A 44,028-nucleotide genomic window follows, 5' to 3' on the forward strand; every position below is an offset into this window, starting at 1 on the left:
GTGGTCAGTCCTCCGAGGGGGTGAGGCGCTGGAGCTCTGCCTGGGTCGACTTGAGCAGGTCGTTCCAGGCCGCTTCGAACTTGTCGACGCCTTCGTCTTCCAGTAGCTGGACGACTTCGTCGTAGGAGACGCCGAGGTTCTTGAGGGTGTCGAGGTCGGTGCGGGCCTGGTCGTAGCCGCCGGCGACGGTGTCGCCGGTGATCTCGCCGTGGTCGGCGACCGCTTCCAGGGTCGCTTCCGGCATGGTGTTGACCGTGTTGGGGGCGACCAGGTCCTCGACGTACAGGGTGTCCTTGAGGGAGGGGTCCTTGACGCCGGTGGAGGCCCACAGCGGGCGCTGCTTGTTGGCCTGTGCCTTGTCCAGGGCGGCCCAGCGGTCGCCCGCGAAGACCTCTTCGTAGGCCTCGTAGGCCAGGCGGGCGTTGGCCAGGGCGGCCTTGCCCTTGGCGGCCTTGGCCTCCTGGGAGCCGATGGCGTCCAGGCGCTTGTCGATCTCGGTGTCCACGCGGGACACGAAGAAGGAGGCCACCGAGTGGATGGCGGAGAGGTCCAGGCCCGCGGCCTTCGCCTTCTCCAGGCCCGCGAGGTAGGCGTCCATGACCGCGCGGTAGCGCTCGAGGGAGAAGATCAGCGTCACGTTGACGCTGATGCCCCGGCCGATCGTCTCGGTGATCGCGGGGAGACCCGCCTCGGTGGCCGGGATCTTGATGAGGGTGTTGGGCCGGTCGACCAGCCAGGCCAGCTGCCTGGCCTCGGCGACGGTGGAGCGGGTGTTGTGGGCCAGGCGCGGGTCCACCTCGATGGAGACCCGGCCGTCCTGGCCGCCGGTCGCCTCGAAGACCGGGCGCAGGATGTCGGCGGCGTCACGGACGTCCGCCGTCGTGATCATCCGCAGGGCTTCCTCGACGGTGACCCCGCGGGCGGCGAGGTCGGTGAGCTGCTGCTCGTACCCGTCGCCCGAGGAGATCGCCTTCTGGAAGATCGACGGGTTGGTGGTGACACCGACGACATGACTCTGATCGATCAGCTCGGCCAGGTTGCCCGAGGTGATCCGCTTGCGCGACAGGTCGTCGAGCCAGATCGCCACGCCCTCGTCGGAGAGGCGCTTGAGTGCGTCTGTCATGAGTTGCATCTCCTCCTAGTGGTATCTACCGGCGTCAGCGCGCACGAGCTCTCCGGGCCGGCTGGTCGGGCCCGCAGTCGGTAGCGGCGCGTGCCGCAGGAACAGCTCGGCATCGGTCGCGCCCATGATGCCATGATTGTTAGCGCTCACAACCTAGTTGGGCAAAAGTCTCCCGCACTTTTGCCGGTGCGGTCAGCGGGGCGGGTCGACGGTCGCGGCGCCCGCCCGTCGGCCCGGGCGCTTCGCGCCGACGCGTCGAATGGCGCGAACGGCGCGGGTCGTCAGACGGGCGGCGGACGGGGCGGGCGGGGGCGCGTGTGGGGTGAGAGTGGCGGCGTACGGACCTGCGGGCCGCCCCGATCCGCGCGCGAGGTGACACCCGCACGCGGGCGGGGTCGCGCGGGCCGGCCTCGCCCCCCGGGCCGCGCGTCCGTGGGGAGAGGGGCCCGCCTTCGGTATCGGCGCCAGGGGGTGCTGGACGGTGTGCGTGCCCCGTGTCTCGGTGTCGCCCTCGTACTGGGCGACGGAGGCGGAGGCGGATGCGGATGCGGATGCGGTGGGGCGGGGGAGGGTCCCTGGCTTTCGGGGGCGGCTGGACGTGTTCCGTGTCGGTCTCGGCGGAGCTGCTCGACGGCGACCCGCCGTGCCGACCGCGGGGGAGCGCGCCGCGGGAGCGTCGAGCGCCTGTACGTCCGGGGGCGGGCGTGCGCCCCCGACGTGGTTCACCGGCGTGGCCCCTGACGCGCGGCTCGACGCCGAAAGCGGCGTCCCCCTTCCGGCCGGAGGCGCGTGCGTCCGGGCGGCCCGCACGCCGACGCCTGGCCGCGGTGGGCCGGTGGTGCGACCTCGCCGCCCGCCGTCCTCTCGCAGTGCGTCACCGGCACGCGTGCGGCCGGCGGCGCATCGGGTGACGGTCCGATGCGTCAGGGGCGGACTGTCGGTGGGTCGGCCGTGGACCCGGCAGGCGGGCTCTGCGGGATACCCCACTTTCGCCCCCTTCTTCGCGCCCACGGCCGAGCGTCACCGTGAGAAAAAGCCCGGTTCCTCTTGTACTGCGGTGATGCGAGCGCTAACAATCAAGCTCGGCCGAGGCTGTCGGACCCCGACCGCCTCCGGGACGACGCCCCGGTGTGGCGAGGAAACCGGCTGCCGCCGAACCACTCCGGGACAGAAGCACCCTCAACGACGAGATTGCCAGGTAACGCCCATGACGCACTTTCGAGCCGCATCCATCCTCCTCGCCGCGACCACCAGCTGCGCCCTGCTCCTCACAGCCTGCGGACAGAACAGCGAGGGAGGAAGTCAGGAGTCAAAGGACAAGAAGGACCTCACCATCGGGATCTCCATGCCCACCAAGTCCTCCGAAAGGTGGATCGCGGACGGCGGCAACATGACCGCGAGCCTGAAGAAGAGCGGCTTCCTCACCAACCTGCAGTACGGGGAGGACGACCCCGACCAGCAGGTGGCCCAGATCGAGAACATGATCACCCAGGGCGTGGACGCCCTGGTCGTGGCGGCCATCAACGGGGAGGCCCTGTCCAATGTGTTGCAGCAGGCGGCCGACGCCGACATCCCGGTGATCTCCTACGACCGACTCATCCTGGGGTCCCCCCACGTCGCCTACTACGCCTCCTTCGACAACAAGGAGGTCGGCAAGCTCCAAGCCACCTACATCGTCGAGAAGCTGGGGTTGAAGGACGGGGCGAAGAAGGGCCCCTTCAACATCGAGCTGTTCGCCGGCTCCAACGACGACAACAACACCAAGTACTTCTTCAACGGGGCCATGGAGGTGCTGAAGCCCTATCTCGACAAGAAGCAGCTGGTCGTACGCTCGCAGCAGACCGAGCTCGCCCAGGTCACCACGCTGCGCTGGGACGGGGGCACGGCGCAGAAGCGCATGGACGACCTGCTGACCTCCTCCTACTCCACGGCCCGGATCGACGCTGTGCTCTCCCCCTACGACGGCATCTCGATCGGCATCCTGTCCGCCCTCAAGTCCGACGACTACGGAAGTCCGGCCAAGCCGTTGCCGATCGTCACCGGCCAGGACGCCGAGCTCGCCTCCGTCAAGTCGATCATCGCGAATCAGCAGACCCAGACCGTCTACAAGGACACGCGCGCACTGGCGCAGGTCGCCGCGAACATGGTGACCGCCGTCCTCGACGGCAAGAAGCCCGAGACCAACGACGAGACGACCTACGACAATGGCAAGAAGGTCATTCCTGCCTACCTGCTCGACCCGATCAGCGTCGACAAGTCGAACTACCGCAAAGTCCTGGTCGACTCCGGCTACATCAAGGCCGAGGAGCTCCGTTGAGCTCCGCCGCGCCCGCCTCGCCCTCCTCTTCGCCCAGGGATCGGACCGGCCCGGTGCTGGAGATGCGGGCCATCGTCAAGACCTTCTCCGGGGTCAGGGCTCTGTCGGACGTGACCCTGTCCGTGAAGCGCGGTGAGGTCCACGCCCTGTGCGGAGAGAACGGCGCCGGCAAGTCGACGCTGATGAAGGTCCTGTCCGGCGTGCATCCGCACGGCACCTACGAGGGCGAGATCCTCTTCGACGGTGAACCGTGCCGTTTCAAGGACATCAGGGCCAGTGAGCGGCGCGGGATCGTCATCATCCACCAGGAGCTCGCGCTCGTTCCCCATCTGTCCATCGCCGAGAACATCTTCCTGGGGAACGAACCGTCGCGACGCGGAGTCATCGACTGGCACGAAGCGCTGAGGCGCGCCAAGGAACTGCTGCGGCGGGTCGGTCTCGATGAGCGCCCCGAGACCCGGGTGGCCGACATCGGCGTCGGCAAACAGCAGCTTGTGGAGATCGCGAAGGCGCTGGCGAAGGACGTCCGCTTGCTGATCCTCGATGAACCCACCGCCGCCCTGAACGACGAAGACAGCGCGAAACTGTTGCGGCTGATGCGGGAGCTGAAGGACCAGGGCATCACTGCCATCCTCATCTCGCACAAGCTCAACGAGATCGCGCAGATCGCCGACTCCGTCACCATCCTCCGCGACGGGCGTTCCGTCGAGACGTTGGACGTCGGGGACTCCGCCACCACCGAGGACCGCATCATCCGAGGCATGGTGGGGCGGAACCTGGACAGCCGGTTTCCCGACCGCACACCGTACGAGGGGCCGGCCGACGGCGACCCGGTCCTGGAGATCCGGGACTGGACCGTACGCCACCCCCTGGACCAGAGCCGCAAGGTCGTCGACCGGGTCTCGCTCCAGGTCCGCCGCGGGGAGATCGTCGGCGTGGCCGGACTCATGGGCGCCGGTCGGACGGAGCTCGCGATGAGCGTCTTCGGCCGCTCCTACGGCCGCTACGAGCAGGGCTCCGTTCTCAAGGACGGCCGAGCAGTGCGCACCCGCACGGTCCCAGAGGCGGTTGCCAACGGCATCGCGTACGTCACGGAGGACCGCAAGCACTACGGCCTCAACCTGGAGGACTCCGTGAGCCGGAACATCTCGCTCGCGTCCCTCGGCTCCCTCTCCCGGCGCGGCATCGTCGACGCCCACGAGGAGCGCAGAGTCGCCGAACGGTACCGGCGGACCATGGGCATCAAGACTCCGAACGTCCTGGAACCGGTCGGCCGTCTTTCCGGCGGCAACCAGCAGAAGGTCGTTCTGAGCAAGTGGATTCTCGCCGGACCGGACGTGCTCATCCTCGACGAGCCCACGCGTGGCGTCGACGTGGGGGCCAAGTTCGAGATCTACACCGTGATCGACCGTCTCGCCGCAGAGGGCAAGGCGATCCTCCTCATCTCCTCCGAGCTGCCCGAACTGCTCGGCATGTGCGACCGGGTCTACACCATGGCCGCCGGCCGGCTGACCGGTGAGGTCGCCCGCGAGAACGCCACCCAGGAAGTGCTGATGCGGCACATGACGCAGGAACTCCCCGCACCGTCGGCAGCCGGCGCAGGCACCGCAATCCCCAGCGAAGGACACCAGGAATGAGCACCCCCGCCCCTGCGAACACGACCACTCCGGCGCCCCCGGGGGGCGGCTCCGCCCCGCCCCCCGGGGCGCACGTGGCTCGTGCGCTTCTGGCCGGCGTCCGACGGAACATGCGCCAGTACGGGATGCTTCTCGCGCTCGGCCTGATCGTCCTCCTGTTCCAGGTCTGGACGGGAGGCGACCTCCTGCTTCCGCGCAACGTGTCCAACCTGGTGCTGCAGAACAGCTACATCCTCATCCTCGCCATCGGCATGATGATGGTCATCATCTCCGGGCACATCGACCTGTCAGTAGGCTCGCTGATGGCCTTGGTCGGCGGCGTGGGGGCGGTGCTCATGGTCGAGCACCGGGTCTCCTGGCCCGTCGCGGTGATCCTCGCCCTCCTGCTGGGAGCCGTCGCCGGAGCGCTCCAGGGGTTCTTCATCGCGTATGTGGGCATACCGTCGTTCATCGTGACCCTCGCCGGCATGCTCCTCTTCCGGGGGCTCACGGAGATCTTCCTCCAGGGCCAGACACTCGGCCCGTTCCCGGAGGGGCTGCAGAAGATCGCCAACGGCTTCCTCCCGGAAGCGGGGCCGCAGACGAACTACCACAACCCGACCCTCCTCCTCGGTCTGGGGCTGATCGCCTTCGTCGTGTTCCAGGAGGTGCGAGACCGTCGACGTCAGCGCGAGTTCGCGCTGGAATCGCTCCCCACAGGTCTCTTCGCGCTGAAGGTGACGGCCCTGGCCGCCGCCGTCCTGGTCACGACCCTGCTGCTCGCCAGCTACAAGGGCGCTCCCGTCGTCCTTCTGATACTGGCGGTGCTCCTGGTCGGCTTCGGATACGTGATGCGCAACGCGGTGATCGGCCGCCACGTGTACGCGGTGGGAGGGAACCTGCCCGCCGCGAAACTGTCCGGGGTCAAGGACAAGAAGGTGACCTTCGCGGTCTTCCTCAACATGGGCATGCTCGCGGCGCTCGCCGGACTCGTCTTCGCGGCGCGCTTCAACGCGGCCTCGCCCAAGGCGGGAGTGAACTTCGAGCTGGAGGCCATTGCCGCGGCGTTCATCGGAGGGGCGTCGATGAGCGGTGGTGTGGGAACCGTGGCGGGCGCCATCATCGGCGGCCTGGTCCTCGGCGTGCTCAACAACGGCATGAACCTGGTCGGGGTGGGCACCGACTGGCAGCAGGTCATCAAGGGCCTCGTCCTGCTCGCGGCGGTCGGCTTCGACGTGTGGAACAGGCGCAGAGCGGGCGTCTGACCGCCCCAGAGGCGGCTGTGCCCGCCGGTGATCCGACCGGCGGGCACAGCCACCTCGCATACCCTGTCCGGTCAGTCGCGGATACCGAAACGCAGGACGGTCCTCGACCGGTACTCGTCGCCGGGCCGCAGCACCGTGGACGGGTCGCCGGGGCGGTTCGGAGAGTCGGGGAAGTGCTGGGTCTCCAACGCGATGCCCGCGCCGGCCCGGTAGGGCGCTCCGCTCTTGCCGACGACGGTTCCGTCGAACTGCCCGCCGGTGTAGACCTGAAGGCCGGGCTCGGTGGTGAGTACCTCCATCCACCGGCCCGTGGTCGGCGCGTGGAGGGCGGCCGCCCGGCGCAGTGTGCCGTCGCTGTCCGGGGCCAGGACGAAATTGTGGTCGTACCCCGCGTCGCCTGCCCCGGGCCGACGGTCGGTGCGGGCCGGCGCCTCTGCGAGCTTGAGCGGCCGGCGGAGGTCGAACGCCGTGCCGGAGACGGGGCGATGCTCCCCCTGGGGGATGAGGTCGTGGCCGACCGGTGTGTAGTGGGACGCGTCGACGGTCAGCTCGTGACCGAGAACGTCGCCGGCGCCCTCGCCCTCAAGGTTGAAGTAGGCGTGGTTGGTGAGGTTGACGACGGTGGCCGCATCGGTGACCGCCGCGTAGGAGAGCGTGAGTTCGCCGTTCCGTCCTATGAGGCAGCTGACGGTGACGTCGAGGTTCCCCGGGAATCCCTGATCGCCGTCGGGGCTGTGGAGGTGCAGGAGCACGCCGGTCCGCTCCGGAGTGTGCACGCTCTCCGCTTCCCAGATCCGGGTGTCGAACCCGTCCCTCCCGCCGTGCAGGCAGTGGCCGTTCTCCTGGGTGGTCAGCTGGTACGGCTTGCCGTCCAGGGTGAACCGGCCGTGGGCGATGCGATTGGCGTACCGTCCCACCGTGGCGCCGAAGTACCGCGCGGCGGCGGTCGACTCGGCCGGGTCGCGGGGGGCGAGGACGACATCGGCCGCGTCACCGTGCCGGTCCGGAACCCACAGGCCGTGGATGCGGGCGCCGTGCGTGTGTACCTCAGCCGTGAGCCCGTCGGGAAAGCCGAAGGTCCAGCGTTCCCCGACCGCCGGGTCGGGGCGACAGACCGGAGGGCCGCCGGCGAAAGGGGGCGGGGAGGGGTTCATGGGGCTCCTTAGCCACAGCGGGACGTAGCCGGAGGGGGCGAGGACTGACCTGCGCCGCCATCTCCGTCGGTAGTAGGGGTTGAGAGGTCTGTCGACAGCCGCGGCGCCGTGGTCGGCGAGACGGCCCTGCTCGGTCGAGCGCAACGGGCCGGGCAAGGGCAGCCCACGTGTGTTAACGATAACAACGCTCCTGAGGCCTGGCCAGTGCCCTGAGGGGGTGTGAAGCGGGGCGTGCGTACGCCCCCAGATCCGCCCCGTCGGCGGTCGAACGGCACCCGTGTCGAGGGCTTGACCGCCTCTCGTCGCCCTTCTTGGGTCGGCCCCTGGTCGGCGGCCCCGGTGTGAGGGCGCGGCCATCCGGCCCGTGCCGTCGTCGGCCTGCTCCCGGCGAGCGCTTCAACCGCTCGGCGGGAGCAGGTGGGTGCTCACGCCGAGCGGTGCCCGGGGCGCGCGGAAGGGATTTGGGGAAGGGTAGGACTGTTTGCGCTCACATGTTCTCTCTCGAAAATCGTGTCGCTACGCCAAACCTGTTGCGCAGGACTTGAGTTGGGATTGGGTTAGCGCTCACAATTCGATGGCGAACATCGGGTCGTGCGACGCCTCTGTCGGCAGCGTGCGAGCCGGCAGCCCGACTTTCTCTGCCGGGGGCGCCTCATTCTGGAAGTGGTGGGAGCCGAGTGAGTGACAAGAGCCGCGAAAGGCCACCGGGGCGCGCTGCTCGGGTGCCGTTCGGCTGTCCGCTCCGCCAGTGGGAAGACTCCCCCCGGCCGAAAATGACGCCACGAGTGTGGCAGGCCGGAAGTGCGGGGCGACTGCCCGTGACTTTCGGTGCACGCATCGCGTCATGGGCCTCGTTCGTCTCTCCGTCGGGGCGGACCGCCGGTCAGGTGCAGCTCTCACCTCCCCGCGGCGGTGGACACCGAGCACCGCTCACCGCGGCACGTCCCGGCGTAGCCGGCCGCGGTACCCGGAGCCGGCCCGGTGAGCGTCGCACCCGGGCCCCGCAGCCCCCGTGAACCATCAGCCCGGTGGCGCGTGTCCGCCCCACCGGCACCTCGTACGCCCACTCCAACCGGCGCACCTCGGCGCCACGACACGGAGGACCCATGCCCCGCAGATTCACCCGCCCACGCCTCAGGCTGGGCGTGACGGCCGCCGCAGTGCTGGTCGCCGCGGCCGTCGTGCCGGCCCCCGCACACGGCGAGGCATCCGCCGCCGACTACGCCATCACCGTGGACCCGCAGGCGCAGGGCGCCGCGATCGACGACACGATGTACGGCCTCTTCCTGGAGGACATCAACCGGGCCGCCGACGGAGGCCTGTACGCCGAACTCGTACAGAACAGATCCTTCGAGTACTCCACCGCCGACAACCGCGCCTACACGCCGTTGACGTCCTGGGACGTCGACGGCTCCGCCACGGTCGTGAACGACGACGGGCGGCTCCACGAGAACAACCGCAACTACGCCCGGGTGGCGGCGGGGACGACGCTGACCAACTCCAGCTACAACAGCGGCCTGTCGCTGAGGAGCGGAGCGAAGTACGACTTCTCGGTGTGGGCCCGCGCCGAAGCCGGAACCACCCTCACGCTCACTCTCAAGGACGCGGGTGGCGCACTGGCCACCACCAGGCAGAAGGCAGTGAGGGGCGGCTGGAAGAAGTACCGCGCCACGTTCACCGCGACGCGCGACACCACGACCGGCCGACTCGCCGTCGCCTCGTCCGGCGCCGCAGCTCTGGACGAGGTGTCGCTCTTCCCTCGTGACACCTACAAGAGGCAGCCGGGCGGCCTGCGCAAGGACCTCGCGCAGAAGCTCGCCGCGCTCAAGCCCGGCTTCCTCCGCTTCCCCGGCGGCTGCCTGGTCAACACCGGCTCCATGGAAGGCTACAACGAGGAATCGGGCTGGCAACGGGCGCGCTCCTACCAGTGGAAGGACACCATCGGGCCGGTGGAGCAGCGTGCCACCAACGCGAACTTCTGGGGTTACAACCAGAGTTACGGCCTCGGTTACTACGAGTACTTCCGCTTCGCCGAGGACGTCGGAGCCATGCCCGTTCCGGTCGTTCCCGCTCTGGTCACGGGCTGCGGCCAGAATCGGGCCGTCGTCGACGACGTGCTGCTCAAGCGTCATGTCCAGGACGCCCTGGACCTCATCGAGTTCGCCAACGGACCGGTGACCTCCACCTGGGGCCGTAAGCGCGCCGACATGGGCCACCCGAGTCCGTTCGGACTCACGCACATCCAGGTCGGCAACGAGGAGAACCTGCCGCGGGAGTTCTTCGAGCGCTTCACGCAGTTCCGGGCGGCCATCGAGGCCAAGCACCCCGGGATCACGGTGATCTCCAACTCCGGCCCGGCTTCCTCCGGAGCCACCTTCGACACCCTCTGGCAGCTCAACCGGGACGCCGGCGTGGCCATGGTCGACGAGCACTACTACAACAGCCCCCAGTGGTTCCTGGAGAACAACAAGCGCTACGACGCCTACGACCGCTCCGGCCCCCAGGTGTTCCTCGGGGAGTACGCCTCCCGGGGCAACACCTTCGGAAACGGCCTTGCCGAGGCCGCGTTCATGACCGGGCTGGAGCGCAACGCGGACCTCGTCAAGCTCGCCTCCTACGCGCCCGTCCTCGCCAACGAGGACTACGTGCAGTGGCGGCCCAACCTGATCTGGTTCAACAACCGATCGAGCTGGGGCTCGGCCAACTACGAGGTCCAGAAGCTGTTCATGAACAACAGGGGAGACCGGGTCGTCCCCTCCGAGGCCACCTCCACACCCACCGTCAGCGGCCCGATCGCCGGGGCCGTCGGGCTCTCCACCTGGGCGACGGCCGCCTCGTACGACGACGTCCAGGTGACCGCCGCGGACGGCAGGAGCCTGCTGACCGACGACTTCTCCGCCGCTCCCTCGGCGTGGACCCACACCGGCGGCGGCAGCTGGACCGTCCGGGACGGGCAGTACGCCCAGACCGACGTCGCCGCCGAGAACACCACGGTCACCGCCGGCGACCGTGCCTGGCACGATTACGACCTGCACGTGAGGGCCACCAAGCAGGCGGGCAGTGAAGGGTTCCTGATCGCCTTCGGCGTCAAGGACACCGGCAACTACTACTGGTGGAACCTCGGCGGCTGGGGCAACACCGCGCACGGGGTGGAGCGCGCGGACAACGGCGTCAAGTCGACGCTGGTCACCAAGCCCGGGACCATCGAGTCCGGACGGGCCTACGACATCAACGTCAAGGTCCGCGGACGACAGGTGACCCTCTACCTGGACGGCCAGGAGTGGGGCTCCTTCACCGACGACCAGGTGGCCGAACCGTTCCGCCAGGTCGTCACACGGGACCAGGCGACCGGTGACCTGATCGTCAAGGTCGTGAACGCCCAGGCGGCCGACGCGCCCACCAGGATCGACCTCGGCGGGCTCCGGGTGGCGCCCCGGGCACGAGTGACCACCCTGGCGGCCGAACCGACCGCCGTGAACAGCGAGACCGCCACCCCAGTCGCCCCGGTGAAGTCGACCCTGGCCGAGGTGTCGAACACCTTCACCTACACGTTTCCCGCCAACTCGATCACGTTTCTGAGGGTCAAGGAAAGGCAGGAGCCGTCGCCCGGCGCTCACGGGCAGTCCCTGAGGTGTGCGGCGTCCGCAGGCCTCAGGGACACGCCGGGCACCACCCGACAGCATGGGGGCGAGGGGTCGTGAGCAGCGCGTGAGGTCGCGCGGGTCTCCCGAGGACGCGCAGGCGGCGTACACATCGCAAAGGCTCCCGGGCCGCCGCGTGTCCCCCACCCCCGGAGTCTGCCGTGGGCGTCGCAGAGGGTCGGCGGTTGTGAACTCCGGCGGAAGGGACGGGCCCAGCGACCAGCCCCGCCCCCGGCACGGCCGGGGTCAACGCGGAGCGGCGGTCGCCCTCGCGTCATTCCCGCTCGGGCGAGATGCGCGTGCGCCCGGTACTGGCATCGGCACCCGCACGTGGCTGCACGACGAGGCCGAGGTCGTCGACACCACGCACCTCACACCCGGCCAAGCCGCCCGCGGGTCGCCGAGACGTCAAGAGGTGAGCTCCGTCCATGCCGTACGGCACCGGGGCCGCGTCATGCCGGCGGACCTCGGCCGGGCCCTGTGCTCCGCCCCGTCGGGCGCCGCCCGGCCGGAAGTGCTCCGCCCGGCCGGGCCCTCCGGGTGGGGAACCCAACCACCCTCCCCTTCGCACGCACGGCGCGGGCATGTGGACACGGCTGCCGCCCCTCCCTTCTTTGCGACCGCGGGTCAGTGGAGGGTGGGCCGGTAGACGAGCTCCTGCATGTGGCCGTCCAGCGTCCGGCTCTCGACCAGTTCCAGGTCGAAGTCGGCCGCGCCTCGGAAGACCGGGTCCAGACCGGTCCGCCCGGTGATGACCGGGAACAGCGTGACCTGCACGCGGTCGACCAGGCCGGCGGCCATCAGCGCCCGGTTCAACGACAGGCTGCCGTGCGAGCGCAACGGCACCTCGGACTCCTCTGTGCTTTCGGCCGGCATCCGCGCGAAGGCCCGGTAGGTGTTGGCCCCGAAGACCATCCGCTGCTCCGCCCCGTGAAGGGCGAGGCGGTGGTCGAACAACTCCGGGCCCTGTCTGCCCCAGTAGCCGGACCAGTCGGCTCCGGCGGCACCGTAGCCGTCGAGGCTGGAAAAGACGTCGAAGGTGTACGTCGCGGTCACGTCGTCTCCCCGCTACGGGTTGGTCTGTGTGCGTACAGACGGGCGATCCCTCCGCTTGCGCTTCGGTGGCCGTCACTCTTATGGGACCCGGCACGCCGCCGAAACTCATCGCCGCGCCCCCTCCCGCGGCCGTGACCACGCGAAAGGCAGGTACCGAGGGCTGTCGGGGCCGGGACCGCCAGGTGCCGGAAGGGGTCGGCCGGCTGCCGCGGGGCCCGGGGCCGGTGCATCGTCCGCCGCCTTGTTCCGCCTCCGGCCGAGTACGCGCACGCCCCGGTCGTCCTGCGCTCTTCGTCGGCTGTCCCGGCGCTTGGGCCCGAACACCGCCTGGCAGCGACGCGACACACAATCTGACCGGACGGGGCGGGGCAAGGGCGGTATCCCGCCTTCCTCGGGGGCGGGCGAGCCCGGAAGTTTCCGCAGGCTGAGCAGCGGGGCCCGGAGCCTGCCCGTCGGCAGCGCCGCACACGCCGCCCGAGGCTGGGACAAGAGGCACAAACGGAGGACTGCGCACCGGTTGCACCGGTGATCTTCGGCTGCGTAGGGTCCATAGATCCATCGGGCAGATGTTCGCCGCCCCGGCCGAAGAGAAGGCAGATCTGTGCAGCCGACGTTCGTCCTCGTACACGGGGCCTTCGCCAACTCCTTCTCCTACTCGCCCCTTCACGCCGAGCTGGGTCTGCTCGGGCACCGCTCCGTGGCCGTCGACCTGCCCGGACACGGCTTCGCGGCGACCTACCTGCACGCTTATCAGGCTCCTCAGGATGCCGAGGGCCTCGCCACCGCGCCGGGCTCCATCAGGGGAGTCACACTCGCCGACAACGTCGCGCACCTGGTCGGCGTCCTGGAGCGGGCCAAGGAGAACGGGCCGGTCATCCTGGTCTCGCACAGCCGTGGCGGCATCACGGCCACCGCCGCGGCCAACGCACGTCCGGACCTCATCGACCGCATCGTCTACGTCGCCGCCTGGTGCCCGGTCCGCCTGGACGTGGGCGACTACTACGCCGAACCGGAGATGGCCTCGGTCGACGCCGCTTCGGTCGGGCTGGCGATGGCCGGGGACCCGGCGGAACTGGGCCTGCTGCGCGTCAACTTCCGCACCTCGGACCGTGCCGCCCTCGCGGCGCTCAAGGCCGCCTTCCTGGCCGACGGCACCGAGGCGGAGTTCCTGACCTTCCTGAACACCTTCCAGCCCGACGAGAACCTCGACGTCGGCAGCTCCGCCGACCGGGCACAGGCGGCGACCTGGGGCCGTGTCCCGAAGACCTACGTCCGTCTGGCGGACGACGCGAGTATGCCGACCGCCTTGCAGGACCGGTTGATCCGCGAGGGCGACGAGCTGACGCCGGACAATCCGTACGATGTCCGAACCCTCGAAGGCAGCCACCTGAAGTGGCTGGTCGACCCGGCCCCGGCGGCCCGGCTCCTCGGGGCACTCGCCGAGCTCACGGCCCGGCCCGCCTGAGCACCTTCCGCGCCGGTCCGCGCGACCCGCGCAGCACCCCGATCACGGCTCGGTGGCATCCCACCGCATGGTCGTGAGACGTGAGAACGTCGGCATCACCGTTCGTGACCTCGAAGCAACGATCTCCTTCTTCACCGACCTCGGTCTCCCGGTCCCCGGCCGTGACACGGTCAGTGGTGAGCGGACCGACACCGCCGGCGCTCACGCGGGCGGGGAGCCGAAACGGTAAGAGGCCTCCGTATCCGTTGCGGCAAGGGCGGCCGCACGAGGTAGCAAGGCGCCTCCTGCCAGCCGAAACGCTGAGCCCGCGCCCTCCGGGAGAGTGGCTGCCCGGGGGCGCCCCCGCACCGGGCCGTGGAAATCACCGCTTCAATCTGCACACCGGGGGTAATCGCGACGCAGTGGAATCGAGTCGGGATGGGGACCGCAGTGGATGATTCGTCGCTACGAGCAGTGGGGTGGGCGCGGTCGTTGCCGATGCAGACCCCTCCCAAGACAGCACGCGACTGGGCGCGGAGGCACCTTGAGAGCCTCGACTGGACGGCCGGCTCTCCCGAGACGGTGGACGCCGTGCTGCTCACCGTGTCCGAGCTGGTCACGAACGCGCACGTGCACGCGGAGTCCGGCGCTCAGCTGGTGATGACCTGGGACGGCCGCTGCCTGCACGTCGCCGTTCACGACGCCTCCAGTGCCCTGCCGAGGGCGCGGCCCCCGAGTGACGAACGCCTCGGCGGGCGGGGCATGTTCCTCGTCGACGCGCTGGCCGACAGCTGGGAGGCCCACCCTTGCCCTGACGGCAAGACGGTCATCGCCTGCTTCCGCCCGCCGCCCGTATCCAGCGACGCCCGCTGATCCCGCGGACGGCCGCGTCCTGCGTTCCGCCTTCCGGCGACCGGGCGACTCCCCGGAGACGACGGCGCTGCTCCGGCCCGTGGTCCACCGGTGCCACGGCGCAGCGGACCTGGGGCGGGCCAGCTGGTCGCCGCGCCGACCGCGGACCAGAACAGACCCGGTGCCTCAAAGGTGGAACCGAGGGCCAGGCGGGCCGCCGTGCTCTGCCGGGCCGGCTCCGCCGGAAGGTCACTGAGGTGCAGAAACCCGACACACCAGCTCGCGACCAGGGAGGCAGCGCCGGCCTTCAGTGGGGTGGCTCCGGGAGCGGCCAGGACGACAGGGGCGAACACCGGCAGGGCGTGACCGGGTCGAGCCCGGACCCGGCCTGATCACGTCCTGGGCGACAAGGGCTACAGCTCGAAGGCGATCCGCACCTGGCTCCGCCGACGGGGCATCGCCCGCACGATCCCCGAGTGGGCCGACCAGGTCCGCGATCGGGCCCGGAAGGGCAGCCTCGGCGGCCGCCCTCCGGTTTTCGACAAGGAGGACTACCAGCACCGCAACGTCGTGGAGCGGTGTTGCAACCGCCTCAAGCAGTGACGAGGCGCGCAACAAGGAGCGCCTTGGGCTGTTGCGGGTGGGGGAGGGGGTGATCCTGCTGCACCCGATGCGCTGGCCGGACGAGTTCCGCAGCCCTCAGGCCTGGGCCCCCGCCAGGTGGAGCTGGGTGAGGACGAGTTCGAGCGGGCGGTGCAGCTGACCGACACCCTGGTCCTGGACAGCATCGCCGGGTTTCGCGACACCTACCGGGATGCCGTGGAGGGCTGCTCACGGCGAAGCCGGAGGGCAAGGAGCCCCCGGAGCCGTCCGAGGGCGGGGAGTGGGGGGCAGGGTCAGGCCCTGGACCTGATGGCCGCGTTGCACGCGTGGGTCGCGGTGGCCAAAGAGGGCCGAGGCGAAGGCGGGGGAGGGGAGGGAAGGCCACCGTCCGCGAGTCACGGCCCCGGAAAAAGGCCGGCCCGAAAAAGACGGCCTCTCCCGAGAAGGCCACCGCCCAGAAGAGCGGCGCGAAGAAGGCAGCCGCGGCGAAGAAGGCGTCGGCCGGGAGCAAGCGCACGGCGAGGAAGCGGAGCGCCTCCTGGCCGGGGGCTCCTCTCGTGGCCCCGCTGCCCCCCATCGCCCCGATGCTCGCGACGCCTGGCGAGCTGCTCCGGCGCCGGTGGACGACGCGTACGCGTACGAGGTGAAACAGGACGGACAGCGATGCGTCGTCCGTCTCCCCGGCGACGGGACGGTCCAACTGTGCTCCCGCACGGACGCCGACATCACCCCTTCTTGCCCCGGACTTCAAAGCCTGGGGACAGTGCTGGGCTCCCGGCCCGCGGTGCTGGACGGGGAGATCGTCGCCCTGGACGGCGAGGGGCGCGGCGCTTCGAGCGGCTGCAGTCCCGGACGGGTGGGGCCGGCTCCCAGGGCCAGGGCGGCCCGCATGGCTCCGAAGATCCCCGCGCACCTGTTGCTGTTCGGCATCGTCGCCCTCGACGCCCACGGCCTGGTCCGCGCCCCGTCCTCCGGGCGCCGCGCCGTCCTGGAACCTCTGGGCCTGGCCGGGGCCGCCTGGTCGACCCCGGTCGCGGTCGTCGGCCAGACAGCAGGCACTGGAGACGAGCAGTACGGCCGGCCTCGAAGGTCACGTCGCCGAACGCCTCATCTCCCTCTGCGGGCCGACGCGTGTGGGGCGCCCGGTCGCGCACCGAAGGGGCACCGCCATGGCACAGGGCACGTTCGGCAAGCAGGTGGAAGAGGCCGCCGACTCGGTGCCGCTCGGCATCGTCCGGTTCTTGGCCGACCGCCCCAGCGGCGGGGAGCGGAAGACGGATGCGACGTTGCGGCGCATGGGCGCCCGCGTCCTGCTTACGGTCGAAGCGAAGGTGTCCCTCAAGCGGGTCTCCAACCTGTGGGCCGAGGCCCTGCCGACGGCGGCCCACCGCAGGGACGTCGCCGGCATCCACGATGCCCTCCTCGGCCTCGCCGACGAGCTCAAGCGCCGCAACCAGCTCGCCGACCACGACCTCGCCGACGTCCCGCGGCAGCAATCTGCAGGCCGTGAAGGTCTCCCTACTTTGTTATACGAGAGAAGGAAAGTTACTCTATATAACGTAAGTGTGTGGCCGTAACGGCGATCGCTTCTCCTCAACCCGTCTCGGAAGGGCTATGTCATGGCTGCGGTACAGAGTTCTCTGCACACTGTTCTGGGGGCCGGCCCCGCTGGTACCTCCGTCGCGCTGGAGCTGGCGCGGCGCGGTCACGCGGCTCGCCTCGTGGACCGGTCCGGCTCCGGGGAGCCGCTGGAGGGCGTCGAGCGGGTCGCGGGTGACGTCGGGACGGTGACCGGGGCGCTGGCGGCGATCGAGGGTGCTGAAGTCGTCTATCACTGCGTCAACGTCGCTTACCACCTGCAGGTCGACGTGATGCCGGGCATCCAGAGGGCCGTCCTGGGGGCGGTGGAGCGCGCTGGTGCCCGTCTGGTCGTGCTGGACACGCTCTACCCGTACGGCGAGACCCATGGCGAGGTCATGACGGAGGGCACTCCGTGGCGGGCGGCCAGTGCCAAGGGCAGGATGCGCGCCGCGCTGGACGAGAACTACCTCACCGCGCACAAAGAAGGCCGCGCGAAGGTGGCCCTTGGCCGTTCGGCGGACTTTGTCGGGCCTCGCGTGCTGAACTCCACTCTGGGTGGGGCCGTCTTCCCCGCCGCCCTCACGGATGGCGAGGTGCTGGCGCTGGGCGACACCGACCTCGAGCACAGCTACACCAGCATCCTTGATGTGGCCCGGGGCCTGGCGACGCTCGGCGAGAGTCCTGAGGGCGACGGCCGGGTCTGGCACCTTCCCACCGCTCCGGCCCGCACGACGCGGGAGATCTTCGGCATGCTGGGGGACCTCGTGGGGCATCCGCTGAAGACGGTCGCCATGGACGAGCCGCGGCCCTTCGGACCGTTCGATGAGACGTTCATGAACGCCTACGCCGAGCTGTTCTACCAGCACACGGAGCCTCAGGTCGTGGACTCCACCGCTTTCGAGCATAAGTTCGGTGTCCGGCCCACGCCGATCGAGGCGACCTTGTCGGAGACCCTGGAGTGGTACCGGGGCTTCCTCGCGGCCCAGCCGCAGGCCTGAACGGCATTCTGCACAGATCGCGCACGTGTCCCCGGCCCCCTCCCGGCAAGAGCAGGGAGGAGGCCGGTTGTGTAGCAGAAGCGATAAGGTGAAGTGTTCGTGAGACTGTGACTGATCGGATGGGGCCGGGGAACCGTTGAAGGTGACCCGCAGGAGTCGGCAGGAGGCGGGGATGGCAGCCCGCGTGAGCAGCCCGCGTGAGCGGTACCGGGAGCAGACCCGCTCGGAGATCAAGGAGGCGGCAGTCCGGCAGCTCGCTGTCGGTGGTGTCGAGAGCGTGGCGCTTCTGCGGATCGCCAAGGAGATCGGGATGACCGGTCCGGCGCTCTACCGGTACTTCGCCAGCCGGGACGATCTGCTGGCGGAGATGGTGCTCGATGCCTACCGGGGGGCGGCTGAAGCCGTTCAGGCGGTGGAGACCGCAGGGTCGGGGCGTGCGGCTCTCCATGCTCTGACCAGGGCCTACCGTGGGTGGGCGGTGGCGCATCCGCACCTGTACCTGCTCATTCAGGGCACCCCCGTGGCGGGGTTCACGGCACCGTCCGAAACCCTGCTGCAGGCGCGGTCCGTCCTGGGGCCCTTCCTGTCCGCTTTCGCCCAGGGGCGCCCGCTGGCCGCGGTGGACCCCTTGCTGGGTCAGATGCGGACGTGGCTGGCCGAGGCGCCGGATGTGGCGGCGTGGGTCGGCGGGTGGGCGGACGTGTCGGCCGGTGACCCTGTGGCGGTCGTCGCGCTGACTGGAGCGGTGATGGTCTGGCCGCAGATGCACGGCACCGTGGGCCTGGAGGTCGCGGGCCAGTTCGCGGGCATGGGCCATGACCCCGCCCGTCTCCTCGAAGTGCAGACAACGTTGCTGGCCGACGTCTTCCAGCTGCCCTGATCCTGGCTGGCCGGGCTCACCATGTGAGCCGCCCGGCAGGTTCAAGTCGCCCGACCAGCTCCGCCGGCATCTCTCGGCGGGGCTGGTCGTGCTGCTCAGGTCGGCGTCTGCCTCCAGGTCGCTATCGATCGTCTCGTTCGTCACGCTCTATAACGTAAGTGTTGATATGGCGCGCTCAGTTTGTGCGCCTCGCAACCCGAAGGAGTTCTCGTGATGGAAACAACCGGCCACCAGGCGCTACGGCGACAGGACCGCTGTCGATGATCTGACGTTCACGGTACGGACGGGCCAGTTCACGGGCTTCCTGGGTCCCACGGTGCGCGCGAATCGACCGCTCTGCGCATGTTGCTGGGCCGCTTCCAGGACGGTGACCAGTTCGCGGAACGGTTCCCGGTCGCCGACGTGGGCGGGGAGTGCTCCGCAGCCGATCAGGGAGGCGCGTCCGGCCAGGCGCCCCCGCACACCCCGGTGAACACGGTGCCGGCGGTGACGCCGATGCCGGCGTGGGCGAACGTCGCGGGCACGCGTTCGGCGCCCCCGCATCCGCCGGGAACGCCGAGCCGACATCCACGAAGCCTTCCTCGGACCCGTCTGCTGCTTCATCACCCACCGACAGATCGACTCATGGTGTCAGGCGCCGGCTGGCTCCCGTCTCACACATCGTGCGGTCGCCGTCCTGGCCGGGGCCGCCCGATGCCCTTCCTGCTTCCCTGCGCTGGGCGGGCGGGGCGCCGGCGGTCATCGGAACCGGCGAACCGGCACGGGGCTGTGCTGGCCTGGGGGGACCGCGTCATCGAGGAAGGGGACCCGGGCCGCCGCCGTAGTGGCACAGCCCAAGGGCACGAGAACCCAGAGGCGGCCCCAGCGCCCCTCTGGGCACCGATCTCCCGCCCCAAGGCCTTCCCTCCGGTCGACCCGGGACGGGGACCAGCGCTCAGCGGTCCACGTGGAAGATCAGAGGGAGCGCCCCGGAAGTCGCCCCGCGGCCCGGCAGTCACTGGCGTTCCCGTGCCGGGACAGGCTGAACCCGCCGAGGGCCCCGCCCGGAGCCGGCGGCGGCGCTGTCAGTCGGTCGGCCCCGTGCGGAGCCGCCGCATGTCTCGCACGAGTGCGTACGACGCGCTGAGGAAGACCATGGCCCCGAACACGAGCCAGAAAACCGAGGCTCCGGAGCGGTACTCACGAACGGCAAGAACGAGCAGCATCACGCCGACAAGAACACCGAAGGTCGAGATCAGAGCACTGATGCGGTCAGTCACATGGACATCATCAACGACAGCCTCGGCCAGCGGAAGTGATGCGAACGCACCTGCCTGGGAGTTGTCGCCCTCGCCTCGCTCATGATGGGGGCGTGACATGTGACGACAACTCCCAGCCGTCGGCCGAGCGGAACGCGTCGTGGGCGCGTCGCGGCGTCCCGCTCCGTTCACCGGCGTCGGCGGTCACGGGCTGAGCCGCCCCCGGGGACTGGTCACGCGGACCTGCCCTCCCGGGAACGGGAACATCGCCGCCCCCCGCCGCCCCCGCGTCCGGCCTCTGCGATGTCCTGTGTGCGGGGCCCTCGACCCGTGGCGGGGCAGTCGGCTCATACCAGGTTGACGAGCCGGATGTAGCGGTCCCAGTCCCAGTGCACGCCCGGGTCGGTGTGGTCGCTGCCCGGGACCTCGTGGTGGCCGACCACGTGCTCCCGGTCCTTGGGGATGCCGTGCCGCTCACAGACGTCCGCGGTGAGCAGAGCCGACCGCAGATACATGACGTCCGTGAAGAACTCCGGCCGATCCACCCAGCCCTCGTGCTCGATACCGATGCTCCGGGTGTTCCAGTCCCAGTTGCCCGCGTGCCAGGCGATGTCACGCTCGCGCACGCACTGGGCGACGTACCCGTCGCCGGAGCGCACCACGTAGTGGGCCGACACCTGCTTGGCCGGATTCTGGAAGATGCCCGCGGTCGGCGTGAACAACTGCTGCGCGACATGGATGACCACCCGGTCGATCCCGCGCTCGGAAGGACGGGACGGGACGGTGTAGTTGGCGGAATGGGCCGGAGCCCAGAGAGCCGGGGCGTAGTCGGTCACCGCCTTCGGCGCCGCCACGGCCCGGACGGACGCGGGCAGCACGGCGGCCGTCGCCGTCACGGCGGCACACTGAAAAATCCTTCTGCGGTGCAACGACACTCCTGGAGGCGGTTCCGGGTGGGCGGGGCGAAGCGGGCTTTTCGTGGGACGAAGCCGAAGTCCACCGGAGACGGGACTGGAGCGGTGAACACCCCGCCCCCGCTGAGGACGAGCCCTGCCAGAGGTTCGGTTCCCCGCGCCGAACGCCGCGGCGCGGCGGGGGGCGGCGAGGCCGCGGACCGCCCGAGGCCCGCCGTCCCGGCCCGGCCCAGGCGGCGGGCCGACACCGCCCACTGCCCGCGTCCCCCAGCCCACCCGCTTCCGCGGCCGGCCCCCTTCCGCCGCCCGTGGCCCCAGCCGCTCGCCCCCCGTCGCCCCGCGCGATGGCTCGGGCCCCGACCCGCCCCGCTCCTTGGGGCCGTCAGGTCGCCTCGTCCGGTTCTGCGCCTTCGGCGCCCGCGAGCGCTCCCGCAGGGTCGTCGTCCGCGGGTCCGGCGGGCAGCCAGCGGCCCCGTTCCCTGCGGTACGGCCACCACCGCCCGTTCCGGTCGAGCCTGAGCTGGAGGTCGACGCCCGTCACCGTCCAGCGGGCACGTCCGCCGGCGCGCAGCGAAGGCCGCTCACCCGTCTCCCACGCCGTGTCGAGCTGGGCGCGGGCCCGCGCCAGCGAGCCCGGGTCCGGCTCCCACTCCTCCTCCAGCACCCTGAGCGCGGCGACCCCGCCGTACCGCCAGGCGCGGACCGCCGCATCCAGCTCGGCGCGCCGCCGACCGGACCCGGCGGCCAGCCGCGCGGTGACATCGGGCCCCGGCCGTGCGTCCGCGGCCAGCCGCACCGCGTCCTGCCGCGGCGACAGTCGCTCGGGCGCCGGCTGCTCCGCGTGACCCGGCGCCAGCGCGTCCAGCAACATGCGGTGGGCCCGCACCGCGCTGTCCGCGGCCAGGACCGCCAGCGCCACCGGATCGACCCCGGGCGCCGGAGCCGTCTCTGTGTCCAGCGACCGACCGAGCCCGGGTTCGGCGGGCGCCGACGGGGGAGCGGGGAGCGGGGGCAGGAACTCCCGGGCGGCGAACGCCTCCGAGGCCGGGACGCCGCGCCGGTCGCCGTCGGCTGCCTCGGGCGCCCCGCCGCCTCTCCGCACCGCACGGGCGGTACTGCGCACCTGGAGTTCGTTCAGCAGTCTCCGCTCGTCGCGCCCCCGGAGCAGCAGCAGCACGAACGGATCTTCGTCCAGCAGCCGTGCCACCTGGTAGCACAGCGCGCCCGAATGCGGGCAGTGGTCCCACGTCCCGCAGGTGCACTCCGGCTCCAGATCGCCGATGCCGGGCAGCAGGTCGACGCCGGCCCCCGCCGCGTCCTCCACCAGGTGCGGAGGCATCTCCCGGTCCAACAGCGCCGCGATGTGACCGGCCCGGTCCACCGCCATGTCCAGAAACCGGTCCCAGGCGCCCGCGCCGAGCTGCTGGAGCAGCACGTCGCTGCGGTGGGCCGTGCCGTCCCGGTCCCGCACCACGGCCGTGACGCGCCCCGGACGCACGGAGACCGCCCCGACACCGCCCGCCCTGGCCAGCTGCCGTCCCTTCTTCAGCTGCTGACCGTCCAGAGCGGTGTCCTCCAGGGCCTTCAACCACGCCCGGCCCCACCAGGTCGCCGCGAAGCCCCTGCCCCCCGCGGGAGGCAGCGCCGCGAACGTACGCTCCGGTCCGCCACGTTCCCGCCGCGGCGCCCCTCCCTCGTCCTGTTCGCCCGGGCCCGAGCCGCCCGTGTCCTGGCCGGCCTCGTCGTCGTAGTCGTCGTAGCGGTCGTTCACCGTGTGCCCCCTCGCAGCTCGACCAGTTCGGCCAGTTCCGCATCGGTCAGTTCGGTCAGCGCCGCCTCCCCGGAGCCGAGCACGGCGTCCGCCAGCTGCTGCTTACGGGCCAGCATCTCCGCGATCCGGTCCTCGACCGTCCCCTCGGCGATCAGCCGGTGCACCTGCACCGGCTGGGTCTGCCCGATCCGGTAGGCCCGGTCCGTGGCCTGCGCCTCGACCGCCGGATTCCACCAGCGGTCGAAGTGCACGACATGGCCGGCCCGGGTCAGGTTGAGCCCGGTCCCCGCGGCCTTGAGCGACAGCAGGAACACGGGGACGTGCCCCGCCTGGAAGCGGTTCACCATCTCCTCGCGCCGGGCGACGGGCGTACCCCCGTGCAGGAACTGCGTAGGCACTCCGCGCGCCGCCAGATGCTCCTCCAGGAGCCGGGCCATCCGCACGTACTGGGTGAACACCAGGACCGAGCCCTGCTCGGCCAGGATCGTCTCCAGGAGCTCGTCCAGCAGTTCGACCTTTCCGGACCGGTCCGCGATCCGCGGCCGCTCCTCCTTGAGGTACTGCGCCGGATGGTTGCAGATCTGCTTCAGCGCCGTCAGCAGCTTCATCACCAGGCCGCGCCGCTCGAAGCCGTCCGCCGCGGAGATCTCCGCCAGGGTCTCGCGGACCACCGCCTCGTACAGGCCTACCTGTTCCGCCGTCAGCGACACCGCACGGTCGGTCTCCGTCTTCGGCGGCAGCTCGGGTGCGATCCCGGGATCGGACTTGCGGCGGCGCAGCAGGAACGGCCCTACCAGCGCGGCCAGGCGCTCGGCGGCGGCCGGGTCGTCGCCGCCCTCCACCGCGGCTGCGTAGCGGGTACGGAAGGCCCCGAGCCGCCCCAGCAGCCCGGGGGTCGTCCAGTCCAGGATCGCCCACAGCTCGGAGAGGTTGTTCTCGACCGGGGTGCCGGTGAGGGCGACGCGCGCCCGCGCGCCGATGGTCCGCAGCTGCCTGGCCGTCGCCGAGCGCGGGTTCTTGACGTGCTGGGCCTCGTCGGTGACGGCCAGGCCCCAGGCCACCGTGGCCAGCCGGGGCGCGTCGAGCCGCATGGTGCCGTACGTCGTCAGGACGAACTCTCCGTCCGCCACGTCGTCCAGGGACCGTGACGCGCCGTGGAAACGGCGGACGGGGGTGCCGGGGGCGAACTTCTCGATCTCCCGTTGCCAGTTGCCCATCAACGACGTCGGGCACACCACCAGCGTCGGCCCGGCCGCCCCCTGTTCGCTCTGGCGGCGCAGATGCAGAGCGATGAGCGTGATCGTCTTGCCCAGCCCCATGTCGTCGGCGAGGCAGGCCCCGAGGCCGAGCGAGGTCATGGTGTGCAGCCAGTTGAGACCGCGCAACTGATAGTCGCGCAACGTCGCGGTGAGCGCCTCTGGCTGCCCGGTCTCCTGCTGCTCGGCGGCCTCCGGGTCGGCCAGCCGGTCCCGCAGCCGTCGCAGCCAGCCGGCCGGCTCCACCTCCACGCGACGGCCGCCCACTTCCGTGGAGCCTGTCAGCGCGGCGCTCAACGCGTCGATCGGAGCGACCTTGTGGTCCTGGGCCTCCCGGGCCCGGCGTGCTTCTTCGGGATCGACGAGCACCCAGCGGTCGCGCAGCCGGACGACGGGCCTGCTGGACTCGGCGAGCCGGTCCAGCTCCTGGCGCGTCAGCTTCTCGTTGCCCAGCGTGAACCGCCAGTCGAAGGCGACAAGCGCATCAGCCGACAGGAAGGACGGGGCGCCCGCCTCTGTACGGCCCCGTCGTCCGGCCTGCCGGTCGTCGTCCTCGCCGTCCGGGGAGGCCGGGCCGATCACCGCGCGGGCGGTGAGCTTCCTGGCCAGCTCCTTGGGCCAGTGCACCTGCACTCCGACGGCGGCCAGGGAACGCGAGGCGGACCCCAGCAGTTCGGCGATCTCCTCGTCGGCCGGCTCCACCGAGTCGGGTACCGCCGCGGAGAGCAGAGGCGCCAGCGGGGGCCAGGCACGCGCGGCACGCCGCAGAGCGAGGAGGGCGTCCAGCCGGACCCGCGGACCGAACGCGGCCGCGGCTCGCGAGCCGCCCGCCCACACATCGGCGGCGTCGGCGACCAGAGAGGGGTCGTTGACGCTGTGGATCTGGAGCACGGCACGGAACGACGGCTCGGCACCGCCGCCCCCCGTGCCCCTGCTGTCAACGCCGTCGCCGTCCGGGTCCCTGCCGTCTTCGCTGCCATCGAACGGCATGGCGCCCGGGAGGCTCGCGCTCGGGGTCACGCCCCCGACCTCGATGCGCAGCGAGAGCCGTACGCCCGCGTCGTGACCGGCCGCCACGTCGGCGGCCCAGGCGCGCGCCTCGGGCAGACGCCGGGGCTCCTCGGCCGCGAACGCGGGGCCGGAGGCGGCGAGAGCGGCTGCGGGTGTGCGGGGCAGAGTGTCGGCCACGGCGTCGAGGAAGGCCCGCAGCAACCGTTCCGGTTCGGGCAGGAGCAGAGGTTCGACCGCCTGGCTGCTCTCGGTGGCGCTGTACGGACGGCCGTCCTTCGCCGACTGTCCGGCGCGGCTGGGAAGGGGAGTCGCGTGCGCCTCGGGCGGCATCGACGCCGCCAGCTCCCGCACCCGTTCGAGGTCCTCGGCGCTCAGGGGGCCGACCCGCCAGGCATCGTGGTCGGTGGGGCTGAGACCCGGCAGTATCAACCCGCGCGCGATGAACTGGAGGGCCAGCAGAGCGGCCGCGCCCCAGAAGGCAGTGGAGGGAGAGGCCTGCACATCGGCGCGTGCCCGGGTCAGCACCGGCAGTGCGTCCCGGACGGGGAGGCGCAGGGCCGCGACGGCACGGGGGCGCAGATCGGCTCCGGCGACGGTCAGCTCCGACGTGGTCCCTCGGCCGTCGGGAAGGACGCCGCCGTCCGGGTTCCAGAACGCGATCAGGCCCGCGCGGGCCGGATCTGCAGGCAGGAAGACCGCGGAGCGACGAGAGAGCTCAGCGGTCTGCGGGGGTGGTGACGCGGGGTGGGTGCGCACAACGATGCCAGGGTCCTCAAATTTGACTAGTGGATCGCGGTCGCCGAGGATACTCCATCTCGCGGGGGCATGGGGCCCACACCTGGATGATGCACGCCACTTCCCCTCACTGCCGGCGGGGGCACCCCCCCCTGCACGGCCGGGGGGTTTGCCCCAGGGGAACCAGGGGGGTGGCGTCATCGCTCCGCCTGGGCCTCGGCCCGTACGTTCTACCGGGACAGCGCGTACGTTCCAGAGACCGGAGAAAAATGTGCCACAGGCGACCGCGATTGCCGCCGAACCCGCGGGCGATGATCGCCTTGGACCCCCGGGCGGTGCCGCGGCCATCGCGGGCCCTGGCGTGGTGCCGCTTCTCCCGCGTCCGACCGGAGCGTGCGGGGCCCCGGCCGGGAGCGACTTCACGCTTCTGCTGCGTGCCGTCAGGGGGCAAGGGCTGCTGGAGCGCCGCACCGGCCGGTATGCCCTGGAAACCGTCCTCAACATGACGGCCCTGTCCCTGGTGATCACAAGTCTCGTCCTCTTGGGCGACACCTGGTGGAGTCTCCTCCTGGCCCTGCCGCTGGCGGTTCTGTGGACCCGTACGGCCTTCATCGCCCATGACGCGGGGCATGCGCAGATATCCGCCGACCGCAGGACGAGCCGGATCATCGGCCTTGTGCATGCCAATCTGCTTCTGGGCATGAACGAAGCGTGGTGGAACGACAAGCACACACGCCACCACGCCAACCCCCACCACATCGACAAAGATCCTGACGTCGGTGTCGGCGCCCTGGTCTGGACCCAGAGGCAGGCGGCGCAGCGCGAGGGGTTCGCCCGGTGGCTGACCCGTCACCAGGCCCGGCTTTTCTTCCCCATGCTGCTGCTCGAAGGCATCGCGCTGAAAATCTACGGATTCCAGTTCCTGAGCCGTCGACCGGTCCGGGAGCGAGCGGTCTCGGCCTTCCTGCTGACCGCGCACATCGCGCTGTACGCGATGTTGCTGCTGAGCACGCTCTCCCCGGGCAGGGCGATCGTCTTCGCGCTTGTGCTGCACGCGGTGTTCGGCGTCTATCTGGGCATGGCCTTCGCCCCCAACCACAAGGGCATGGAGATGCCCGATCCCCACGGGGACCGTTGGGGCCACCTCCAGCGGCAGGTCCTGACCTCACGCAACGTACGAGGGTCGGTGATGACCGACTGGTTCCTGGGCGGTCTGAACTACCAGATCGAGCACCACCTGTTTCCCAGCATGCCCCGCCCCCACCTCCGGCTGGCCCAGCCACTGGTCAAGGCGCACTGCCGGGAGATCGGCATGCCCTACACGGAGGCGGGCCTGATCGAGTCCTATCGACAGGCCCTGGCACACATGCACAAGGTCGGCGAGCCTCTGCGCTGACGTCTTCTCCCGGGCCCTGCCCAGGGGGCCGGCTCGAGCGCCGGCCGACCACACCGAGAACCGAGTGCCGCGGAGCAGCTGGGACGAGGGCACGGATCGGGGAACGGAAGGGCGCGCGAAGGCGTTCACACAACAGAAGCGGCATCGGCCGCGAAGGAGGCATGGACCATGACGAATGGTGCGAAGGTCGCTGTCGGGGGAGTCGTCGCGGCGGCGGTCCTGTGGCCCCTGATCGGATTCTGGTGGGCGCTGTTGATCGTGATCGGAGTCCCCGTGGCGGGCTATCTGCTGCTGGACCCGTCCCAGCGGCGCAGGCTCCGCCGGATCAACCGCAAGGAGATCGGCCGCTGAGCCCGCCTGGGCCCCGCCCGCGGGGTGGGCTGCGCGATGACGCACCGGGTCGGACATCGCCCGCGCCGCTGCCCGGGCCGCGGGCCCGCCGGAGTCAGGTCGGGCGCCGGGCCAGCTCGTCCAAGGCGTTGAGCAGCCCGGGCAGCGCCGGCCCCCGCCCCACGGGCAGGACCTTTCCCGGCTCCTCGTCCAACAGGATCAGTGCGATGTCGTCGGTGCGCGCGGCCATCGACCACCCCGGCCCGTCGACGCGCAGAGTGCGGGCGTCGGCTGAGGCGAACGTGGAGCGAATGCGTCCTGGCGGCGGCGGGGCCTGCGTGTAGGCGAGGGCCTCCGACAGTGCTCGCTGGACGCCAGGATGCCGAGGGGAAGGCGACGGGCCGGTGGCCGCATCGGCGTCGGCAACCCATCGGGGGAGGTCGGCGGCCCCGACGTCGTCTCCGTCCCGCGGCGGCATCCTCAGAGGGGCGGAGTCCACCGCACCGTCCCCCAGGGCGGCTACCCCGGGTCCGCCGGACCGGCCGGGCGCATGGTCGTCAGAGCCGGACGCGCGTTCCTGTCCGGGGCCGGGCAGGACGAATTCCGCGTCGTCTATCTGCTCCCGCCACAGGTGCCACTGCGCGGCCACCTCGTCGGCCCCGAGCCGCCGCTGCGCCGGGCCCCACGAATCCGAAGCCGGTGGGGACAGAGGGCCCGGGCCCCGGCCGTCCGTCTCCGGGTCGTGCGGATCGGGGACGCCCGGTGCGGCGACGGCCAGGTCGAGCGGCCAGCCCGGCAGCGCGCACACCACGAAGTCCCCGTCGGGGGAGAGGTCGTGCTCCATACCGCAGTCCCACGCGGCGACGGCGAGTGCCACCTGCGAGACGTCCTCCACGACCACCGTCCACCTGGCCCCGGCGCAGTCCTGGCCGAGAATTAGCCCGTACCCCTCCTCGTACGGTTCGAGGGCGAGGGCTTCACACGCGGCCACGTAGTCGTCACCGAGCACGCTCGGGAACCGCGTGGGCGTCAGCAGCATCGCGGTCAGCACCAGCAGCGCGTCGTCCGCGGCCGCGTCGTTCGCACCGGACACGGTGCCCTCCCCATCTCTCATCGTCGGTTGTCCATCGCTCGTTCGTGCGTCCCCTGCTCTGTCGGCGCACCCTAACCAGTCGGTAACCTCCCGTCGAGGCCCTGGCGCGGTTGATGCGAACCGTCCCCCACCCGTTCGAGTGGGCGGGTCCCGCAGGGCTGGGGTGTGCGGGGTGCTCCGCGTAGGGTTGAGCATCCGGCCAGACGAGGGGGACGACACATGGCGAAGCGGTACGACCGACTGAAGGAGATTCAGCGTCTCGACCCGGAGCGGGACTTCCTGGAGATCTACCGAATCACCGCCTCCTACGAGTTCCCCTGGGACATGACCCGCGCCCTCGAACTGGCCCTGTACCGCACCTATGCCGTGCCCAGCATCGGCCGGCTCCTCGACGAGACAGCCGAGCTGACCGAGCGCTCACAGAAGCGGTACGACGACACCGCGCTGCTTCTGGACACGGTGGTGGAGCACGGATTCGCCACAGAGGAGGGCCGCACGGCCGTCCGCCGGATCAACCAGATGCACCGCAGTTACGACATCAGCAACGACGACATGCGTTACGTCCTGTGCACCTTCGTGGTGATTCCGAAGCGCTGGCTGGACGACTTCGGCTGGCGGCGGCTCTGCGATCACGAGACGAGGGCCTTGGCCGCCTACTACCGCACACTCGGTACCCGGATGGGAATCAAGGACATCCCCCGGACCTTCGAGGGCTTCGAGCGCACCCTCGACGCCTACGAGCACGAGCACTTCGGCTGGGACGCAGGAGGCCGCCGGGTTTCCGATGCCACACTGGCGCTGATGTGCTCCTGGTACCCGGCCCCGCTCGCCCCGCTGGTCCGTGGCGCGAGCCTCGCACTTCTGGACGACTCTCTGATCAAAGCCTTCCGCTATCGCCGTCCGGGGCCGGTGGCTCGTGGGCTGACCCGTGGTGCGTTGCGCCTGCGGTCCCGTGCCGTCCGGCTTCTGCCACCCCGGCGAAAGCCTCATTACGCGCGTCAGAACCCCGAGATCAAGAGCTACCCAAAGGGATACGAGATCGCCGCACTCGGTACGTTTCCCACGCCAGGCGTCCGCGGTTGCCCTGTTCCCGGGCATCGGCGGCCATCAGGGGCGCCGGTCGAGTGACCCCCGGGCGGGACAGAGCCGGGCCACCAACGCAGCTGCCCCCTCGCAGCCGCCCGGGAGCCGCTTCGCTGGTAGCCCGAGCGAGGACAGAGGACGCCTCCGCGCGAGTGGCGCCCCCATGCTCCCCGGTGTGCAAGAGCTCGATGCCCTCGCAGAAGAAGCCCCGTGGGCGCTTCCCGGAACGCCAGCCGCCGTCGCACGACGCCTGCCTGCGCCGAGAATGCCGGGTACCGGGCAGCTGACGGAGGGAGGCCGACGTCCGGGTCTCCTCCAGAGCCTTGCCCTCCTGAAGTGAACCTCGGTCCGCCTCCGCCGCCCACCGTTGCCAGTAGCCCCGCCGCGGGGCCCAGGAAAGAGGCGATCCTCCGGGGCCGTCGGTCAGGCCCGGCGGACGGCGAGGGCGAGAAAGAGATCGTCCTCGTCGGTGTAGGAGCGAAGCTGCCAGCCCGCGCCGGACAGCAAGTCGCGCAGCTTCGGCTCGGCGCGCAGATCGTCTTCGGTGAGGCTGCGCCCGTGCCGTGCGGCGAGGACAGCACGCCCGATCGGATGGAAGAGGGCCAGGACGCCGCCGGGCCGGACCACTCGTGCGAGCTCGGTCATATCGGCTTCCGGGTCGGTCAGATGGGAGATCAGCCCGCCCCCGAAGACAGCGTCCACGGCGCCGTCGCGCAGTGGCAGCCGGGCGACGTCCGCGCGGAGCAACGTGCCGCTGTCCGTGTGCCCCGCCCGTACCGCCTCCTCCAGCATGGCGGGGGTGAGGTCCGCACCCAGCACCGTGCCGTTCGGCCCGACCCCCGCCCGCAGGGCAGGCAGCGCACGGCCCGTGCCGCAGCCCGCGTCGAGCACGGTGTCGCCTGGGTGCAGCCCGAGCAGCCCGGCAGCGGTGGCGAAGGCCGGGCCGTCGTCCGGAAACCGGCTGTCCCAGTCGGCTGCACGCGGGGTGAAGAAGTCCAGGATCTGCGTGGTGCGCTCGTCGGCCATGGGCCCATGATCACGCAGCCGACGCTCGAACGAAACGGGCGCGGCGATATCGGGAGAAGCTCCTGAGCGCCGCAGCGGGGGCTGAGACAAGGACCGTACCCCTGCTCTCGCCAGGGCTACGTCGGTGATCACCGCGACCGGCGCCGACCGGCCGGTGCGATGTTCCCCACCAGAACGGAACCGAGAGCTGAGTTGGACGAGCCTCCGGACGGCGCGGGCTGAAGGTGCTCGCCGGCCCGGCCCGGCCGGTCTTGGCCTCCAGGAACGCGCGACGGCCGCTGCCCAGAGCGCGCAGTGGCGACAGAGAGGTCCACCCGGCCGGGCCGCGCCACGCCCGTCACCGCGGACCGGAAAGAAGTCCTGATCCGTACGGTCCGGTATGCCGGGCGCATATACGATGCCGGTTCGCCGGCTGACGGCTGCACGTCCGGAGCCGCCGGTCAGCCGATCATGTCGGCCATCGCGACCACTTTCTCGATGCGTACGCGGACGATCAGCTCGCCGGACACCCCGTTGCGCCTGCCGAACTCCTCGGCGGCCTCGGGCGCCACGTAGCGCCTCGCGATGCGCGTGGCCCACCGCAGCAGTGCATTGGGTTCCTCGCTCAACTCGGCATGCCCCTGCACCACGGCGAACGCATAAGGAGACCGGTCGTCGTCGACGCACAGGGCGGCCCGTCCGTCGCGTGCCAGGTTGCGTCCCTTCACGCTCTCCCTGCTCGTGGTGAAGACCACCGTGTCACCGTCGAGAAGAAACCAGACAGGTGCGATGTGGGGACTGCCGTCGGGGCGCACCGTCGAAACCTTCGCGGTGCGCGTGCCCTCGGAAAGGAAAGCCCGCCATTCTTCGTCGGTCATGTGGTGTGCCATGCGTCCATCCTGAGCCCGACGGCGACGTGGCGCGAAGCGGCGCCCCGGGGCGTGAGGAGTGCTTGCCCCTGCGGAACCGGTGCGCAAGGCTTACGCGCATAGCGGGGGGACCGGGAACAGAAGTACGGGGAGGAAGAGCTGATGGCGTTCGACCGGGGACTTGACTGGCTCCTTGACGATCTCACCGGCAGGGTGCAACACATACGGCACGCGTTGGTGCTGTCGAACGACGGCTTGGTGACCGGGGCCAGCACCGGACTCGCCCGCGAGGACGCCGAGCACCTGGCCGCGGTCTCCTCCGGCCTGCACAGCCTGGCGCGCGGGTCGGGGCGGCACTTCCGGGCGGGACGACCGCGACAGACGATGGTGGAGTTCGACGAGGCGCTGCTCTTCGTGACAGCGGCCGGCGACGGCAGCTGTCTGTGCGTGCTGACCGCGGCCGAGGCCGATGTCGGGCAGGTCGCCTACGAGATGACCCTGCTCGTCAACCGGGTCGGCGAACACCTCGGCGTCTCCGTGCGGCAGGGCGGACCGGAAGACGTCGGGCAGTTCTGACGGCAGGCCTTCTGCGCGGAAGGCCTCCGCGGCGGACCGCCAACGAGGGGCGTGCCGACGCGGGCGTCTTCGGGAGGCGGGGCCTTCGGCTCCGGACACGAGACCTCTCCGATGCCGGGCAGTTTCTATCTGCCCCCTGACCTGCGCCTTTCGCTCTGCGGGACAGTTATCCACAGGACTGACGCCTCGTTACTCCCTCCGGCTATCGTGGTCACGGAAAGTAGGCGAGGAGCACGGGGGAGGACCTTCATGATGATCAAGGGAGCGATCTGCGGGCCCGACGGTTCAGCCGGCCGACGGCACGCGGAGCCGGTCGAGCGTGCCGTGGGGCCGACGAAGGACGAGTGGGCGAGCGCACCGCGTGACACCCCGGCGGCCACGGTCGCCGCCGGGCGCGCTGCCCAGGAGCTGGGGCTGCGCCGGGCCGATTTCGAGCTTGCGGTGCACATGGGGTTGGTCGCGGTCGTCACCGGGCCGGACGGTGGGAGGCCCCGTGTGCCCGAGGGGGAGATCGTGCGCCTGCGTCGGCAGCCGGGGTTCCCCGACGAACTGGCGGAACGGGTCCGTGCGGTCGGCACCGCGGAGGGGGCGGCGCTGCTCGATATCGTTCCAGCACGCTTCACAAGGCTGGCGCGCGCCGGGTGCTTCTCACCGGTCACGTTCTACCTGAACCGGTATCGCGCGGTGGTGTGGCTCTACCTGGCGGACGAACTCGCCGCGTTCGCGGCCCGGGAGCCCGGGCTGCTCGCCGGCCGTACTCCCCTGGAGATGCGGACGACGCTGGAGTCCGGTGCCGACTGGCGAGCGCGCAACTGGCGTACGCAGCGCGTTGATCGGACGCTGAACCGCACCCAGGACCCGTGGGCGCGGGCGGCGGTTCAGGCGTCGGGGCTCGATCCCGTGCAACTGGCGGAGGTGGTCGACGACCCCTACGAGCGCGCCTACCTCGCACGGGTCCGGCCTGAGCCGGTCTTTGGGCGCCCGGCCTCCACGGCCGCGAGAGAGACCATGGGGGAGCTGACGTTGGCGGACGACCCCGACGAGATCCTCTGGCGGCGCGTCAGTCTGGCCCTGGAGCTCGACCTGGCCCGGGAGGACCGGCCCGCGCCGCGGCCAGGAGACGACCGAGGGCGCTCCGTGGCGCGGGGGGCGCGCATCTCGCTCGTGACCGCGGGGCCGTCCGCGCCGCCGGTATCGCCCGCACGCGCCGGAGGGCGCATGCGGCAGGCGTCGCCTTCGACATCGGCGCCCGTTCCCGCTCGCCCACCGGTACCGCTTCCCGGAGCCGTACGGAGAGCCACGCGCGCCTCGGTGAAGCCGTCGCCCCTGCTCCTTCCGCCGAGTGGGGAGCCGGCGTTCGCCGGAAGGCCTGAGCCCTTCGGCGCGCCCCTGCCCCCCGGGGAGGTGGTGTCCGCCGAGGGGCGGGCGGCCGGCGGTGAGCCGGCGGCAGGACGCTCCTGTACGGGGAGGTCGCCTGCTGCCTCGAAGTGCGGGTCGGCCAGGAAGGGGCTGCTGGCCAGGTGGGGGCGGTGGCGTGGGCGGGGCGCCGGATAAGGCATCGCGGGCCGCTGTCCGGATCAGCCATGCTGTCCGTATGTTGATCAGGGAAGCAACCCCGCAGGACTGGCCGAACATCTGGCCGTTCTTCCACGTGATCGTCGCCGCGGGCGAGACGCTCACCTACCCGCTGGATCTCAGCAAGGAGGACGCCGAGGGATGGTGGTACGTCGCCGCACCGAGCCGTGTCGTCGTCGCTGTCGACGATGCCGGGACAGTGCTCGGCACGGCGAAGATGAACCGCAACCACATGGGCAACGGGTCCCATATCGCCAGCGCCACGTATCTCGTGGACCCTGAGCAGTCCGGTCGCGGGGTCGGGCGTGCGCTGTGCGAGTACTCCGTCGACTGGGCTCGTGGCGAGGGTTTCCGGGCGATGCAGTTCAACGCGGTGGTCGAGACCAACACCCGCGCCGTCAAGCTCTACCGGGCGATCGGGTTCGACGTGGTCGGCACTCTTCCCGAGGGCTTCAACCACCCGGTCGAGGGGTATGTGGGGCTGCACATCATGCACAAGCCCCTCTGAGGTGATGACCTCACGAGTGAGGTCACCGGGCACGAGGACGTGACGGCAGACCGGTGCCGCCGTGGTGGGCGGTCAGACGCTTGGCCCCGGCAGGGCGCGGCCTGCCGGGCCGGCGTCCACCGCACCGCTCGCGGCGACGGGCGGGACGACGGCTCCGGCCCACGAGAGGGCTGTCCATCCAGCGTCGGGCATTCCTTCGACGACCACCACGCCCGTGTTGTCCAAACGGTGTTCGGCGGCGAACTCCACCGTGACGTTACGGGCGCGGGCGGCGGCCCACACACGGATCGCGGCACCGTGGCTGACGAGCGCCACGGTCGAGGACGCTCCGGACGTCCCGAGCCGGGCCGCCTCGGCCACTACCGCGTCGAAGCGCGACAGGGCCTCCACACCGGTCTCGCCGCCGGGCATCCGGCGCGACGCGTTCCCGGCGCACCACGCGAAGGCGGTCGTCAAGTACTCCCGGATCGCCTCCTCATCGGCTCGCATCTCCAGATCACCGGCCGAGAGCTCCCGGATGCCGTCCCTGATCCGGACCTCCAGGCCGCGCTCGTCGGCGAGGGGCGCGGCGGTCAGCTGAGTACGCGTCAACGTGGAGGCGTACAGCGCTCCGATGTCCTCCCCCGCGAGTGCCGTCGGCAGGGCAGCCGCCTGGCGTCGGCCCAGCTCGGTCAGGCCGGGGCCGGGCCAAGCGGTGTCCAGGAAGTGGCCGACGTTGGACGGTGTCTGGCCGTGGCGGATCAGCAGCAGTCGCATGGGACGGGTCAGGCTCCAGGCTCGGGTGCGCGGGCGGCGGACGGACGCACGATCCACCCTCTCATTTGAGCCACAGACGGCGAACGACGCACGGGGCGATCCGCCCGCCTTGTCGGAAGCGGCGGGGATATGACCGGAGTTGGCCGACCGGCTGAGACCCGGGGTGACTTCGTCGCCGTCAGGCGGGGGCAGTACTGTGCGCCCCACCGCCATTCGGGCGATGAGATTCATCTGGAGGAACAATCCATGACCATACCCAGGAGATCGCGGCGTGGCGCGGGAGCACTCGTGGCCGCTGCGGTCGTCGGTCTGGCCGGAGGCGTCATTGCCGCCGGCCCGGCCGCGGCTCACACCCCCACCTGGGCCGTGACCTGCTCCGAGGTGAGTATCGACCTCACCGACTACACGAGCGGTGTCCCCAACACGGTGACGGTCTCGGTGGACGGCAAGGACCTGCTCCCCACCGAGACGTTCGACCGTGAGTTCCACAAGAAGCTGACGCTTCCCGAGCACGACAAGCCGGTCTCCGTCCGCCTGGTCGTCAAGGACGCCGGCGCCGGGGGCAAGCACTCGATCGAGGAGACCCGGACGGCCGAGGTGTGCGAAGAGGAGGAGACTCCCACGCCCACGCCCACGCCGAGCGTGTCGACACCTGGCGAGCCGACCCCGTCGGAGCCTCCGGCGACCGAAGCGCCCGAGCCCAGTGCGACGCCCAGCGAAAAGCCTTCGCAGTCCGCGCCGGCTGTGCCCGCCCCGAGCCCCAGCACGCCGGACCTGGCCGAGACGGGTTCGTCGTCGGCCACGCCGGTCATCGGCGGTGCCGCCGTGGCGGTGCTGCTGGCCGGTGGCGGCATTCTGTGGGCCGTACGCAAGCGCCGTACCGTCCAGAGCTGACGTCCCCGCCCGCGGGGGCGTGGCGAGTCCACGCCTTCCGGCACCGGGCGTCCTGAGCCGCCGGTGTGCGGAATTCGGTGGGCCGTCCGCCCCCGGTCGACCGGGCGGCCTCGGCGGGCCCCGGCGGAGCGGTGCAGGTTCGTGAGCAGCGCGCGAGCGACCGAGCCCGCAGGGGGGCCGGGTGTGTCGCATCGTTTCGGCGGTGCGGCACACCCCTCACCCCCCGTCAGGGCCAGGGCCGGGGGACAGGCCGGGGTCGGTTCCGGAGGCACCGGCTGCGTCGCCGCTGGTGCCGTGATCCCGCGCAGTCGCCTCGTCCGAGCGGCAGCCGTCCGCAGGGGCGCTCCGTTCCCTGGCGGTAGGGGGAGCCGGGCCTATCTCGCACCACACGGCCTTGCCCTCCCCGCGGGGCTCGATACCCCAGCGGGTGGCGACCGCGTCGAGCAGGAGGAGCCCCCGGCCCGAGGTCGAGGTCTCGCCCGGTGCTCGCCGCCTGGGCCAGGTACTCGACCGGTCCTGCACCGACAGCCGGACCCGCCGCACCGGCTCGGGCAGTACCTCCAACGTCAGTACCGCCCCGCCCTCGGTGTGCAGCAGCACGTTCCCCAGCAGCTCGCCCGTGACCAGCTCCGCGTCGTCGGCGAATGCGGCCAGCCCCCAGTCCGCAAGGGCCTGGCGCACGATCGACCGGGCGTCGGAGAGCCCCTCCGGGTCCGCCTGATGGATGTACTGGTGGAGCCGTGGCGCGTGCGTCGACCCCACATCGGGGCTTCGGCGCAGGACGAGGAGTGCCACGTCGTCCCCTGACCCCCACCGCTCCCACAGACGTTCCGACAGGTGATCGGCCAGCGCCTCGGCCCCTGCCGGCCCGGTGCTCACCTCGCTGCGCAGCGCCTCCACTCCGGTGTCGAGGTCGGCCCCGGGCTCCTCGACCAGGCCGTCCGTATACAGAACGAACGTCTCACCGGGCACCAGATCGAGCCGGGTCTCCGGGTAGGTCTCGTCCTGGAGATCCGTTGACAGCCCGAGCGGCAGCCCGCCGCGCACCCGAGGGCTGCCGACCCGGCCGTCCGCGTGGCGGATCAGCGGGCCGAGGTGACCGGCCCGGACCACTCTCGTGGCACCCGACGCCAGGTCGACCTGGGCGTAGGTGCAGGTCGCGAAGCGGTCGGTGTCCAGTTCGGCGAGGAAACGGGAGGCTCGTACCAGCACGGTCGTCGGTGGGTGCCCCTCTGCGGCGTACGCACGGAGCGCGATGCGCAACTGCCCCATGATCGCGGCCGCGTGGGTGTCGTGCCCCTGGACGTCGCCGACCACCAGGCCGTAACGGTTGTTGGGGAGGGTGATCACGTCGTACCAGTCGCCGCCGACCTGTCGGCCGCTCCACGCGGCGTGGTAGCGCACCGCGATCTCACCGCCCTCGATCTCCTGTATCCGGGACGGAAGCATCGCGGACTGGAGTTGGGTGGCGAACTCCCGCTCCTCGTCGAAGAGCATCGCCCGTTGCAGCGACTGGGCGACGATGGCGGCGAGGCCCAGACACAGGATGCGCTCGTCTGCGTTGAAGACCATGCGCTCCCGGTAGAAGAGGGCGAGGCCGCCGAGCGACCTGGCCTGTGCGACCAAGGGGAGATAAGCGGCTGCCCGGAACTTGAGCTCGCCAAGGTGCGGTTCCAGTGCCGGATATCGCCGGGCCAGTGCGGTGAGGGACGTGATGAAGCGCGGGCGGCCGCTGCGGATGGTGTCGGTGAGGGGCAGGTCGCGGTCCAGTTCGCCGGAGCCGAGCCCGTCGAGCACCTCCAGTGACTCGCCGCTCAGCGCCGCGATGTTCACCGCGGAGTTCTCCACGAGCCCGAGGGCGAGCCCGTCCGCCCCGAGTCGGGCCAGCCCGCCGGGGCCGGTGAGAGCGGCCGTCACATCGTCCACGGTCACCGCGCGCGACATCGCACTCGTTGTGCGTTCAACGATACTGGTCTGGCGTTGCCTGCGTTTCTCCAGGTTGAGGACGAAGGCCGAATGGGTGACTTCCGCCGTCGCGTCCCGGACGACCCCGACGATTCGGTGGGCCTTCCCGTCCCTCGAACGAAGGATGCGGGCCTGGACATGGGTCCACTGAGTGGTCCCGTCGTCCAGTGGCATGGGGAAGTGAACGCTGTAGGAATTGCTGCCGCTGGTGATGGCCTCGTCGATCGTGACGTCGAGCCGTGCGCGCTCCGCCGGCTCCAGGTGCTCCAGCAGGGTGCCGGGGCGCTCGTCGAACGCCGCCGGCTCCACTCCGAACACGGCCAGCCCGGCCTCGTCGATGTCCAGGCTCTGGGCGTCCAGATCCCAGTCGAAGCTGCCGGTCCGGTTCATGGCTAGGCGTTCCGTCGGCCGGATCTCACCGTTGGACTTCCGGTCGATCCGGTGGAGCGGAGAGGCTTCGGCGTCCTGCCGCCGTTCGTCGTCGGTCATTCCTGCTCCGGAGGTCGTCCGGCGGGGCCACGCGTCGGCGCGCCCCCGTAGGCCTCAATTGTCGAGCCCCCGCCACCGGACTGCCACAGCGGCTCGTGGCCTTCACCCCCCGAGCTTCCCTGCCACGGATCTTCGTTCCTCACAGCGGACCCCGGGTTCCGGAGCGCGACCGGGGGGTCGCAGAATGGCAAGCGGAGGCCGCCCTGCCACCGGACGATCTCCCGGGGTGTCCAGAGGCGCCGGAGCGACCGGGTCAGGCGCCGGGGGGCGTGTTTGCCGAGCTGTCCACTTCTCCACCAGTCCAGCGAGCGGAGCACACCCATGAACGACGACCGGCCCGTCCTGCTGGAGAGGCACGGCCGCAGCCTGCGCATCACGCTCAACCGCCCCCGCTCCCTGAACGCGCTCAGTCACACCATGGTGCGGCAGCTCGACGAGGCGCTGACTCGTGCCGAGCGGGACGATGCGGTCGTCTCGGTGGTACTGGCCGGAGCGGGCGACCGGGGCCTGTGCGCCGGTGGAGACATCCGCGCGCTCCATGACGACGCCCGTGCTTGCGGCCGTGCTTCCCTGGACTTCTGGCGTGACGAGTACCGCCTCAACGCGCGCATCGCCCGATTCCCCAAGCCGTATGTCGCTCTGATGGACGGCATCGTGATGGGCGGCGGCGTCGGAGTGTCGGCCCACTCCGCGGTGCGCGTGGTCACCGAGCGCTCACGGATCGCCATGCCCGAGACGGGCATCGGGTTCGTACCGGACGTCGGGGGCACTCGGCTGCTCGCCACCGCTCCGGGCGAACTGGGCACTCACCTGGCTCTCACCGGCCGTTCCGTCGGCCCGGCCGACGCTGTGCTGTGCGGTCTGGCCGACCACTACGTCCCTGCTCGGCGACTGCCGGAACTGACCGAAGCCCTCGCTGGGCCCGCCACCGCCGCGCAGGTGGCCGAGACCGTCGAGCGGTTCGCCACGGAGCCGCCCGCCGGTGAGCTCGCCGCACAGCGCGCCTGGATCGACGCCTGCTACGCCGCGGACACCGTCGAGGAGATCGCCCGGCGGCTGCGGGACGCCGGTTCCGACGAGGCCGCGGAGGCGGCGGGCGAGCTGGCGACCAGGTCGCCCCTCGCGCTCAAGGTGACGCTCGCCGCCGTCCGCCGGGCCGCCCGGCTCGACAGCCTGGAAGCCGCCCTCGACCAGGAGTTCCGTGTCTCCAGCAGGGCCTTCGAACAACCGGACTTCGTCGAGGGGGTGCGCGCCCGCATCATCGACAAGGACGGTGACCCTCAGTGGAAGCCGGGGACGCTCGCCGAGGTCGACGACCGTCAGGTCGCCCACTTCTTCGCGCCCCTCGGCCCCGGCGAACAGGAACTCGGCCTGGCGTCCGCGCTCGCCGACTCCGCGGAGTCGGCCCCGCAAGGCGGGTAGGCACGCGTCGTGCCGGAGGGACCACGGCCGAAGGCACTCGTCCCGTTAGCAGTCGGGTCCTGCGAACGGGGCCCGCCCGTGCCACCGAGCCCCCGGTGCGCCGCGGCCGCCCTCCGGCTGGCCGCCCCTCAGCCCCGCTGTATGTCGCTGCCGGACAGGCTCGGTTGCAGAGCCCGGACGAGAGCGAACAACCTGTCCTCGTTGCCTGCCAGCCCCGCGCTGCGCAGAGCGTGGTCCGCCTCTCGCATCGGCGAGGCGAGCAGCGGCATGTACACCGGTGCCGCATCCGGGTCGCCGAGCGCTGCCCGGGTGGCCTCCAGCAGGCGGACGTACGCCTGCGCCGCTGCGAGCTCGTCTTTGTCCATCTCAGCATCTCCTCGTCGCAGGTGTCGGACCGTCAAGCATCTCCCATGGGTCTGACAACGCCGTCCTGGTCTCGGCCGGACCCGCCGATCGCCCCCCTCGGCGGCTCCACCTCCAGATGACGTCGCCTCCGGGGACCCCGGTAGAGCAGTACCGTCCAGCCCAGCCGACGCAGAGCCGTGGCGCATGCGCCCAGCGCCTCCTCCTGGTCGTGCGCGGCGCCGCTGCCGGGCGGCCCGGCCCATTCGACCCGCACGGAGCCCACCGATTCGCCTTCCAGCACTCGGTACCCGGCCGCCACCCGGCCCCCAGAGGCATCGACCGCCGAAGGGAGCGCTCCTGACGCCTCCAAGGCCAACGCGACCGCGCGTACCGGCCGGTTCAGCTCCCACAACGCCGGTACGGCCTCGGAAGCGGGCCCCCCGGACCCGGTGAGCCGGCGGATCTGCAGCAGGCTCTCGAATGCGGACCGCACCGAGGCGGCTCGCTCCGCTGCGGGGCCAGGGGACGGGGGGCCGTCGCCGGTCGCCGGCTCGAACCCCGTACTCTCCACACCGCTCATGTCTTCCCCTCGTGATGCGTACGCCCCAGTCTGCCGGGGCCGGGCTCCCGTCACCGCGCGGGCCCCCGGCGTCCGCGGCGCCGTCGAACGCCCCCGGGCCCGTGGAGTCACGACCACCGCCGCCCCCGGACCGCTGACGGCCGTGAACGTGTGGCCTCCGCGACCACGGACTCCGGTCCGCCGGCGACCGCCGATCCCGAGCCCGGACCAGCCCGGCCTCGGCGTCTCGGTAGACTCGTTGGCCCCGCAACGAAACCCTCTGCACCCCCCGTCCACACCCACGCGAGGACCCACGCCTGTGCCCGACCACGAACAGACCTCCGTGCCAGAGTCCGCGCGGGAGGCGCTGAGAGCGGACTGCACGAACTGTTTCGCCCTCTGCTGCGTCGCCCTGACCTTGACGGCCTCGTCGGATTTCGCCATCGACAAGGAAGCCGGCCGACCCTGCCCCAACCTCCAAGGTGACTTCCGCTGCGGCATCCATACACGGCTGCGGCCGGCAGGCTTCTCCGGCTGCACGGTGTACGAGTGTTTCGGCGCCGGTCAGAAAGTCTCGCAGGACACCTACGGGGGCCGCGACTGGCGTTCCTCGCCCGATATCGCCGCGCAGATGTTCGAGGTCTTTCCGGTGATGCGACAGCTCCACGAGCTGCTGTGGTATCTCACCGAGGCGCTCACGCTGCCCGCCGCGCGTCCGCTGCACGCCGAGATCCGCCGGGCTCTGGAAGCGACGGAACGGCACACCTCACGCCCCGCCGTCGACCTGGCGGGTCTCGACGTCGCGGCTCACCGGGAGCGGATCGCCGGGCTGCTCCGGCGCATCAGTGAACAGGTCCGGGCCACCGCTCCCCGCCGTAAGAAGCGCAACCACCGCGGCGCCGACCTCATGGGAGCCCGGCTGCGCGGCGCCGACCTTCGGGGAGCGGATCTCCGTGGCGCCTGCCTGATCGCTGCCGATCTCACCGGCGCTGATCTGCGCCTGGCCGACCTCATCGGGGCCGACTTCCGCGACGCCGACCTCTCCGGCGCCGACCTCACCGGGAGCCTGTTCCTCACCCAGCCGCAGATCAACGCGGCCAAGGGCGACGCGAAGACGGCCCTTCCCGCGCTGCTGAGCCGCCCGGCGCACTGGACGGCACAGGGCCCTTCAGCTGGTCGGGTCAGGCCGGGCCCGGGGAGGGAGCCGGCCCCGGAGCGTCCTCTTCCAGGACTGACTTGAGACGCTGGAGCGTCGTGCGGATATTGCCCCGCTGGAACTGCGCGAACGTCTTCCCGCCCGTCGCGACGCGGTCGAAAGCGTTGGCCAGGACGTCAGGCCAGGAGCTCCGGTCATCGGTCCAGGTCTCGGTGACCCGGGTAGCTCCGCCCACGTCCTCGAAGAGGTAGTCCCACGTGGCGATGGGCCCCGGGAGCCGTGGCCGGCGCAGACCGATCGCGTGGACCCGGAAGGCGAAGCGTGCACCCGGATCGGCCGCGGTCACCGTGCACCGCGTCGACCAACGCATCGCGCCGCGCTTGTTGCTGCCGTCGAAGACCATGCCGACGTACGCCTCGCGCCTCTCGCCGCGGACGGTCGCCCCGCGGTTCTCGGGGCTCCAACGCCCCATCGCGGTGGGATCGCTGAGCCGTTCGTACACCTGGGCGGGTGTGGCCTCGATGATGATGCTGTCCGCTACGGACATGGTGCGGGGCATTGCTCGACTCCTTGTCCACGGCCGACGTTCGACCACTGTCGGGGAGGCGGTGAGTCCGCGCCGATGCCCCGGCACACACCTTACTTGCGAGTAGCTGCGAGGGGAGAGCAGAGGGAGGCAGACGAGGAGAACCCCCGTTGCACGGGCGGCTGACGTCACGCTGCGCCGGCCTCTCGGCCGTGCCCGCGGGGGCGGGCCCCGTGCCTCGCTCCGCCGCCTGGGCAGGGCCGGACGCGGCGCCTCGCTCCGCCGCTCCCCTCCGCCCGCACGCGCGGCGCGCACGGTCCGCGCCACCGTGCTGCCGGCCGTCGGAGCCCCCGCCCGCACGCGCGCACCAGGGCCCCGCTCATGCGGCCGGCGTCAGGCGCGCCACTGTGCCGGGCGCTCCGGCGACGCCTCTGCCAGAGCCTTCGTGATGGCGTCGACATCGCCCCGGTTGCCGTACACCGGCGTACCGGGCTGCTGACGCCAGGAGTCGTCCAGACCTCCACTGTCGACGGTGTCGAACCCCAGCTCGTCGATGAGGTCGCGCACGACCTGCTTGGTCGCCGCGTCGTCACCGGCCACCGGGAGCGCCTGTCGTCCCATGGAGCCCTGCGGACGGCCTCGGTCGAGGATGTCCTGAGCGTACGTTCCGTTGAACGCCTTGATCACGGGGTGGCCGATCTGCTGCTGGGTCCACCGGCTTTCCGGCAACCCGTCCTCGATGGCGGCGATACGGCCGTCGCGCTGTTGCGGATAGTAGTTTCCCGTGTCGATGACCGCGACGTCCTTTGCCGCGCCGCCCAGGAATCCCTCCGGCAGAGCGGGGACGGCCTTGAGCGGAACCGTCACGACGACGACACGGGCGCCTTTCGCCGCCTCGGACGCGGCCACCGGAGTGGCCCCCGTCTCCTCGGCGAGGGCCGTCAGTGTCTGGGGGCCACGGGAGTTGGCGACGGAGACGTCGTGACCCAGCGCGGTGAGACGCCGGGTCAGGTTGCCACCGATATTGCCCGCACCGATAATGCCGATCTTCATGTCTGCGGCCTTTCGAGGTTGCCGTGCCGATGACGGAGGTTCTGTCGCATCATCAACCCAGCTGCAACCGAACCTATTCCGTTCTCGAGAAGGGGAAATCGCCAACCTGCTCTCGCTCTTCCCCCCTCCGTCGGCGGTGGCTGGGAGGCCCCCGGCCCGTGTAGGCCGTTTGGGTGTCCTTGGCAGCCGGTTGCGCCGGGAGGGGGAGGATGTCCCACCGCACCGGCAGCCGCGGGTCCATTCTGGTCGCCGAGTCCGCACGGGCCGTCGACCGAAGGAGCGTCGTAGTGACGACGAAGGGCATCGCGCAACCGGTGGAGACCGATGCCGTAGACGAGGACGAGCTCCCGGTACGGGGCAAGGAGCCGGGCAATGTCGTCGTCAAGTGGCTGACCACCACCGATCACAAGACGATCGGCACGCTCTACCTCACCACCTCCTTCGCGTTCTTCTGTGGGGGCGGGCTGCTGGCCCTGGTGATGCGTGCCGAGCTGGCTCGCCCCGGGATTCAGATCCTCTCGAACGAGCAGTTCAACCAGGCGTTCACGATGCACGGCACGATCATGCTGCTGATGTTCGCGACGCCGCTGTTCGCCGGATTCGCGAACTGGATCATGCCGCTGCAGATCGGCGCGCCCGACGTGGCGTTCCCGCGGCTGAACATGTTCGCGTACTGGCTGTACCTCTTCGGTTCGCTCATCGCGGTGGCCGGCTTCCTCACCCCGCAGGGCGCCGCCGACTTCGGCTGGTTCGCCTACTCCCCGCTGTCGGACGCGGTCCGCTCCCCGGGCGTCGGCGCCGACATGTGGATCATGGGCCTGGCCTTCTCCGGCTTCGGCACGATCCTCGGCTCGGTCAACTTCATCACCACGATCATCTGCATGCGCGCGCCCGGCATGACGATGTTCCGCATGCCGATCTTCACCTGGAACGTCCTGCTGACCGGTGTACTGGTCCTGCTGGCCTTCCCGGT

At 71.0% G+C, this 44,028-nt stretch carries 36 protein-coding genes and 5 pseudogenes; 25 read left to right on the top strand and 16 right to left on the bottom strand.

Going from position 1 to position 44,028, the window contains the following annotated elements:
• Positions 1–4: 4 nt before the first annotated feature.
• On the bottom strand, positions 5–1,123 hold the full coding sequence (gene tal, locus V9U70_RS03545; RefSeq protein WP_336672899.1) for a transaldolase: 1,119 nt from the start codon (positions 1,121–1,123) through the stop codon (positions 5–7).
• A gap of 1,207 nt (positions 1,124–2,330) precedes the next feature.
• Between tal and chvE the strand changes: the two genes are divergently transcribed.
• The 3 genes from chvE (at position 2,331) to mmsB (ending at position 6,321) form a co-directional block, all read left to right on the top strand.
• Positions 2,331–3,440 (top strand): multiple monosaccharide ABC transporter substrate-binding protein, encoded by a 1,110-nt coding sequence (gene chvE, locus V9U70_RS03550; RefSeq protein WP_336672951.1) that lies wholly within the window; start codon positions 2,331–2,333, stop codon positions 3,438–3,440.
• A 62-nt stretch (positions 3,441–3,502) separates the two neighbouring features.
• Positions 3,503–5,077, top strand: a complete 1,575-nt coding sequence (gene mmsA, locus V9U70_RS03555; RefSeq protein WP_336672979.1) for a multiple monosaccharide ABC transporter ATP-binding protein — start codon at positions 3,503–3,505, stop codon at positions 5,075–5,077.
• Entirely contained in the window at positions 5,074–6,321 is a 1,248-nt protein-coding gene (mmsB, locus tag V9U70_RS03560; protein ID WP_336672952.1) for a multiple monosaccharide ABC transporter permease, read from the top strand. The genes mmsA and mmsB overlap by 4 nt, the downstream gene beginning before the upstream one ends.
• Positions 6,322–6,392: 71 nt before the next feature.
• Here the strand turns inward: mmsB and V9U70_RS03565 are convergent, their stop codons facing one another.
• A complete protein-coding gene (locus tag V9U70_RS03565) occupies positions 6,393–7,475 on the bottom strand; it encodes an aldose epimerase family protein (protein WP_336672953.1) in 1,083 nt (360 codons plus the stop codon).
• Between the two features lie 1,106 nt (positions 7,476–8,581).
• Here V9U70_RS03565 and V9U70_RS03570 point away from each other — a divergent pair.
• A complete protein-coding gene (locus V9U70_RS03570; RefSeq protein ID WP_336672954.1) occupies positions 8,582–11,176 on the top strand; it encodes an alpha-L-arabinofuranosidase C-terminal domain-containing protein in 2,595 nt (864 codons plus the stop codon).
• Positions 11,177–11,441: 265 nt separating this feature from the next.
• Positions 11,442–11,510 (top strand): annotated as a pseudogene (locus tag V9U70_RS03575) (ATP-binding protein); the annotation flags it as partial.
• Positions 11,511–11,743: 233 nt separating this feature from the next.
• Here the strand turns inward: V9U70_RS03575 and V9U70_RS03580 are convergent.
• Positions 11,744–12,172, bottom strand: a complete 429-nt coding sequence (locus tag V9U70_RS03580) for a dihydrofolate reductase family protein (RefSeq protein ID WP_336672955.1) — start codon at positions 12,170–12,172, stop codon at positions 11,744–11,746.
• Positions 12,173–12,773: 601 nt separating this feature from the next.
• Between V9U70_RS03580 and V9U70_RS03585 the strand changes: the two genes are divergently transcribed.
• From V9U70_RS03585 to V9U70_RS03630, 10 genes and pseudogenes are all read left to right on the top strand, one after another.
• Entirely contained in the window at positions 12,774–13,637 is an 864-nt protein-coding gene (locus V9U70_RS03585) for an alpha/beta hydrolase (protein ID WP_336672956.1), read from the top strand.
• 73 nt (positions 13,638–13,710) lie between these two features.
• Positions 13,711–13,866, top strand: a complete 156-nt coding sequence (locus tag V9U70_RS03590; protein WP_419723925.1) for a VOC family protein — start codon at positions 13,711–13,713, stop codon at positions 13,864–13,866.
• Positions 13,867–14,114: 248 nt separating this feature from the next.
• Positions 14,115–14,489, top strand: a complete 375-nt coding sequence (locus V9U70_RS03595; RefSeq protein WP_336672957.1) for an ATP-binding protein — start codon at positions 14,115–14,117, stop codon at positions 14,487–14,489.
• 348 nt (positions 14,490–14,837) lie between these two features.
• Positions 14,838–15,068: pseudogene (locus V9U70_RS03600) on the top strand (transposase); the annotation flags it as partial.
• Between the two features lie 646 nt (positions 15,069–15,714).
• Positions 15,715–16,005 (top strand): annotated as a pseudogene (locus tag V9U70_RS03605) (ATP-dependent DNA ligase); the annotation flags it as partial.
• Positions 16,006–16,240: 235 nt separating this feature from the next.
• On the top strand, positions 16,241–16,648 hold the full coding sequence (locus V9U70_RS03610; protein WP_336672984.1) for a hypothetical protein: 408 nt from the start codon (positions 16,241–16,243) through the stop codon (positions 16,646–16,648).
• A 42-nt stretch (positions 16,649–16,690) separates the two neighbouring features.
• Positions 16,691–17,650, top strand: coding sequence for an NAD-dependent epimerase/dehydratase family protein (locus V9U70_RS03615; protein ID WP_336672958.1), 960 nt, complete (start codon positions 16,691–16,693; stop codon positions 17,648–17,650).
• Positions 17,651–17,822: 172 nt separating this feature from the next.
• Positions 17,823–18,530 (top strand): TetR/AcrR family transcriptional regulator, encoded by a 708-nt coding sequence (locus tag V9U70_RS03620; RefSeq protein ID WP_336672959.1) that lies wholly within the window; start codon positions 17,823–17,825, stop codon positions 18,528–18,530.
• Between the two features lie 229 nt (positions 18,531–18,759).
• Positions 18,760–18,884 (top strand): annotated as a pseudogene (locus V9U70_RS03625) (ABC transporter ATP-binding protein); the annotation flags it as partial.
• Between the two features lie 175 nt (positions 18,885–19,059).
• Positions 19,060–19,149: pseudogene (locus V9U70_RS03630) on the top strand (IS5/IS1182 family transposase); the annotation flags it as partial.
• 445 nt (positions 19,150–19,594) lie between these two features.
• Here the strand turns inward: V9U70_RS03630 and V9U70_RS03635 are convergent.
• The 4 genes from V9U70_RS03635 to V9U70_RS03650 all read right to left on the bottom strand — a co-directional run bounded on the left by V9U70_RS03635 (position 19,595) and on the right by V9U70_RS03650 (position 25,476).
• Complete coding sequence (locus tag V9U70_RS03635; RefSeq protein ID WP_336672960.1) at positions 19,595–19,789, bottom strand: hypothetical protein; 195 nt, start codon at positions 19,787–19,789, stop codon at positions 19,595–19,597.
• Positions 19,790–20,115: 326 nt separating this feature from the next.
• Complete coding sequence (locus V9U70_RS03640) at positions 20,116–20,697, bottom strand: N-acetylmuramoyl-L-alanine amidase (RefSeq protein WP_336672961.1); 582 nt, start codon at positions 20,695–20,697, stop codon at positions 20,116–20,118.
• Positions 20,698–21,064: 367 nt separating this feature from the next.
• On the bottom strand, positions 21,065–22,453 hold the full coding sequence (locus V9U70_RS03645) for an SWF or SNF family helicase (protein ID WP_419723926.1): 1,389 nt from the start codon (positions 22,451–22,453) through the stop codon (positions 21,065–21,067).
• Positions 22,450–25,476, bottom strand: coding sequence for a DEAD/DEAH box helicase (locus V9U70_RS03650; protein ID WP_336672962.1), 3,027 nt, complete (start codon positions 25,474–25,476; stop codon positions 22,450–22,452). Before V9U70_RS03650 ends, V9U70_RS03645 begins: the two co-directional genes overlap by 4 nt.
• 343 nt (positions 25,477–25,819) lie before the next feature.
• On the opposite strand from V9U70_RS03650, the gene V9U70_RS03655 reads away from it, so the two are divergent.
• Positions 25,820–26,851 (top strand): fatty acid desaturase family protein, encoded by a 1,032-nt coding sequence (locus V9U70_RS03655; RefSeq protein ID WP_419723927.1) that lies wholly within the window; start codon positions 25,820–25,822, stop codon positions 26,849–26,851.
• Between the two features lie 168 nt (positions 26,852–27,019).
• Complete coding sequence (locus V9U70_RS03660; RefSeq protein ID WP_336672964.1) at positions 27,020–27,202, top strand: hypothetical protein; 183 nt, start codon at positions 27,020–27,022, stop codon at positions 27,200–27,202.
• Between the two features lie 94 nt (positions 27,203–27,296).
• Here V9U70_RS03660 and V9U70_RS03665 read toward each other — a convergent pair whose 3' ends face one another.
• Positions 27,297–28,295 carry a hypothetical protein gene (locus V9U70_RS03665; RefSeq protein ID WP_336672965.1) on the bottom strand — a complete coding sequence of 333 codons (999 nt, stop codon included), beginning with the start codon at positions 28,293–28,295 and terminating at the stop codon, positions 27,297–27,299.
• 198 nt (positions 28,296–28,493) lie between these two features.
• Between V9U70_RS03665 and V9U70_RS03670 the strand changes: the two genes are divergently transcribed.
• Positions 28,494–29,402 carry an oxygenase MpaB family protein gene (locus V9U70_RS03670; protein ID WP_336672966.1) on the top strand — a complete coding sequence of 303 codons (909 nt, stop codon included), beginning with the start codon at positions 28,494–28,496 and terminating at the stop codon, positions 29,400–29,402.
• 378 nt (positions 29,403–29,780) lie between these two features.
• On the opposite strand, the gene V9U70_RS03675 is transcribed toward V9U70_RS03670, so the two are convergent.
• Entirely contained in the window at positions 29,781–30,383 is a 603-nt protein-coding gene (locus V9U70_RS03675; protein ID WP_336672967.1) for a class I SAM-dependent methyltransferase, read from the bottom strand.
• A gap of 440 nt (positions 30,384–30,823) precedes the next feature.
• On the bottom strand, positions 30,824–31,252 hold the full coding sequence (locus V9U70_RS03680; protein ID WP_336672968.1) for a PPOX class F420-dependent oxidoreductase: 429 nt from the start codon (positions 31,250–31,252) through the stop codon (positions 30,824–30,826).
• 141 nt (positions 31,253–31,393) lie between these two features.
• Here V9U70_RS03680 and V9U70_RS03685 point away from each other — a divergent pair, with 141 nt between their 5' ends.
• The 3 genes from V9U70_RS03685 (at position 31,394) to V9U70_RS03695 (ending at position 33,890) form a co-directional block, all read left to right on the top strand.
• Positions 31,394–31,807, top strand: coding sequence for a roadblock/LC7 domain-containing protein (locus tag V9U70_RS03685; RefSeq protein WP_336672969.1), 414 nt, complete (start codon positions 31,394–31,396; stop codon positions 31,805–31,807).
• Between the two features lie 249 nt (positions 31,808–32,056).
• Positions 32,057–33,361, top strand: a complete 1,305-nt coding sequence (locus V9U70_RS03690; protein WP_419723928.1) for a DUF6397 family protein — start codon at positions 32,057–32,059, stop codon at positions 33,359–33,361.
• A 40-nt stretch (positions 33,362–33,401) separates the two neighbouring features.
• Positions 33,402–33,890: a GNAT family N-acetyltransferase gene (locus V9U70_RS03695; RefSeq protein WP_336672970.1), complete on the top strand. Its 489-nt coding sequence runs from the start codon at positions 33,402–33,404 to the stop codon at positions 33,888–33,890.
• A 72-nt stretch (positions 33,891–33,962) separates the two neighbouring features.
• Here the strand turns inward: V9U70_RS03695 and V9U70_RS03700 are convergent, their stop codons facing one another.
• On the bottom strand, positions 33,963–34,646 hold the full coding sequence (locus V9U70_RS03700) for a histidine phosphatase family protein (RefSeq protein ID WP_336672982.1): 684 nt from the start codon (positions 34,644–34,646) through the stop codon (positions 33,963–33,965).
• A 246-nt stretch (positions 34,647–34,892) separates the two neighbouring features.
• Here V9U70_RS03700 and V9U70_RS03705 point away from each other — a divergent pair, with 246 nt between their 5' ends.
• On the top strand, positions 34,893–35,540 hold the full coding sequence (locus V9U70_RS03705) for an LAETG motif-containing sortase-dependent surface protein (RefSeq protein ID WP_336672971.1): 648 nt from the start codon (positions 34,893–34,895) through the stop codon (positions 35,538–35,540).
• A gap of 216 nt (positions 35,541–35,756) precedes the next feature.
• Here the strand turns inward: V9U70_RS03705 and V9U70_RS03710 are convergent, their stop codons facing one another.
• Positions 35,757–37,994, bottom strand: a complete 2,238-nt coding sequence (locus V9U70_RS03710) for a SpoIIE family protein phosphatase (protein ID WP_336672972.1) — start codon at positions 37,992–37,994, stop codon at positions 35,757–35,759.
• 321 nt (positions 37,995–38,315) lie between these two features.
• On the opposite strand from V9U70_RS03710, the gene V9U70_RS03715 reads away from it, so the two are divergent.
• Positions 38,316–39,416, top strand: coding sequence for an enoyl-CoA hydratase/isomerase family protein (locus tag V9U70_RS03715; protein WP_336672973.1), 1,101 nt, complete (start codon positions 38,316–38,318; stop codon positions 39,414–39,416).
• 128 nt (positions 39,417–39,544) lie between these two features.
• On the opposite strand, the gene V9U70_RS03720 is transcribed toward V9U70_RS03715, so the two are convergent.
• Together V9U70_RS03720 and V9U70_RS03725 are read right to left on the bottom strand one after the other, a co-directional pair.
• Positions 39,545–39,781, bottom strand: a complete 237-nt coding sequence (locus V9U70_RS03720) for a hypothetical protein (RefSeq protein WP_336672974.1) — start codon at positions 39,779–39,781, stop codon at positions 39,545–39,547.
• 32 nt (positions 39,782–39,813) lie between these two features.
• Complete coding sequence (locus V9U70_RS03725; RefSeq protein ID WP_336672975.1) at positions 39,814–40,341, bottom strand: hypothetical protein; 528 nt, start codon at positions 40,339–40,341, stop codon at positions 39,814–39,816.
• 298 nt (positions 40,342–40,639) lie between these two features.
• On the opposite strand from V9U70_RS03725, the gene V9U70_RS03730 reads away from it, so the two are divergent.
• Positions 40,640–41,560, top strand: a complete 921-nt coding sequence (locus V9U70_RS03730; RefSeq protein WP_336672976.1) for a pentapeptide repeat-containing protein — start codon at positions 40,640–40,642, stop codon at positions 41,558–41,560.
• On the opposite strand, the gene V9U70_RS03735 is transcribed toward V9U70_RS03730, so the two are convergent.
• Both V9U70_RS03735 and V9U70_RS03740 read right to left on the bottom strand, forming a co-directional pair.
• Positions 41,502–42,035, bottom strand: coding sequence for an SRPBCC family protein (locus V9U70_RS03735; protein ID WP_336672977.1), 534 nt, complete (start codon positions 42,033–42,035; stop codon positions 41,502–41,504). The genes V9U70_RS03730 and V9U70_RS03735 overlap by 59 nt on opposite strands.
• Positions 42,036–42,395: 360 nt before the next feature.
• Positions 42,396–43,316, bottom strand: coding sequence for an NADPH-dependent F420 reductase (locus tag V9U70_RS03740; protein WP_336672978.1), 921 nt, complete (start codon positions 43,314–43,316; stop codon positions 42,396–42,398).
• A gap of 53 nt (positions 43,317–43,369) precedes the next feature.
• On the opposite strand from V9U70_RS03740, the gene V9U70_RS03745 reads away from it, so the two are divergent.
• Positions 43,370–44,028: cytochrome c oxidase subunit I (locus V9U70_RS03745; RefSeq protein ID WP_336672983.1), on the top strand; the 659-nt coding region annotated here is incomplete at its 3' end.

Source organism: Streptomyces pratensis, from assembly GCF_037137275.1.
Taxonomy (GTDB): domain Bacteria; phylum Actinomycetota; class Actinomycetes; order Streptomycetales; family Streptomycetaceae; genus Streptomyces; species Streptomyces pratensis_B.

Bases quoted from the DNA above. Each gene is read 5' to 3' on its own strand.
- V9U70_RS03720 (WP_336672974.1), bottom strand. From the start codon at position 39,781: ATGGACAAAGACGAGCTCGCAGCGGCGCAGGCGTACGTCCGCCTGCTG.
- mmsB (WP_336672952.1), top strand. From the start codon at position 5,074: ATGAGCACCCCCGCCCCTGCGAACACGACCACTCCGGCGCCCCCGGGG.
- V9U70_RS03620 (WP_336672959.1), top strand. From the start codon at position 17,823: ATGGCAGCCCGCGTGAGCAGCCCGCGTGAGCGGTACCGGGAGCAGACC.
- V9U70_RS03680 (WP_336672968.1), bottom strand. From the start codon at position 31,252: ATGGCACACCACATGACCGACGAAGAATGGCGGGCTTTCCTTTCCGAG.
- V9U70_RS03595 (WP_336672957.1), top strand. From the start codon at position 14,115: ATGCAGACCCCTCCCAAGACAGCACGCGACTGGGCGCGGAGGCACCTT.
- tal (WP_336672899.1), bottom strand. From the start codon at position 1,123: ATGACAGACGCACTCAAGCGCCTCTCCGACGAGGGCGTGGCGATCTGG.
- V9U70_RS03660 (WP_336672964.1), top strand. From the start codon at position 27,020: ATGACGAATGGTGCGAAGGTCGCTGTCGGGGGAGTCGTCGCGGCGGCG.
- V9U70_RS03675 (WP_336672967.1), bottom strand. From the start codon at position 30,383: ATGGCCGACGAGCGCACCACGCAGATCCTGGACTTCTTCACCCCGCGT.
- V9U70_RS03725 (WP_336672975.1), bottom strand. From the start codon at position 40,341: ATGAGCGGTGTGGAGAGTACGGGGTTCGAGCCGGCGACCGGCGACGGC.
- V9U70_RS03735 (WP_336672977.1), bottom strand. From the start codon at position 42,035: ATGCCCCGCACCATGTCCGTAGCGGACAGCATCATCATCGAGGCCACA.
- V9U70_RS03715 (WP_336672973.1), top strand. From the start codon at position 38,316: ATGAACGACGACCGGCCCGTCCTGCTGGAGAGGCACGGCCGCAGCCTG.
- V9U70_RS03690 (WP_419723928.1), top strand. From the start codon at position 32,057: ATGATGATCAAGGGAGCGATCTGCGGGCCCGACGGTTCAGCCGGCCGA.
- mmsA (WP_336672979.1), top strand. From the start codon at position 3,503: ATGCGGGCCATCGTCAAGACCTTCTCCGGGGTCAGGGCTCTGTCGGAC.
- V9U70_RS03700 (WP_336672982.1), bottom strand. From the start codon at position 34,646: ATGCGACTGCTGCTGATCCGCCACGGCCAGACACCGTCCAACGTCGGC.
- V9U70_RS03695 (WP_336672970.1), top strand. From the start codon at position 33,402: ATGTTGATCAGGGAAGCAACCCCGCAGGACTGGCCGAACATCTGGCCG.
- V9U70_RS03565 (WP_336672953.1), bottom strand. From the start codon at position 7,475: ATGAACCCCTCCCCGCCCCCTTTCGCCGGCGGCCCTCCGGTCTGTCGC.
- chvE (WP_336672951.1), top strand. From the start codon at position 2,331: ATGACGCACTTTCGAGCCGCATCCATCCTCCTCGCCGCGACCACCAGC.
- V9U70_RS03665 (WP_336672965.1), bottom strand. From the start codon at position 28,295: ATGAGAGATGGGGAGGGCACCGTGTCCGGTGCGAACGACGCGGCCGCG.
- V9U70_RS03685 (WP_336672969.1), top strand. From the start codon at position 31,394: ATGGCGTTCGACCGGGGACTTGACTGGCTCCTTGACGATCTCACCGGC.
- V9U70_RS03570 (WP_336672954.1), top strand. From the start codon at position 8,582: ATGCCCCGCAGATTCACCCGCCCACGCCTCAGGCTGGGCGTGACGGCC.
- V9U70_RS03610 (WP_336672984.1), top strand. From the start codon at position 16,241: ATGGCACAGGGCACGTTCGGCAAGCAGGTGGAAGAGGCCGCCGACTCG.
- V9U70_RS03615 (WP_336672958.1), top strand. From the start codon at position 16,691: ATGGCTGCGGTACAGAGTTCTCTGCACACTGTTCTGGGGGCCGGCCCC.
- V9U70_RS03705 (WP_336672971.1), top strand. From the start codon at position 34,893: ATGACCATACCCAGGAGATCGCGGCGTGGCGCGGGAGCACTCGTGGCC.
- V9U70_RS03670 (WP_336672966.1), top strand. From the start codon at position 28,494: ATGGCGAAGCGGTACGACCGACTGAAGGAGATTCAGCGTCTCGACCCG.
- V9U70_RS03710 (WP_336672972.1), bottom strand. From the start codon at position 37,994: ATGACCGACGACGAACGGCGGCAGGACGCCGAAGCCTCTCCGCTCCAC.